Source organism: Borrelia parkeri (genome assembly GCF_023035815.1).
GTDB lineage: Bacteria > Spirochaetota > Spirochaetia > Borreliales > Borreliaceae > Borrelia > Borrelia parkeri.
This window is the reverse complement of the sequence record NZ_CP073159.1, coordinates 865,073-922,743: the sequence shown is the minus strand read 5'-3', so window position 1 is coordinate 922,743 and position 57,671 is coordinate 865,073. Positions and strand designations below refer to the sequence as shown.

The following is a 57,671-nucleotide window of genomic DNA, read 5'->3' as shown; positions in this document are numbered from 1 at the left end:
TCTTAGCTTATACAAAAGAACATCAAAATTCAAAAGGATTTATATACATTTCTGCCAGTCATAATCCTACAGGATATAATGGCATTAAAATTGGATTAAATGATGGAGGCGTGCTAAATTCAAATGAAATAAAGAAAATAATATGTCAGATCAGATCCAACATTGAAAATGAAACTTTAATAAACAATCTAATAACAAGCTTACAAAAGTTTAATACCAATGCTCTGCACTTAAAAACATATGAAGCAATTATCACCTCACAGGCTAGACATAAAACACAATCTTATAACTCATATAAGTCATTAATGCAGCAAATAATATATTCAGACACACATAATCAAAAAAATATTGACATACTAAAAAAAACTATCAAAAAAGAACCTATAGGAATCATAGGAGAGATGAATGGTAGTTCTCGCATTAACTCAATTGATAGGGAAATGATTGAATCTTTGGGAATAAAATTGGAATTTTATAACACAGAAATTGGTATCTTTAAGCATGGGATGACTCCTGAGGGGGCATCTTTAAACATGTGTAAACAAATATTAGAACAAAAATTTAAGAATGACAATTCTTTCAAGTTAGGATATGTCCCTGATTGTGATGGAGACAGAGGCAATTTGGTCGCAATTTTAAAAAAAGAACAAGCAAGTATCATTACACCACAAAAAATATTTGCACTCTCAGTACTCTCAGAGCTTAGCTACCTTTACCATACGGGAATTAAAGACAATTTAGCTGTCGTAGTTAATGATGCAACCTCACTAAACATTGAAAAAATAGCCTCGTTATTTAACAACACAAAAGTTTATAGAGTTGAGGTTGGTGAAGCTAACTTAACAGAAATGGCTGACCTTTTACGTAAAAAAGGATTAATAGTAAAAATTTTGGGAGAAGGATCAAATGGAGGAAATATTACATACCCTTCAAAAGTAAGAGACCCACTAACAACTCTCTTTAGCATCATAAAATTGCTTAAAATTAAAAATCTTTACAAAATATGGTGCTCAATATCTAAGAATTCATATAATGAACACTACACTCTTGAGGATATATTAAAGACAATCAATTTTTATAGCAATGTAGAAGTATCATCAGAAAAAGCCATGCTTAAAATAAAAGTAGAAAATCAAGAAATACTAAAAACCAACTACGAAAAATTATTAGAAAAAGAATTCAACAATAATAATACCGTATTACACAAATTACCAATACATAATTATGAAATTATAAATTATGAGGGTATCAAGCAAAACATCTCTAGAACAGGTGACTCATCAGGGGGGCTTAAAGTTTTATTTAAAAATAATAAACATGAAATAATTGCTAGTTTATGGTTCCGTGGTTCAAAAACAGAACCAATATTTAGAGTATTAAGTGAGGTCATATCTGAACATAATGATTTACTATATCCTCTCTTAGATTTTCATACAGATTTAATACACTCGGCTAACTCTTTAATCTAATTAACATATATAAATGATGACACAAAACTTAAAACAACTTGATTTATTATAGTTAATGATGTGGTACAACCTACGTACTTAGATTATTTTTTAAAATTTTCTCTACATTTTTCCTCACTCCATGCCACGTCTTTGATATCCCCATTAAATTTTTAGCATTTTTTATAACTTCTACTGCAACTTTTCTAGTTTTACTTGTACCTTCAAATATTATTTCATCAATATAACCTTTTTTAGCTTCAAAAAATTTTCTTCTCTCTCTAATTGGTATTAAAAATTGATTTAAAACCTCAAAAAGCCTCTCTTTAACTTCAACATCTCCAATTGTACCCTTCCTATACCTAGTTTTAAACTCACAAAGCTCATCAACATTACTATTAAAAAGGTCATGATAAATAAAAACAGGGTTACCATCAACTTCTCCTGGTATATCTGCTCTCACCCTTTTCGGATCTGTAAACATAGACATAACTTTCTTACGCAATGATTTTTCATCATCACTTAAAAATATCGCATTACCAAGACTTTTACTCATCTTAGCCTTGCCATAAATTCCCACAAGAGTCTGAGAATCTGTAAAGACAGCTTCAGGAATTGGAAAAAAATCTCCATAAAGATAATTAAATTTCCTAGCAAGTTCTCTTGTAAGTTCAACATGAGCCTCATTATCACGTCCAACTGGAACTAAATTAGCCTTTGTCATCAAAATATCCGCACTCATAAGAACAGGATAACCCAAAAGTCCATAAGGAACCTCAGATAGTTCAGCAGCAGCACTCATATCCTTTATACTAGGAATCCTTTGCAAACGATTAACCATCACAATCATTGACAATATTAAATTTAATTCTAAAAGCTCAGGTATAGCTGATTGCAAATAGATATTAACTTTTTCAGGATTAATCCCACAAGCCAAATAATCCAAAACCATTTCTCTAACATTAACAGATATTTCATTAATGCTTTTTAAATCTGGTTTTGTAGTAAGAGTATGCAAATCTGCTATAATAATATAAGTCTCATATTCCTCCTGATACTTTAATCTATTAACAATAGACCCGATATAATGCCCTAAATGAAGAGAACCTGTAGGTCTATCTCCTGTAAGCATAACTTTTCTATGCAAACTTAACGCTCCTTATTATTATCAACACTTAAGATCTTTGAACCACTTAAAAACACAGAAAAAGGTTTTAAACACGCTATATTATCTACTATTACTTTTATAATTACTGTAAAAGGATAGGCTATTAAAAGTCCCACAATGCCCCAAAGCCATCCCCAAAAGAAAAGAAAACAAAGCAGCAAAAAAGGAGAAAGATCAAGTCTATGTCCTTGCATCTTAGGCTCAAGAATATTCCCAATCAACATTTGAACAAATGTATTATATATAAATATATAAAAAACTAAATTTAAATTAGGATAAAACTGTACTAAAGCAGCTATCATAATAAAAAAAACTGCCAAAATTGAACCTATACTTGGAATAAAATTAAAAACAAATGTAAGCACGGCCCATACACGAGGAAAATCTTGTCCAAACAACTTTAAACCTATAAACACTAAAAACCCTGTAAGAAAACTAACAAAGAGCTTTATTCCCAGATACTTACTAATTTGACTATTTATTGTACTTAAAGCCTCAATAAATATACTCGAAACAGATTGTTTAAAAGCATTTTTAACTTTTATATCAAAAATGTGTATTTCTGATAGTAAAAAATACAACAATAAAAATAACACAACCAAACTGCTTGCAAATCCAATAATCTCATTAGATATCCGAGTTAAAAAAGGATAAATATATTTAGAAAAATCTATATTGCTAATAATAGAACTATCTAACTTATATTTTTCAAGAATATCTACCATAATAAAAATTAACTGCTTCTGATAATAAGGTAATTGATCAATTAAGACAGTAACACTATAATAAACAAAACTAAAAACCAAATAAGAAAATAAAAAAAGAACAAAAAAAATTATAAAAACTATTAAAACTCTTGGAATCTTTAGTTTTTTAAGAAAAGTATAAATGGGATATACCAAAAACCCAAGAACCACTGCAATAGCTAAAGGTTTAAATATTGTTTGTGCTATTTTTAAAATAGCAATTAACATTACAATCAAAGCTACAACATAAAACACAGACTGTAATTTAACAAACTTTAATCTATCAGTTGGTTTTAGCTCTAAAGACATCTCACTTCTCCTTCAATATATCTTAATAATTATGAAAAATACTTAAAAACAGAGTCAAGACTCACTCACGAACATTTGTCAAAATTTAAAATCAATTCATATATTTAAATGAATCTTTTCCATTATCCAATTATATAACTTAGTTCCCTTACTATAATTAGCTTCCGCTAAATCCCCTACTCTTTTCTCTTTAACCAGCCTCTTAGCATTTTCATCATTTCCATGATAAACCGTCAATGTATTTTTATAATGATTTAAACTGTTATTCAAAATTTCAAAGGCTGGAATATCATTAAAACCATCTGCAATATAAAACATATTTTCAAAAGGAATCTCTCTTCTACCTTTAGGAATCCTCTTATTAATTTTATCATAAGATCCCTTATTTAGCTCAAAAATTACCCGGGTTTTTATTGTATGATCTACAAAATAACATACGCTACTTAAAACAACATTTCCTGAAAACTTATTATCTAAATTCTGATAAAAAGGCATAAGGTATGTGTCTATAAATTCACAAGCCCAAACCTTAGTAACATATGGAGCAATACTACTGCCCAAAATCATCTGCCTAAAACCACTTGAAACAATATAAATATTTATCACAGTATCTGATTTCTTTAAACTTCGATTTATTTCATCGATTTCTTTAAACAAAGAAAGAACTCCTTCAAAAAATCTCAATTTTGAGCCCAATTCAAATAATATTTTATTATTTAAGCCTTTAAAAATACCTTCCTTGACATATGTTAAAAAATGTGACAAATATATCATTTCATTAGCAATGATATTAAAATGATTTTTGTTATAAGTAATAGATAATTTTTTAACTTCATCCCAAAATAAACTAGCATCAACATTATACTCATCAAAAAGTACCTGTTGCATATTACCATAAATTAAAGTGTCATCAAAATCAAATATCAAAGCTATAATCTTTTCTTTTTTACCCATAAACAAAAAATAAATTTAAATTAACATTAACTTGTATTACAATATATATAACTATAAATATATTGAATAAAAATGATTATGATAGATATAAATAGTATAAATCAAATAAAAGATATTTTCTCTAAAGTATTAGATGTAACTTTAATCAGCATTTTAGTTTATTATATCTATAAAAATGTCATTAATTCTTATTCTGTAAATTTACTAAAAGGAATGATCATCATTACATCTATTGGTATCGTGTCTTATTATTTCAACTTATACACAATAAATTGGCTATGTTTTATTAGTAGTTTTTTGTGATTTAATCCTCCTAAGCTCATAGAAAACAAATTTTTCTGTAGCATTTGCCAGCCAGTTCATTTATCATTTCTAAATAGATAATTTTTTGCATATCTATAATTTGGAACAATAGACAAGTCTCTCTATATTATTATTATTATTATTTATTTAGGCTTTTCTTAAAAGATCTTATCTCTTAATTGACTCTTGTTCAAGATCAGATTAAGCAATAAGATTATTATATACCTCATTAAAGCATTTATACGAACTAAAATATGAAAAATTTTTCTGCAATAAACTCAAAAAAGCTAGTAGATCTGCATAATGCCCGATCCCTTTATTTGCTAATCAGGTTATCCTTTCTTCATTTTCAAATTTCACATTAATATTTAAAATCTTTAATCTAAGGTTTTGGATTACTCAAAGCTACCTCTTAGAGTCTATCTAGTTATCATCGTGCCTCCCACACCATTTATTCCTTCAATAACTTTATTCAGTGATGTAATAATTGCCTCCCTATTTCCTTTAGACTTTACAAATCCAATACTTGCCTCTACTTTAGGCAACATAGACCCTGCTGCAAAATGTCCTTCTCCTATATATCTCTCTAAATCAACAACATTTACCTTGTCAAGTAAAATTTCATCCTTTTTGCCAAAATTTAATGCTACCTGATCAACAGCAGTAACTATCAATAACTTATCTGCTCCAATATCTTGTCCTAATCTAGATGACGCAAAGTCCTTATCAATTACTCCATTTATTCCTTTAATAATTCCTATGTTATCTCTTATAACAGGAATACCACCACCTCCACACGCAATTACTATAAATCCTTTGTTCATCAATTCACTTATCTCTTCAATTTCTATAATCTCAATTGGCTTAGGCGATGCTACCACGCGCCTATAACCTCTTCCACTATCTTCTCTTAAAATATATCCCTTACGTTCAAGCTCTTCCGCTCTTATCTTATCATAAAATGGTCCAATAGGCTTGCTAGGTTTCTTAAAACACTCATCTTCTTTATCTACCAAAACTTGCGTAAGCACTACTACTACTCCCCGTCTAATTCCTCGCTTACACATCTCATTCCGCAGTGCCTGCTCAATATAATACCCTATCATCCCTTGACTCATACCAACACACACATCAAGCGGTGCCAATGGGGTCTCTTTACACATCTCATTCTCTAGCAAAATCCTTCCTACTTGAGGGCCATTACCATGACTAATAATTACCTCATAACCATACTCTATCAAATCTACTATCTCACATACACTGCTCTCTATTTTTGCCAATTGATCACAAAATGTTCCTTCTCCACCTTCTAATGCATTCCCCCCAAGACTTATTACAATTCTTTTACTCATACATACTCCCTAATTTTTTATAAATATACATTTGCCATTATCACTAAAATACATATTACAAATTCAATCACAAATATTGGCATTACAAATTTAAACCAACTACCATAACTAATTCTTGCTATACCCAATACAGCCATTATAACTCCACTTGTTGGTGTTAATAAATTAACTAGACCTGATGCTGTTTGCATACCCAACACAACTGATGACCTTGGCATGTCTAAAAAATCAGCCAATGGAGCCATCATTGACATTGTCAAACTTGCATGTCCTGATGATGAAGGAACAATAAACCCTATACACATTTGTACAAGTTCGTTTAACACTATAAATAGACCTTTAGGTACTCCATATAAAAATTCTGATGCTGCATTTAATATAGTTCCTGTAATCATTCCCTCATCAGCTACTATCATCACTCCTCGAGCCATGCCTATAATAAGCGCTGCTGTCATCATATCTTTAGCTCCCTCTACAAAAGTTTCCCACATCTTTAATTCGCTCATTTTACATATAAACGCTGATAAAATTGCTGTACCAAGATATAACATCGTCATCTCTTGCATCCACCAACCAAGCTCCAAAATACTATATATTAAAAATACAATCATCACTCCATATAATACCAATACCATCTTTCGTCTATTTGTAAATTCAGGCATATCATTTTCCTTATCCCCCATCTTACCTTTAACAAATAGATTATAATGCCCTTCCCTTTGTTCATACACTATAGACCTCTTAGGATCATTCTTTACCCTAATCGCATATACCAACACATACACTATAGCTACAGACACAGAAACTATATACAAAATAATACGGAAATAAAAACCATCCTTTATTTCAATACCAGCTATCGCTGATGCTATACCTGTAGCAAATGGATTAATAGTAGATGCCATGGTTCCAACACCAGCTCCCAATCCAATAATTGCAACAGCTACAATATTATCATAGCCCAAGGCTATTACTAATGGAATCATAATAAGATAAAATGGAAGTGTCTCTTCATACATACCCGTTGTAGTTCCTCCTATGGAGAAAATAAACATCATAAATGGTATCAAAAGTTTATCCTTATTTCCCATTTTTTTAATTGCTGCAGCTATCCCTGCATCAACCGCACCGGTTCCTAAAATCACTCCATAAGCTCCACCAACAATCAAAACAAATACAATAACTTCAACAGCATGCTCCATTCCTTTAGCCATTGCTGTTAAAATAATAAAAATACCATCTAAAAATCCCCGAGAAGCCCTTTCTACTGTATGATAAGTTCCCGCCACAACAACTTCTTGTAAATTTCCATTAACTTCCCTCGTTTCTTTAGAAAATTCACCAGCAGGAACTATATAAGTTAATATAGTCATAAACACTATTAAAGAAAATACTATCGTAAAACTACTTGGTATTTTATTCTTCTTAACCATCTTATCTCTCCTAATAAATTTACATTTTTCTAATCTAAATTTATAACTAATTATCCCAAAGTTCCAACCATTACAGCCTTAATAGTATGCAACCTATTCTCAGCCTCATCAAACACAACAGACTGACTACTTTCAAAGACATCATGTGTAACCTCAATACCTTCAAGCCCATATTTATCAAATATTTCATTACCAAGCACCGTATTCAAATCATGAAAAGCTGGTAAACAATGCATAAATATAGCATCTTCTTTTGCCAATTTCATAAGCTTACTATTAACTTGATATGGTTTTAACAGTTTAATTCTTTCATTCCAATTAGTCTCACCCATAGACACCCAAACATCAGTATAAACAATATCTGCATCCTTCACTGATTCCTCAAGAGAACTAGAAATAGTAATATTACCGCCACTCTCAGCAGCTATCAATCTTGTCTTGCTTACCAATTCTGGATCTGGGAAAAGTTCTCTTGGCGCAAATATTCTAAAATCCATTCCCATAATAGCACACCCTTCCATTAAAGAATTAGCAACATTATTTCTACCATCGCCACAAAAGACCATCTTCAAATTTTTCAAACATCCCTTATGTTCTTCAATAGTCATAAAGTCAGCAAGTACTTGTGTTGGATGGGCAACATCTGTTAACCCATTATAAACCGGAACATTAGCATACTTAGCTAAATCCTCAACTGCTTTTTGAGAAAACCCTCTAAATTCAATAGCATCATACATTCTTCCTAATACCCTTGCGGTATCAGCTATCGACTCCTTTTTACCTATCTGACTACCGGATGGCCCCAAATAAGTAACATGGGCTCCTTGATCATAAGCAGCAACCTCAAACGCACATCTTGTTCTTGTCGAGTCCTTCTCAAAAATTATAGCTATATTTTTTCCTTTCAGTTTTTGTTCTTCAAATCTTGCATACTTAGATTTTTTCAAACTATGAGACAAATCAAGTAAATATCTCACATCTTTTTGAGTAAAATCTAAAAGCCTTAAAAAACTTCTCTTTCGTAAATCATCTCGTAAATCATACATAAATATTTCCTCCATTAAACTAAATATCTTCCCTTATTAAAGGCATAGACATACATCTAGGGCCTCCTCTTCCTCGTGAAAGCTCACTAGAAGGTATTTTATAAACTTTAATCCCAAATTCCTCAAGCAATCTATTAGTTACATGATTCCTAGAATAAACTATTACTTCTCCAGGTGCTATTGCTAAAGTGTTAGCACCATCATTCCACTGTTCCCTTGCTCCATGAATTAAATCCCCTCCAGCACACTTTATCATATTAACCTTACTTCCAAGATAGAAGCCTAAAATATCCTCCAATTTAGCCTTTTCACTTTTAACTTTAATATTGCCAGAACCCAAATCATAAGTCAAAGCATAAATGGTAAATTTCATATCATCACTAGTAAAACTTGTAAAAGTAGTATGATCTATTTGAGTAAAAACCGTATCTAGATGCATATAAGCCCTACTTTGTGGGATTTGAAAAGCTAAAATAGTACTAAAAGATGTTTTTTGTTCAAAAAGTTTACGGGCTACTTTTTCAACAGATTCAGATTCAGTTCTCTCAGAAACACCAATAGCCAAAACATCACGACTTAGAACTAACTCATCCCCACCTTCCAAGGTGGTATCTTCATCTCTAGTATACCATATAGGAACATTGTCTCTATAAATAGGATGGTATTTAAAAATATACTCTGCAAATATTGTTTCCCTACGTCTAACCCTAGTTTGCATCCTATTTATTGTTACACCATGACCAATACTCGCAAAAGGATCCCTCGTAAAGAGTATATTGGGCATAGGATCAATAATTAAAGGATATTCACTGTTTACTAAAGAGTTCAGAGAATCAGATTTATAATTTTTAAGATCATCCCTTGTAACCCCAGCTATCATTTTTGAAATCATGTCATTAACAGACATATTATAAAAATAATTTTTCAAAGCTTGGGTCTTATTCTCAGTCCTAATCCCTGCTTCAAGAATAAATTGTGATATAAATTGATCTTTGAGACTATCACACTGAGAAATAGTTTCACTAATTAAATCCTCAATATAGACAACTTCAACTCCATTATTTCTTAAAATATCCGCAAAAGCATCGTGTTCTTGCCTTGCCACTTCAAGATAAGGAATATCATCAAACAATAACCTTTGCATTATTGAAGGAGTCAGATTTTCCAATTCTTCTCCTGGTCTATGTAGCAACACTCTCTTTAAACGACCTATTTCTGAGAATACACTTATTGGTTTTAAATACTGCATAACAAAAACCTCTATTTTTTATAAAAAAGTTTAAAAATTTTAAATTTATTATACTTGGTTAATATATTAAAACTTAAACGACAAAAAATCAACATAATTAAAACTTATAAAAAACAAACAAGCTTAATACTTAACTAAATATGATAAAATATTGATATGCAACATCTTACATATATATTCAATTTAATAAGTTTCTACCTAATATGTTCGTGTTCTTTATTTAGCAAAAGTGATCAACAAAATTACGGTTTAAATACTATCCTGTTAACCCATCACTATCCACCTAATCATGCCCTCGTAACTAATATGACATATACTACATATCACATACCATCACATCTAATAGATACAATATTAGAGCATACAAGATCTCCCAATTTATTAAAAACATTAGCAATAGACTTAAAAATAAGTCCCCAAAAAATAGAAGAAATACAAAACTATCTACTGGCCTATCAAAGACACTTAAATAATTCACAAGAATGGAAAAAATTCATTGAACAAAGCAATATAAATGGATATCTAATCATTAAAGTTGATACAAGTTTTAGAAAAAAATCTGACGAAATTAAACCAAATTCACTTAATAAAAAGTTTACAGAGCTAACAGAAACACAAATGTATTTAGACAAGGAAATTTTAGCATCATTAGAACAAATATTTTACGAAAAAAATATGGGATATATACCCATTGAAAACACTAACTCTTTTTTCCCTCAAGACAGCATAACCAATTATGCTGTCAATAAAGATATAATAAACGGAATAGAATACATGTCTCCTCACATAATAGCAAATCAATTATTAAAAATTAATGATAAACAATATTTCAAGAGATTCATGCTTCATTTACAAATTGACAATAACAAAATAACAGAAATACTGCAAAAACAAACAATTGCTGATGAATACAATAACTCATACTATTCAACAAAATCACAACAAAAATTAAACTCAACAAATAATTACAACTTAATCCCTAATATCATAGATCCAGAAACAGGAATAGAAATAACACCGAAAAAACTAAGATCCATTTTGTCAAATGGAGACATACTGCTAATAAAACCAAAAATAGATTGGACTGACTTTTTCTATTTTTGGCAACACACAGGAATATTTGACGCTGATAAGTATGACAATACAAAAAAAATTGTATTTAAAGGAGAAGACAGCTTCGATATAAAATCAGTAATCACAAGCAATCAAATCAAATTTGACACAGCATCTGTTCAAGGTTCAGGCTATGAAAAACTCACAACTTATATACAATCAAGGATACTAAAAATCTTCTCACCCATAACAGATAAAAGAACTATTCAAAAAGCAATAAATTTTGCTAAAAACAGATATGTTGACAATAATTTTGGATATATGGTTCCCCTGTTGTCTTCTAATATGTGGACTGACTCAATTAATCTTGAAGAAATCCACCATAAAACTTATTGTTCATTAGTAGTTGACAGAACATACAGAATAGCTGGTCTTGATGTCTCAAGAAATTATGAAGTATCTGGTGTAGTGACTCCTGGAGAGATAAATGCAGCTGCTTACGATTTTTATATGTCATACACAATATCAGGAATATTTCCCAGTATGTTACCAAAAAGAGTTATAAAACCAACTCTTAGAGAAAAATTTATTGGGTATAATAGAGAAATAAAAGATTCAATAGAAATAAAAAGTTCAAAAGAAAAAAGGTTTGGTAGATCTTGCAATATAATTAATTCTTGGTGCTTAGGGAGTTAATTCAACATGAAAAAATACTACGCATGCATATTAAACGACAAAAATGAAAAAATGATCTTTACATCTTGGGAAGAATGCAAAAACAAAATTGTAGGACAAAAAAATAAAATAAAGAGCTTCAAAACAAAAGAAGAAGCAAAAAATTGGCTCTCAAGAGATGGAAAGAACGATATCTACCCAGCAGGAATATACTTTGACTCTGGAACTGGAAGAGGCAAAGGAGTAGAAATTAGAGTTGTTAATGAAAAAGGAGTATCCATACTAAACAAAGTAATAGATCAAAATCTAATTAATGATTATAATAATTACTACGTTAAAGATTTTGATGGAATTAGCAACAATTATGGCGAACTTTTAGGATTGTATATTGCACTCAAAATAGCATTACAAGAAGACACAAAGAACATATTTGGAGATAGTAAACTAGTAATTGATTATTGGTCTAAAGGATTTTACAATAAAAACTTAAACAAAAATACTATCAAATTAATTCAAAATGTGACCAAATTAAGACACACTTTTGAAGAAAAGGGAGGATCGGTATTATTGATATCAGGAGACAATAATATTGCGGATCTTGGCTTCCATAAAAGATAAAATAATATTTATATAAAGCAAAACACATGAGAACACAAAATATTTTTAAAATATGCATAATCATACTGATCATAATCTCATGTACTACAATAAAGTTTAAACAAGAATATAAAACAAATTTTAAGATAATAAAATCCAATGCCCAATATATTAATGTAGACAATATTGAGGCAACAGGCGAATACATATATATTGAGTTTACAAATACAAGTGACGAAATTGTAAAAATAAACTGGCAACATACAAATTTAAATTCTAAAAACATCGTTACAACAAAAAATGATACTAAACTAATAAATAACCTCAAAATTTATAAAAATAAATATAAAGAATTATTAATTGGACCAAAAACTTCTCAAACATTTAAAATTTATTTATTAGAGAAACCTGAGCAAAACACTAAGATCTCAATCAATAACTCAAAAATACAAAAACATATATTTAACGAAATTAAATATCCAGCTACTTTAAAACTGAGCATAACAAAAACTAACATTAATCCAAACCAAACCATTGATATTGTAATATCAAGAATCCCAAAAACGTAAAAAAGTTCAAAACTATAAAAAGAATTATTTTAAATAGATAATCAGCTAGTACTATTTATTTCTTAGATTTACGGTTAATTAAAAGTTCATAATTAGTACTTGAATTACTTTCCAACGATGATTTAACAGGTTCAAAGAAATTCCAAGAAATATAAATTGAAAAATTATTTCTCCAAATAGAAGAATACCTACCGCTATTATCCTTTAAAATATCTGGACTTAAACTATACTCCCCGACAAATTGCCAATCATAAAAATTAAATTTAAAGCTCGTACTAATTTTCTTGATTTTAAATAATGAATCCTTTCTATCCTGAATATTAAAGAAATTAAATGACTTAAACAGATCTGCAAACAGATTAACCGTTTCAAGCTCAACCTGTTCCATATATCCTCCAAAATATCTAAAAGTTTTAGTATTAATAGAACGAGTTGAAAAATTCAACTCAAAAAACTTAGTATACCTAAACTTAAAAGTAAACTCAGCCCAAAATTCATTATCAACAAATTTTTGCAAATTCATTTTCCATCCAACATCTGTTCCCAGTCCAATTTTAAATTTTTCATCAAAAAACTTAAAATCATATAAATCTTTTTTATACTGAAAACTTAAAGAATACGGAATAAGTTTAGTTGTAGAGCCTACCTTCGCAAAATCGCTAATCAATTTATCATACTTATACTCAAAATCATTTTTCATAGCAAATTCAAATCTAAAATCATAAGCACTAAACTTAAACGAAAGTTCAGATACCCCATTAATCAAAGGATCATAAGCAACCAGAAAGATAAGCTTTAAATAATCTAAATATCTTGGCTCTATCTTATAATACAAAGCAGGATGCATCTCTAAATTCTTATAAGGAGAAATGGGTTTTAAAGGTTTTAAATTAATAGAAGTATTTTTCAAAACAGACTTCTTCTCGTCTTCCTTAAATTTCTTATCATATTTAATTCCAATACCTACTTCTTGTAACAAATAAGGAAATTCCATCGCAAACTTAAGCTCAGAAGAAGCATATATACTTTCAAAAGTATTCTTCAGCACACCTGAAAGACTAGTAGTAAAAAATCTATAGTCATAAATCAAGCCAAAATTCAATTCTTGATGCAAAGTCTCAGAACTTTTCAAAAAAACAGAATTACTCTTGCCATCCAACATTTTAGAATCTCTATCATACTTTTTATCAAATGAATAAAGAGTAATTTTATTCTCAAACTTAATATTACTCCGAGAAAAAGCAGGATACAGCATAAAAGGCAATAAATTTAAATTAATTTTATTAATAAGTGAATGTTCGCCCTTCTTGTCTTTATCGACTAAATTATAATCTTTGTCTAAAGGATTATACTCAATAGTATTAAGATACAAAACATCTTCAAAAGTAACAATCCGATTATAAAAATCAGCATGAAATTTTAAATCTATTTTATTTTTAATCTCAAACAAATAGGTCTTCACATCATATTTAAACTCCTGGGGAGACTTAAATTTAGAATTATCAAAAAATATATTATTTTTAAAATAAGGATTCATACCCAATCTTATATAAAAAGAATCTCGCTTACTCAGATCATTAGAAACAATTGGCTTGGGAGATAAATAAAAATCTTTGGTTAAATCTTTTTTTTCCTCAAGTTTCTTGTAATTACTTTTATCTTTATCATCCTCAACATTATCTCCAATATTTTTGATCTTGGGTACCATAATTATTTCTTTACCCTTAGAATCAGAAAGAGAAGTCCAACTGTTATTATAAAGCTCTTTCTGAAAATTTAAATCGATATAAGGCAGATAAATTCTCTCCAAATAAAACCATTTTCTAGTTGGATCTTTAATGCTTTTAGGATTTTTACCAAAAATATTCTCATAATTTGCCAATTTAAAAGTAAATCCAAGATTATTTAATCTATAATCAATAAGGGTATTATTATCAAAAGTTCGATTATAAAAAGAAGATAAATTCCAATCAAATGTTCTTATCATCTTTTCTGTTTCTGATGAATCTTTTAGAGGACTTAAAACGGAAAAAAATGTTGCACTCTCTAATCTATCTTTAAAGTCAATCATCACATAAGGATCTGAATAATGCTCAAAAATCAATGAAAAAAGCGCATCACTGATTAAAAATTCAGACTTAGATTTAAGCAAATACCTAAAGGGAACCTCAAATCCAAATATGTCACCCTTATTTATATTATCAAAACTAAAAAGGGAGTAATTGATACTATTACCCTCAAAAGGGCGATAGTCACCGGAGAGATTATGCTTATATAGAGTTCTTGTCAAGCCTATGCCAAAACTACCTTCAAAAGTTTTAAAAAGATCTAAAGTATCACCTAAATTAAAATCAATACCTGAATAAAACCCCAAATTAGAATAAATATCAAAAATCAATTTAACATAGTCTTGATTAACTTTAGAGACAATATCCTCTGCAAAGAAATAAGTTAAATAACCATTTCTAATATAAGGTTTTTTATCTGAATTGTATACTGAATGAAAATCAAAATCTAAAAAAGAAACTTCATCAATATTAGCAGATTTTTTCCCCAGTAAATATACAGTATTAAAAAGAGTAAGACCTTTCCTTGAAGAATATCCTAAAGACGGATTAAAAAACAAACTATCACCTGGTTTAAAAAAGAATGGGATATAGAATATAGGTACTCTTCCTATATAAAACACAGCATTTAAAATACCAAGGTCCCCAGATGGCAAAATCCATATCTTAGAGGCTCTAATAGAATAATAAGGTTCTGGAATCTTACTAGTTGTAATAAAAGCCTCTTCTAAGATATTTGAATCATTATCCAATCTCCTTAAAACTTTTCCCCCAAATGAAACAATATGATCAATTAAATTCTTATTCATTTTCTTTTGAACAATTCCATTTTTGAGAAGAAAATTCTGAGAATCAAAATCAATAAATAATTCACCGCCATAAAAATATAACTTTTCATCAGTACTTAAATCAAATTTATATTCGACATTTCCACTAGAAAAAAGCTTCTTGGAATTTTTATTAAAAATAATTTTATCACCCTTAATATTATGCTTTTTATTCTCTTTAACGTCTTCAATAACAAGATTTACTTTCCCTTTAAATATGATAGTTTCATCCCCAGTAATCTCATAAGTAAAATTTTCAAGATTATCTGTACTCTCAATGATTATTTTATATCTGCCTACATCTTTGCTATCTTTTGAAAAAAGTTCAGGGGATATACCAAATTTTTCCAAAAGTAATGACTTTATCTTAGAAAGATCTTTTTCTTCAATACCTTCTCTTAATGCCCATTTTTTCAAATCTTCATCACTAGAAAGTTCGAGTTCTTTCAAATTAGCTTTTTGCATTAAAGTTAAATTTTTTTTATCTTTTAAACTTTTCTTATCATTAACATCTTGAGCAAATAAGATAAAACAATTAAAAATATTTACTAAAAATAATATTACAAAAGATCTTTTAAAAACATTCCCGTATAGGAACTCTTGCATTTTGCAACCTCTTCAGGAGTTCCAGATACAACAATATTTCCTCCAGATACTCCACCCTCAGGACCTAAGTCTATTATATAATCTGCCTGTTTAATCACATCTAAATTATGTTCTATAAGAACTACAGTATTTCCATTTTGAACAAGCAATTGCAATACCTCTAACAATTTTCTTATATCATCAAAATGCAAACCTGTTGTTGGTTCATCAATAATATAAAAAGTCTTTCCTGTACTCTTTTTGCCAAGCTCAAAAGCCAATTTGATCCGCTGAGCCTCTCCTCCTGAAAGGGTTGTTGATGCTTGACCTAATTTAATATATTCAAGTCCCACTTCTTTTAAAATCTCTAAATAATGATTAACCTTTGGAATATTTTCAAAAAAACTTTTAGCCTCAAGGACACTCATTTCTAAAACATCATAAATATTCTTTCCCTTATACCTAATCTCCAAAGTTTCCTCATTAAATTTTTTTCCCTTGCACAAATCACAGGGAACAAAAACATCAGGCAAAAAATGCATCTGAATATTTAGATATCCATCACCTTGACATTTTTCACAACGCCCACCCTTAACATTAAAAGAAAATCTACCAGCCTTAAAACCTCTTGCTTTAGACTCTGGAAGCTTTGCAAAAAGTTCCCTAATCTCCGTAAAAAATCCAACATAAGTTGCAGGATTTGATCTTGGTGTTTTACCTATTGGTTTTTGATTTACTTGAATAACTTTATCAATTTGCTCATACCCAATGACATCCCCAAAACCATCAAAATAACTTGTATTTGATTTTAACCTACTATCAAGAGCAGGATATAATATCTCATTAAGAAGGGTACTCTTCCCACTACCAGAAACTCCTGTTATTACAGTAAAAACTCCCAAAGGAATACGCACATTAATATTTTTTAAATTATTTTTACTAGCATTTAAGAGTACAATTTCAGCTTTTCCTACTTTACGTCTTATTTTTGGAACTTCTATTTTAAGTTGACCGCTTAAATACTTGCCAGTCACACTATGGTCATTATTTAAAATATCAGATAAAGTTCCATTAGCAACTATTTCTCCACCATAAATTCCAGCTCCAGGTCCAACATCAATAATATAATCAGCGGTACGCAAAGTCTGCTCATCATGCTCTACAACAATTACCGTATTACCAAGTTCTTTCAAATTAACAAGAGTACTTATTAATTTTTCATTATCCCTTTGATGTAATCCAATACTAGGCTCATCAAGGACATAAAGAACTCCAGCAAGAGCCGAGCCTATTTGAGTAGCAAGTCTAATTCGTTGAGCCTCACCCCCTGAAAGAGTTCCAGACATCCTATCTAAATATAAATAAGAAAGTCCAACATCAATCAAAAATTTAAGCCTACTTTTAATTTCTTTTAAAATCTCCCTAGAAATTTTAACATCAAGCTCATCAAGCTCAATCTTATCAAAAAAAGAATAAGAATCTATAACAGAAAGATTACTAAGTTCTTGAATATCTTTACCACACAACTTAACAGACAAAGCCCCAAGACTTAATCGCTTACCTTTGCAAGAATTGCAAGTTTTGCGAGACATTAAACCCTCATAAAATAATCTAGCACTCTCAGATTCAGTTGCAAGATAACGCCTCTTTAAAAGAGGAATAAGGCCCTCAAATTCCTTAGAATAATAAAAACCACCTTTTATTTCTTTACTCTTCATTTCTTTAGATTGATAGATAAAATCTATCTTTTCATTGGCGCCATACAAAATCTTTTTAAGAATATCTTCAGAAATATCTTTTATAGGAGTATCTAAACTAAAACCATAATGTTTAGAAAGTCCCTTAAAAATTGATAAAGCCCAAGACGAACTGGGTTTAAAGGTAATAAATGCATCATCATTAAAAGAAAGCTTAACATTAGGACAAATCTTCTCAAAATCAAAATCAAGTGTAATGCCAAGACCCGAACATTCACTACAAGCTCCAAATGGACTATTAAACGAAAAAAGCCTTGGTTCTATGACAGGAAGAGAAAAACCACACAGAGGACAACTATTATGTTCTGTAAAGATTTTATCTATTTTTTCTAAATCATTTTCAATTTCTACACGTAAATACCCATTAGAAATCGATAAAGCAGTCTCAATAGATTCTGAAAGTCTAATTCTTACATTACTACTCAATTTTATTCTGTCTACTATAATTTCAATATTATGTTTCTTATTTTTATCTAAGCTCAAATTAACAGCGTCTTCTATCAAATAATCTTGAGAATCTACTCTTACCCTACTAAACCCTTGATTTAATATCTTTTCAAGCTCTTTTTTATGAGCACCCTTTGCACCCATAACAACAGGCGCAAATAATATAACCTTAGACCCTTCAGCATAACTTAAAATAGTATTAATCATATTATCTAAAGATTGTTCCTCTATTAAACTTCCATCATTTGGACAATATGGCTTACCAATTTTAGCAAATAGCAATCTATAATAATCATAAATTTCAGTAATTGTACCAACAGTTGACCTTGGATTACTGCTTATTGTCCTCTGCTCAATTGAAATAGAAGGAGAGAGTCCGCCTATATACTCAACATTGGGTTTTTTCATTACTCCCAAAAACTGCCTTGCATAAGATGACACAGACTCCATATATCTTCTCTGCCCTTCTGCAAAAATTGTATCAAAAGCCAAAGATGACTTACCAGAACCACTCTTTCCAGATATCACTACCAAACTATTCCTTGGAATATCAACATTAACATTTTTTAAATTATGCTCTCTTGCACCTCTGACAGTAATTTTTTCTCTCAAGATATAAACTCCTCGCCTTCAAAATTTTCACCCCTTACTTAACAAGCTCTCTTATTTTATCTCGCAAAAAGATAGCATCCTCAAATCTTTCATCACAAACCGCCTCTTCAAGTTTAAACTTAAGTTTAATGATAATATCCTTTTTAGATAATTTGTCATCAGAAATAATTTTTCCAAGGTTATAATCAATGGTTTTATTTTTTAATTCTTTTTCTAAAATATTTTGTACTTTTTTAATAATAGTCCTTGGAACAATATTATTTTTTTTATTGTATTCAATTTGAATATTCCGTCTTCTATTAGTTTCGTCAATAGCCTCTCTCATTGCACAACTTACATGATCGTAGTACATTATAACACAACCATTTGAGTTTCTAGCAGCTCTACCAATCATTTGGATCAGAGAAGTAGTAGATCTTAAAAATCCTACTTTATCAGCATCCAGTATGATAACAAGAGAAACCTCGGGAATATCTAAACCTTCCCTTAATAAATTAATGCCCACAATAACATCAATTTCTGATTTTCTAAGAGATGTAATAATATCTACTCTCTCAATAGCATTAAACTCTGCATGCAAATATCTAGCCTTTATATCAAGACTTAATAAATAATCTGTTAAATCTTCAGCCATTTTTTTTGTCAAAGTTGTAATTAAAACTTTTTCATTTAAAGCCACCCTTTTTTGAATTTCATTATAAAGATCTTCCATCTGTCCATCTGAAACTCTAAGAATAATCTCTGGATCAATCAGACCCGTTGGACGTATTATTTGTTCAGCAATAACACTACTTTTTTCGCACTCTTCAAGTCCAGGAGTTGCTGAAACAAAAACAACCTGATTAATCAAAGATTCAAATTCATGATATTTAAGAGGTCTATTTGCAAGTGCTGATGGAAGTCTAAATCCAAAATTTACAAGATTTAATTTTCTTGAATAATCTCCATTATACATTCCTCTAAACTGAGGCAAAGTAACATGAGATTCATCAATAAATAACAAATAATCTTTGGGAAAAAAATCAAAAAGACAATAGGGTCTATCCATCTCGCTATTACTAAAGTATTTAGAATAATTTTCTATGCCCTGACAAGACCCAGTTTCTCTTAACATTTCAATATCATATTCTACTCTCTGTTTAAGTCTTTCAGCTTCAACAAGCTTACCATTTTCTTTAAAAGAATGATATTGTATTTCTAAATCAACTTGTATTTTAGGAAGAGCATCCAATATATTTTCATAAGGAATAACAAAATAAGACTTAGCAAAAAGAGTAAATTCATCAGTAGATCCCAAAATCTTTTTTGTAAGTGGACTAATCCTATTTATCCTAACAATCTCATCAAAATCTAAATAAATTTTATATGCAAAATCACCATGCTCATTACTAGGCCATACTTCAATGACATCACCTTTAATAGAAAACTTATCATGTTCAAGATTCATAAGAGTTCTTTCATACTGAAGCTTAACAAAAATATCTGCTATCTCTTTAATAGAAATCTTTTGCCCTACAAAAAAAGCATGGGCAGCATTCTTAAAAAATTCTGGAGAACCTAATGCATAAATCGAAGAAACTGTAGCAACAACAATAACATCTCGCCTCCTAGACAGAGATGTTACTGTCCTTATTCTCTTTATTTCAATATCTTCATTAATAGTGGCTTCCTTTTCTATATACAAATCTTTTGACGGAACATAAGATTCGGGCTGATAATAATCATAATAAGAAACAAAATATTCAACTGCATTATCTGGAAAAAAGTCTTTAAATTCCCTATAAAGCTGTGCGGCTAAAGTTTTATTATGACTAATTATCAGAGCAGGTCTCTCTAAATTCCTAATAATATTAGCAATTGTAAAAGTTTTACCGCTACCTGTAACACCCTTTAAAGTCTGATATTTATTATCAAGTAAAATAGATTCCTCAATTTCTCTAATTGCTTTTGATTGATCACCAGCAGGAGAATAATCAGACCTTAAACAAAATTGCATGAAGACCTCAAAGAAAAAAAATCGTAACTCAAAATATAATAACTAATTCTATACTTAATACTTTATTATTCTATAATTTAATTATAGATTCTCAAATAATAAAATAAAGGAAAATAGTATGAAAAATAATAAACTTAAAAAAAAAGTAGAAAAATACATTCAACTTGAACAAAACAAATACTTTAAAGATGAAGCAATAAAATTACTTAATGAAAATAATGAGAGAGAACTGTACAATAGATTTTATAAAGAGCTAGAATTTGGCACCGCTGGAATGAGAAGCCTCATTGGAGCTGGAACATACTATATCAACACATACAATATTACAAAAGCAAGTCAAGGAATTGCCAATTACATCCTTGAAATCACACAAAAACCTAAAGTTGTAATAAGTTATGATTCAAGACATTTCTCAAAAAATTTTGCATATGACGCTGCCGAGATTTTTGCATCAAATGGCCTTAAAGTTTATATATACAAAAATCTAAGGTCAACACCTCAGTTATCATATACAGTTAGAAAATTAGATTGTGATCTTGGAATAATGATAACAGCAAGTCATAATACAAAAGAATACAATGGATATAAAGTATATTGGAAAGGAGGTGCTCAAATAATACCTCCTCATGATACACGAATAATATCAGAAATCAAAAAAGTATCTAATGTTAAAAATACACTTACAAAAGAAGAAAGTATAAATAAGCAAGCAATAATTGAACTTAATGATGAGATTGATATAGCATACATAGAAAAAATAAATGAAGAATTTCCTGATTTCAATAAAAAAAGCAAAAATACAAATTTAAAAATAGCATATACTCCTTTGCACGGGACAGGAGGAACAATAATAAAGGAATTATTTAAAGGCAGTAAAGTAGAACTTTTAATTGAACCAAGTCAAATAATCCCTGACCCAGAATTTCCGACAGTCAATTATCCTAATCCTGAAGAACATACTACCATGTCCAAAGTAATAGAACTTGCAAAAAGAAAAAACTGTGATATTGCATTTGCAACCGACCCAGATGCTGATAGGATGGGTATAGCCTTTAATGAGGGTAAAAAATGGAAAATTTTAAATGGCAATCAAATTGCATGTATTTTAATGAATTACTTATTATCTAGAGAAAAGAATCCTAAAAATGTATTTGTGATAGCTTCTTTCACTACAACACCAATGCTAAATAAGATAGCAAAAAAATATAACTCAACATTATATAGAACATATACAGGATTTAAATGGATAGGGCACTTAATAGATGAGATAAAAACAAAAGAACCAAACAAAAATTTTATTTTTGGATGTGAAGAAAGTTATGGATACTTAATTGGAACTGGAACTAGAGATAAAGACGCATTTTCAGCCATAAAAGGATTTTGTGATTTAATGTTGACATTAAAAAAGAATCAAATAACAATAGGAAAATATCTTCAAGAAATGTACAAAGAGTTTGGATATTATAAAGACTTTATAATTAATAAAAGTTTTCAAGGAAGTAATGGAGAGTTTTTAAGAGAAGAATTAATGTCAAAATTTAGGAACGAAATTAAAAAAAATTTTGCAGGAATTAACATAATCAAAAAATTAGACTATAAAAATTTAACAGAAACCGATATGAATGGCAATGTATATAAAATAACAAAATACAAGCATACTACAAATGCAATAAAAATCTTATTAGAAAACGAAATAGAAATAACCATTAGGCCATCTGGAACAGAGTCAAAAATTAAATTTTATGTATCCATATATTCAAGATACGAACAAAAAAACAATATTTTTGATATAATAAACAGTATAAAAATGGAGATAGAAAAGTATTAATATAGCAGAGAACCTAATAAACCTAGTCGAAGTAGCCGCTAGAGAAGTTGCTAGAAAAAATAAAAATAGAGAAGTTTCAATTTGGCATTTATTAATGTCTATATTAGTTTGTCCAAAAAAATCTGAGATAAAAAAAATAGATACCAAAACTTTAAAAAATATCAAACAAGATACATTATGTGAAATAGAAAAATTAGAAAAAGTTTTAATTGGTACTAATGAAATTATAATTCCAAAGATAAACAGAGAAATTTTCATTCTTATTGAACAAACAAAAAAAGAATTTAAGTCTAAAACTTCAATAGGCATAAAAGAGATTTTTTATCAAATCTTAAAAACGAAAAAACTTCTCAAGAAATATAAACTTAATAAATTAAGCTTCAACTTTAATGAAGAAAATATGATAGCAAGTATAGACAAAATAAGGTTAATTGAAACATATAAAGAATTCGAAGATGAAATAAGACTTACAAATGACTATTTTGAAATTGATAAATACGTTAAAAACTTGACAAAACTTGCAAAAGAAAAAAAACTCAATCCTTTAATCGGTCGTGAAAAAGAAATTCAATCACTAATAAACATACTTGAGCGACGAAATAAAAATAGCACAATTTTAATAGGAGAACCTGGTGTTGGCAAAACAGCAATTGTTGAAGGCCTTGCCATCAAAATTGCAAATAAAGAAATAAAGAACAAACTACAAAACAAAGTAATACTACAAATTGACACTTCTGACTTAGTCTCAGGAACAAAATATAGAGGCGAATTCGAAGAAAGATTAAATAACATAATTAAATCAATTAAAAACAATAAAGATATAATAATATTTATCGATGAAATACACACTCTAATAGGAGCTGGAAACTCCGAAGGCTCTATTGACGCAGCAAATATTTTAAAACCCGTTTTGTCTCGCTCTGCAATACAAATCATAGGTGCAACAACTTATGATGAATATAGAAAACATATTTCTCAAGATAAAGCATTTACTAGAAGATTTCAAACAATATCGATCAAAGAACCTGATGAAAAAGAAACTCTTAATATAATTAATAACATAATAAAAAACTTTGAAGATTATCACGGTGTTACTTATGAAAAAGAAGCCATAGAAAATGTTATCAAGATATCATCACAATATCTAATTAACAAAAGATTTCCCGATAAAGCAATTGATCTAATTGATATTGCCGGGGCTCAAAAAAAGCAAAAAGAAACAAATGAAAAAATAATCAATGTAGAAGATATTAAAAGCGCAACAGATGAACTATTAAATATTAAGATAAAATCTAACATCAAAGAAGAAATTGATACGCTTAAAACAGAAGCAATACACATAAAAGAAAAAATAATTGGTCAAGAATGTGCTATAAATGAAATAATTATAGAAATGGTCAAAACAAAACTCGAAATCAATAATAATACGCAACCTTTAACATCAATATTGCTCATAGGTTCAAGCGGAAGCGGAAAGACAATGATAGCAAAAACAATATCAAGCATCATTATTGAGGATCAAAACTCAATACTAAAGCTAGACATGTCAGACTATAGAGAAGAAACTTCCATATCAAAATTAATAGGAACGAATCCAGGATATACAGGCTATGCTGACGGTGGTATTTTAACAAACAGATTAAAACATAATCCTAGAGCCTTTATTATACTTGAAAATATCGAACATGCTCATAATTCTGTGCTTACTATCATAGAACAAATACTTGAGCACGGAGAGCTAATTAGTAGTAAAGAAGACAAAATATCCTTTAAAAATACCATTATTGTTTTAAGTACATCTATTGGCACCAAAACACTACTTGGCAAGGGAAGTATTGGATTTAAGAAAACAGACAATAATATAAATATCAAAAACGAAATCAACAATGAGCTTAAAACAAGATTCAAATCATCACTACTAGACAAAATACAAAAAAAAATAATTCTTAATATCTTAAAAGAAGAAGACCTCAGCCTAATTTATAACAATTATTGCAAAGAACTCACTAAAAAATTTAGACTAAAGAATATTAAAATAGAGATTGATGACAATCTTAAAAATCATATAATCAACAAATATTATGATAAAAATTCCGGAGCAAGAAGCGTTTTAAATGCAATAAAAGAACAAATAGAAGAAAAAATTATCAATCAAATATTCAAAAATCCCAATATTAATCTAATAAAAATATATTTAGACCAAAATAATATAAAAATTAAACAAAAGGAAATCTTATGTTCAAGAAAGTAGAAAGCAAAGTAAATTTCCCTAAGATAGAAGAAAAAATATTAAAATTTTGGAATGATAATAAAATTTTTGAAAAATCAATACAACAAAGAGAAGGTTGTGAAGAATTTACATTCTATGATGGACCACCATTTGCAACAGGACTTCCACATTTTGGACACTTCGTTCCAAATACAATTAAAGATATCATTCCAAGATATAAAACAATGAAAGGCAAACAGGTTAAGAGATATTTTGGATGGGATACTCATGGTTTACCCGTAGAATATGAAGTAGAAAAATCCTTAAAAATCTCTGGAAGATACGAAATAGAAAAATATGGAATTGATAAATTTAACGAAGAATGTAGGAAGATAGTTCTTAGATATACAAAAGAATGGCAAAAAACAATTTCAAGACTAGGTAGATGGATCGACTTTGAAAACAATTACAAAACAATGGATACAACCTTCATGGAATCTGTATGGTGGGTATTCCAAACACTTTATAATAAAGGTTTAATTTATGAAAGCTATTATGTATTACCATATTCTCCAAAACTTGCAACTCCTCTCTCAAACTTCGAAGTTAATCTCGGTGAATATAAGGAAATTCATGACCCATCACTAACTATAAAATTTAAAATCAAAGATAAAAATGAATACTTACTCGCATGGACAACAACTCCTTGGACACTACCTACAAATCTTGGAATTGCTGTCGGTAAAGATATAGATTACTCTAAAATATTTGATAAGGAAAAAGATGAAATATTTATAATCGGCACAAAAAGGTTAAATCACTATTATAAAGATGAAAAAACATATACAGTAATAGAACAATTTAAAGGTGAATATATTAAAGGAATAGAATATGAACCCATATTTAACTATTTCCTAAACCAACGGGATAAAGGGGCTTTCAAGATTCATACAGCAGAATATGTCACAACTGATGATGGAACAGGAATAGTACATATCGCACCCTTTGGGGAAGAAGACTATAACATACTTAAAAATAATACAAAAACCGACATGATAACACCTATAGATGCCGAGTGCAAATTTACAAACGAAGTAAAAGATTTTGAAGGACTATTTGTTAAAGATGCAGATAATAAAATAATAGAAAAATTAAAGTCAATGAACCTTTTATTCAAACGAGAAAATTTTCTACACAGATATCCATTTTGCTACAGAACAAATTCACCTCTAATTTACAGACCCATAAGCTCATGGTTTGTAAATATTGAAGCAATAAAAGAAAAACTCATAAAATCAAATGAGCAAATAAACTGGATGCCTTCACACTTAAAAAAAGGACGATTTGGTAAATGGCTAGAAAATGCACGAGATTGGGCAATAAGTAGAAACAGATTTTGGGGAAATCCAATACCAGTTTGGATATGTTCAAAGACAGGAAATAAAATATGTATAGGATCCAAAGAAGAACTTGAACGACTTTCAGGACAAAAAGTAAATGACTTACATAAAGATAAAGTTGATCAAATTACTTGGCCCAGTGAATACGGTGGTGTATATGTTCGAACAAATGAAGTTTTAGACTGCTGGTTTGAATCTGGTTCTATGCCCTACGCAAGTAAGCATTATCCATTTAAAGATAAAGATAACTTTCATAATATTTTTCCTGCTGATTTCATTGCAGAAGGTCTAGACCAAACAAGAGGATGGTTTTATACATTAACAATCCTAGGAACTGCACTTTTTGAAAATACAGCATTTAAAAATGTAATAGTTAATGGACTAGTATTATCTAGTGATGGAAGAAAAATGTCAAAATCACTTAGAAATTACACAGATCCAATGGAAGTAATAAACACATTTGGAGCTGATGCTTTAAGGCTTTATTTAGTAATGAGTCCCGTGATAAGAGCTGATGATTTAAAGTACAGCGATGACGGAGTTAAAGATGTTTTAAAAAACATTATAATCCCTATCTGGAATGCTTACTCATTTTTCATAACTTATGCAATAATTGACAAATTTGAACCTAATAATAACATAAATCTATACAAAACTAATATCCTTGATAAATGGATAGTTAGCGAAATCGAAAGTCTAAAAAAAATATTAAACGAAGAAATAGATAAATATAATTTAACAAAATCAATAGAAGAACTTCTTGCATTTATCGACAAACTAAATAATTGGTATATCAGAAGATCAAGAAGAAGGTTTTGGAAATCCGAGAATGATAATGATAAAATCGATGCCCATGAAACGCTATATTATGTAATAAAAAACTTAATGTTAATGCTTGCTCCATTTATCCCGTTCTTAACAGAAGAAATTTATCAAAATCTAAAGACTAAAGATGAAAAAGAATCAATCCATCTAAACAAATATCCACAAGCAATTGAAAAACTTATTAACATAGATCTTGAAGAAAAAATGAACTTTATAAGAAAAGTTGTTTCAATCGCAAGAGCACTCAGAGCATCACATAATATTAAAATACGGAAACCCATAAGTACAATCTATGTTGTTACCAAGGATCAAAAAGAACAACAAATACTAAATGAGATGAAAGAAATAATACTTGAAGAAATTAATGCAAAAGAAATAAAAATCAAAAACAATGAAGAAGAACTTGTAACTTACAAAGCAAAAGCAAACTTTAGAGAACTTGGAAGTAAACTTGGCGTAAATATGAAAGCAGGATCATTAGAAATAATGAAACTAACAAACGAAGATATATTAAAGATAATAAATGGTAACAAACATATAATTAAAATCAATGAAAATACATATGATATTATGCTAAAAGATATAATTTTAGAAAGACATGAAAGAGAAAATTTAAAAATAATAAATGAAGATTCTGTCACAATTGGATTAGATGCACTAATAACAGAAGAATTATATTTAGAAGGACTCTCAAGAGAACTTATAAGAAAAGTACAAAATTTAAGAAAAGAAAATAATTTCAATGTTAGTGACAGAATAATACTATACATAGATAACAGTGATATATTGAAGAAAATAACAAATCAATTTGAAAGCTATATTAAAACGGAAACCTTAACACTCAAAATAGAAATTAATAAAGAAAAGGCATTAACAAAATTAGAACTTGACGATGAAATATTCATAAAGATAGGTATCAAAAGATGGTCAAACTAATTATTAAAATTTTCATGGCTATTCTTTTTATAGGATGTGAAACTTTAAATTACTGTCCACCTAAAAAAAACATATCTTCAATTATGTTGTTAGACCCATCATCAGACATATACGCTTACATAAATCTATCTAAAAACAGATTCATCTACAATGAACTCAAATTCAAATACAAAATCGGACTTAACACTGTTGGTAACTTATACTTAAGTTACACAAAAGATCCTGAAACTTTCTCAGCAATAATAACAGGAAATTTTCCCAAAAATATCTTTTGGGGAATACAAAATAACTCAAATTTTGAATCCTATGGAAACATATTTATAAAACCAAAATGGAAGATAAAAAATTCAAATATATATATCACTCCCACTAAAAATAAAAAAGGAATTCTAATAAATCAAAAAGAAATAACTCATAAAAATGAAAACATACTAACAACAAAATATATTGATATACTCGATCAAAATGAAATATTCTTTTGGATAAAGGATATAGCTAAACTAATGCCAAATAACATAAAGAAAACAAATCGTATTCCCTGCGACAAGGGAATATTCATTGCAAATAGTGAAAATAACCAGGATTATAATTTACAAGCTTACTTACATACTGATAATCCAGCAATACTATCTATTTTATCAAAAAAACTAATACCAATACTATTAGCAAGCACGACAAAAATCATAATCTCAAGTCCTATAAAAACTAGAATAAAAGATCAAAATACCGTAGAACTTAAATTTAATGTTAACAAGATAAGCATCAAAGAATTTATAACAAGTTTAATACTAACTAAAGACGAAGAATCCGAAGTATCTGAATCAAATAGACCATACTATTAACAAAATAAATTTAATACCGTCTTTTATATAAACTCAATTCACATAACCTACAAAAGCAACTGTCTTTCAATTACATACAATCTCATACTTATATAGGCAAAATCAGCATGTGCAAATTGTACCTTCAAACTTTATTTTAAAACCTCTTCTTATATTAAAATATTCACTTAATTTGACCTTAAATCAATACAAAATGACAAGCTTAAGATAAATTTAAATTACCAACAATCAACCTCCCATGATAAGCTTTCGCACCTAGAATAGTATCAATAGCATCAACATTATCCTTACTAACCTTACCTGCAACAACAATTTCTAATTTTTCTCCAGCCATCAATATTAAATCCTGAAGTATCATAAGTGAATCTTCCGCTTGGAAACCCCCTCCTGAAGTCAATATTCTATGAACACCAATATCTAAAAGACTAGCCACAGAAGATCTAATATCACAAGTCTCATCAACTGCTTTATGAAAAGTAACTTTTAAAGGATAAGCTAAACTTAGCAAGTTTCTAGTTCTATCTATATCAATTTCATAATTATCCTTTAAAATTCCAAAAACTACACCGTCCACTCCAAGACTCTTGCAAAGCTCAATATCTTCCTTCATAGCTTGAAATTCTAAATTAGAATACACAAAGCTCCCACATCTTGGTCTAATCATTACAACAATAGGAACGTCCAACATTTCCTTTAAAACTTTTATGGTGCCATAAGAAGGCGTAGTTCCTCCACAAGTCGTATTTTCACAAAGCTCAATTCTATCAGCACCAAGCCTAACAGCATTTAAAGCCTCTAATATATTAAAAACACATGCTTCTCTTATCATCTAAACACTTAAATTACATAACAATTTATTTTCAACAAAATAATGATATAATGCTCCAATTTTACCAGAATCATTATTAAATTTAGTTGTTTCCACTCTAACAAGTTTCTTGATATCATTATTATAAATATGAGCCAATTCTAAAGACCATAAATTTTCTAATTTATCATATATTTTACTTATTAAATCCGGTCGTGAACTTATTCCGCCTCCAACTAAGATTTTTTCAGGATTTAAAATAAAAGTTAAATTAAAAATTCCAAATGATAAAGTTTCAAAAAAATGCTCGATTTCATTCCTAGCATGTATATTGCCACTATCAGCAAGCTCAAAAACATATTCTCCAGAAACTTCTTCAAATTTCATTTCCAATCGCTCAGCAACCCTCCTCCTTAAAGCCGCAACAGAAGCCATAGATTCCCATCTACAATTAAAAGGAATATTATTTCCAAGTCCTCTGGTTATCATAAAACCAATTTCACCAGACATAAAAGAATATCCCCTCAAAAGTTTTCCATTCATAAATATTCCAGCACCAATGCCTGTTCCAAGAGTCAACGCAACAAAATCATCAGAATGAATAGCATTCCCTTTAAATTTTTCTGCTAAAGCCACACAATTAGCATCATTTTCAATCTCAACATTCACCCCTGTTAAAGCTTCAAGTCTTTCTTTTAAAGGATAATTAGTAAATCCTTTAATAGCATTCACTCTAATTACAATGCCCTTAGGATCAACAAACCCAGGCATGCAAATTGCAACACCTTGAATATTTTCTTCTCTTTTATAAGAATTAATTACATCGACTAAAATACCAACTTGCTCATCAGCAGTAGTACCTGATTTAACTTCATGTTTATCAAGGAAATTACCACCACTATCTACAAGAGAATATTTAGTAGTAGTACCTCCAACATCAATTGAAACATAACGTTCCATACAAATCTCCATATTTTAAAATATTCAGGTAATTATACAATAAAACATTAAAAACTCTCTATAGTAATCTTAGAAACTGTTGAAATTTTACTTATAACTATCTGGGTATTAATCTCTTCCTTCAAATAAGAAACATGAGATATTATACCAATTTGACGACCATCAACACGCTGCAAATCAGAAATCTTTGGAATAACCATTTTTAAAGTATCCTCATCAAGACTCCCAAATCCCTCATCAAGAAAAAATGCTTCTATTTTAAGATCACTATCTCTTATCATGTCTGAGAGAGCTAGAGAAAGCGATAAAGATACAAGAAATTTCTCACCACCAGATAAAGTTTTAACACTACGGGTCATATTTCCATCTTTTTTGCTCTTAACTAGAAAATTAAAATCTTTACTATTTGTATTAATTTCAAGCTCAAAATCAGGCAGAATAATATTTAAATACTTTTTATTTGATATACTTAAAATCTCATCAATCAAAAAACTCTGAACATAATACTTTAAACTAGGAGAAGTAGTAACAACTTTCTTTAAAATTTCTAATTTATCATTACGCTCATTTACACTACTTAATTCACTCTTAATATTTTCTAAATTAATCTCATGTGTATTAAGTTCTGCTTTAAGAATCTGCAAACTTGAAAAATTTGCCTCATACTTACTAATATCTTTAGAGAGAAACTCAATCTGAGACATAAAATTAGATTTCAACTTCATAAAATGCTCTAAACTATTCTTACTAGGTTTTAAAGAATCAAGTGAAAAAATAGGATCCTTATCACAAAAAAAACCTTTAATTGATCTTTTAAAATCAACAAAACTAGAAGTAAACTTAGCAAGTTCATCTTTAAGCTCCATTTTAAAACCTAATATGGTTTGTTTCATAATCTCAATTTGACTCTCAAGTTTAAGTTTTTCATTACTTATATTATCAAGACATAAATTCAATTTAATATGATCATTTTCTATGTCTCTTTTAGACCTTAAAAATTTTTCAAACTCTCTCTCAATTAAAGCGGGCTCACTTAGACTTATCTTTAAATTAATATTAGATAATAAAATTCTTATCTTACCTAAATTTTCTTTAATTTCTACTTCCTTTAAAGAAATTCTGGAATTTAAATCATTGAACATTAATTTTAAAGCTGCCATTTCCTTAAGTTTACCTTCAAAAATCAAAATCTTATCCTTATTAGAATAATCTATATATTTTTGAAATAAATTTTGACCAATTCTTTTTAAAATTTCTGCATTATTTTTCTTAAAATTTAAGACACAACCCTCCCATTTAATTTTACTTTCTTTATTATGCAAGATAGCAACTTTAAGAATATCTAACTCAGATTGCAAAACTTGAAGCTTTGAATTCAATTTTAAGAGCTCATTTAAACTACTGATTTTTAATTTTTCTTTTCCTTGATATACTTTATATGCATCCTCATGATGTTTAAGATCCTCTATATCTTTCTCAACAGACTGTCTATTGTTATTAAGATGTTCTAAAAAATTTCTATATAAATCAATTTTAATATTTATCTCAATAGCTTGTGATAAATCACTATCATTTGACTTTAATAACAAGTCTAATCCATTTTTATATCTCAATATTAATTCTTCATAAAACCCCTTCAATAACTTTAATGCCTCATAATAAACATATTTATCAAAATCAAATGATATTTTTTCTGAATTAATACTTTTGATTTCGACGTTTTTTCTCTTCTGTTCTACTAATAATTTTTTTCTTTGAGTTTCCAATTGCTTCTCTTTTACAAGCAATCTATCATAAGCTTCCTCATCAAAATTCATCTCACATAAAATAACATTCTCATAATATAATTCTTTTACATAATCAAAATTAAAATTATCTAAATCTAAATATTTCAATTCTTCTAAGTCCCTTTGAATACTTAAAAGCTCTAACGAAAACCGATTTTTATCATTTAATAGTTCTCTTTGCCTTTGAACAAAATTTTTTAAATCCAAAAAATCATTAGAATTATAAAACTTAAGCTTTTCATCTAATTCTGATTTAACCTTTTTCTGCAAAAAATACTCATGATTTAATTTTTTTATGAACACAACTTTAGAAGACAATTCCAATTCTAAATTATCTATCCTATGTCGAATATCTAAATAATTTTGATTGAACTTTATTAGTTTTTCACAAATAACTATCAACTTATAAACATTGTCAAGATTTTCTCTTAAAATTTCTACATTAATTAAATTCAAAGATTCATTCAATTCATTTATCTTTTTTTTATTAATGCTCAGTCTGTTTCTTTCTTCCGTATCTAAAAATACTAATCTTTCTTTCTTGAATTTTGTAAGTTCTAATTCTTTCTTTAAAAAAATTTCTATATCATCATACTTTTTTAAATTAAAAATATTGTCAATTATTGCTGTTTTATTTTTTGGATTTGAAGTTAAAAACTCCTGAAAATTACCTTGAGGCAAAATAACAGTTTGACAAAACTGTTCAAAATCTAACCTACAAAGACTCTTTATATAAGACAAAACATCATCTTTATTCTCAATCAAACTCCCATCACTAAAACAAGTAAGTACCATATTTTTTGGTGTTTCCTTTTGTCTTGTATTAAGTTCAATAAATGACTCATAAACTTTTCCAGAAACAGTGAAAGTAAGCTTAACATAAGCACTATCAAAACCTTTCGAAATTGAATCTGAAATATTTTTATCAAGTCTATACACTCGTGCATAAAGAGCAAGAGTAATACAATCCAAAATTGTACTCTTGCCAGTTCCAGTATTGCCAGAAATCAAAAAAATTCCCGACTTTTGTAAAACAGGAACATCGAAATTTATCTCATATTCACCTTTATAAGAAGCAATATTTTTAAATACTAAATTATTTATCCTCATATTCGCCTGCTCTTCCCTTAAGTAATACTTCTTCAAAAAGAGCAATAAGTTCTTCTTCCCTAAATTTATTTCCTCTCCTAAAACCATTCTTAATATCTTTTTTTAATTTTTCCTGGAAAAAATACTTCTCATCCCTACTTAATACTTCATCTCTACTAAGCAACATTCGTCCTTTTTGTAAGGAGTCTTCTTCTGAATCTATGCAATGATAATAAATATCAAATATATTGATTAAACTTGACTTTGCAAAGTCATAAATCTGTTCTTCAAATTCCGCAGCCACTTTCTCATTAAGTTCGATTTTTAAGTAACATAGATAAGAAATTTCATTCTTAATCTTATGCAAATCATTCATAATCTTATTAAAAGAGCCTTGTAAAAAGTACAATTTACCAAATACAGGAAGTAAAACCTTACTTTGTTCAACTAATTTACTTTCACTAAAAAATAAAATATTTACATATTTTTTAATATCCTCATCAAATGAATATTGAATTGGTGAACCTGAATAAACTACATTATCTTTTAACTTTTTAAAATTATGAATATGTCCAAGCGCAACATAAGAAAAATTATTACCAAAAATACTCACAGGTAAAATAGGACTATTTCCAATACTACCAACTACACTACTACTAGAAAAAAAAGAATGTGCAATCAATATTCTAGGAATATGAAGATACTGCTCATCAAGGGACCCAATAACATTTGATATTTGATCTTTATAAGCTTTTTCAAGGTTTTTAAGAAAGACATCGTTATGTAATTCTATATTTTTACAATCTTGATCCACAATAAGTCTTTCATTAATATAAGGCATGCAGATAATAATAAACTTAATATCACCACGGTCTTCTAAAAACACCACTTGACTAGAAAGTTCATTTCCAGTAACTAAAAAAAAATTAAACTTTGAGAGTATCTTTTTATTAAGATTAAAATAATCTCTTTTATCATGATTTCCAGTAATAACTACACACCATTTACAAGAAGTAAAAGATAACTCGTAAAAAAAATCATTTATTAATTTTTGTTCTTCAAGTCCAGGCCTCTTTGAATCATAAACATCACCAGCAATAAGTAAAAGATCAATTTTTTCATTTTTAATAAATTCCAATAAAAAACTTAAAAACTTCTGTTGCTCACCAATCCTAGAAAAATATCCAATTTTTTTACCAATATGCCAATCAGACGTATGTAAAACTCTATAAGTACTCATAAATACCGCACTATTTTTATTGAAAAATTACAATAATTTATACATTATGTTATATTATATATATATAAGGGTTTTATGCAACAAAGAAAATTAATAATAGTAGAATCACCAACAAAAGCAATAACGATAAAGAAATATCTTGATAACTCATTCTTAGTAGAAGCCTGCATAGGACATATAAGAGATTTGCCAAACAGTGCTAAAGAAATACCTGAAGAGTACAAAAAATTTGAATGGGCAACTCTCTCTATCGATCATCAAAATGACTTTAAACCGCTCTACATTATCCCAAACAACAAAAAAACAGTAATTGAAAAACTCAAAAACCTCATAAAAGAGAAAGATGAAATCTATCTTGCCACTGACCAAGATAGAGAAGGTGAAACAATAGCATTCCATTTAAAAGAAGTATTACAAATTAAAAATTATAAAAGAATGGTATTTCATGAAATTACAAAAAGTGCAATAATCGATTCACTAAATAATACAAGAGAAATTAATATGAATCTCGTTAATGCCGGAGAGACAAGAAGAATACTAGATAGACTGTATGGATATACTATCTCTCCTCTACTTTGGAAAAAAATTGCTTACGGACTTTCTGCCGGCAGAGTACAATCCGTTGGCCTTCAATTAATCATAGAAAAAGAAATGACAAGAATAAATTTTAAGAAAGCAAATTATTATTCCATTACACTTGAATGCAAACACAATAAAAATGATATACAGATTAAAACAATACTTGAAAAGATTAAGAACAAAAATGTAGCTGAGAGCAAAGACTTTGTAAACGACACAGGGTGTTTACACGATCCTGACAAAACAATTGTAATAGACAAAACATTAATGAATATGCTTACAAAGGAGTTAAATAACACAAAAGAGATCAAGGTGATTTCAATTGAAACAAAAGAAATAAAACAAGCTCCTCCTAAACCATTCATCACCTCTTCTCTTCAACAAGAGATAAACAGACGATTAAAAATAGGAACCAAACAAATTATGAATTACGCACAAAAACTGTATGAGCACGGCTACATAACTTATATAAGAACAGATTCTTATAACATTGCCAAGACTGCAAAAGAAAAAATAAAAACTATTATAAAACAAAAATATGGTGAAGAATATATAGAAACAAATGACAGATTATATACCAAAGCTAAAATGGCTCAAGATGCACATGAAGCTATAAGACCTTCTGAACTCTTTACTTCTCCTGAACAAATACAAATAGAAAGCGAAACTGCCAGAGAAATATATAAAATAATATGGGATAGAACTATTGAATCCGTAATGAAAGACGCAAGAAAAAAAATTATTAAAATAACATTGAAGTATGAAAATTTAACTTTTAAAACAAGTTTCACAACAATCATTTTTGATGGCTTTCTAAAAAATAGTAAAGAACCTTATGAAAACAGTATCATAGATTTTTCCCTCATAAAAGAAGGTGATAAATTTGTAATCTTAGACGTAAAACCAGAAGAGCATGAGACAAAACCTCCACTTAGATATACAGAAGCATCACTTGTACAAAAACTTGAAAAAGAAGGTATAGGACGTCCTTCAACTTATTCTACTATTATCTCAACACTCTTTGAAAGAGAATATATATTTAAACACAATAACACACTAATTCCAACAATAAAAGGAGCTGCTGTCATAAATCTCTTAAAAAAATATTTCCCTGTACTAATTGAACTAAAATTTACATCCCACATGGAAGAAAATCTAGATAAGATTGCAATAGGCACGCTAGACAAAATAAAATATCTAAATAAATTTTATCATGGAGAAGAAGGTCTTAAGAATACAATAAATAAAATAGAACCCATTATTAGCCCTGAAGAATTTAGAATAGTCTATGAATACACTAATAACGAAAAATTTAGTTATAAAGTCAATCTTGGCAAGTTTGGTCCTTATTTAATTTTTAATGGAAATAATTACGCGATTAATGTAACAACACCATTAGAAAACTTATACAAAGAAGATGAAATAAAAAAAATAATATCAGAAAAAGAAATACAACCCAATATATTAGGAATCGATCCTGAAACAGGACTTAACGTAATATATAAAAACTCAAAATATGGAGGAATTGTCCAACTTGGAGAGGATATTTATGCTCCACAAGAATTCACAAAAACAGGTAAACCAAAAAAACCTAAAATCATAAAAGCTAAAAAAATGTCAACAAAAAATATAGAAAATGAAAATATAACCCTAGAACTTGCTCTCAAATTACTATCACTTCCAAAAACAATTGGCGAATATCCAAAAACTCATGAAAAAATAATTGCTACAACAGGAGTTTTTGGAGATTATATTAAAACTGAAAACAACAGCATAATATGCCCATTAAAAAAAGACACAAAAGCATACGAAATAACACTAGAAGAATCAATTAAACTGCTAGACGCAAAACTAGAAAAAAACGGAATTATTGTAAAAATAATACCACTAGCAAAAAATAAAGTTGGAAATAAAATTTATGTTTACAAACAAAATGATAGATTTTATGCTAAAATTAAGAGAAAAAAGGTTGATTTGCCTACTGATATTGACCTTAATCAAATAGATGCAACTTATATTTTTGGACTAATATAGGATATGAATGATTTTGAGCTTCCCATTTACAAATATAAAGATGAATTAATTAAAAATCTAAAAACAAACAACGTTTTAATAATAGAGAGTCCAACAGGAAGTGGAAAAACAACACAAATACCAAGGATAATATATGAATCAGGACTAACAAAACTTGGTAAAATTGGTGTAACACAACCAAGAAGAATAGCCACAATATCAATAGCAGAATATATTGCAAAACACATTGGAGTTAAACTTGGAGAAGAGGTAGGCTATAAAATAAGATTTCAAGAAGTCACAAGCTCTAAAACAAAGATAAAATTAATGACAGATGGGGTTTTATTACAAGAACTCAAAAAAGACACCCTACTTTATGAATATGACGTAATAATAATAGATGAGGCTCATGAAAGAAGTTTAAACATAGACTTCATACTAGGACTTATTAAAGATATATTAAACAAAAGAGATGATTTTAAAGTTATCATCTCATCTGCCACAATAAATACACAAGTATTTTCAAAATACTTTAACAACGCTCCAATACTTAGCATAGAAACAATTACTTATCCTGTACAAATAATCTATAATCCACCACTACTCAATACATCAAAATCAATGATATTAAAAATAAAAGAAATAATTAGTGGTATCATCAAAGAAAAAAAAGAAGGTGATATCCTTATATTCCTATCTGGAGAGAAAGAAATAAAAGAAACGATAAAAGCAATTTATGAACTGAATTCCAAACAAGACTTAATAATATTACCTTTATATGGTCGGATGGCAAAAGAAGCACAAGAACAAATATTTATGCCTACACCAAAGAATAAAAGAAAAATCATAGTATCAACAAACATTGCAGAAACTTCAATTACAATTGAAAATATCAAGATAGTAATTGATAGCGGAAAAGTCAAAACAAATAGATTTCAGATGAAAACACACACTTACTCACTTCAAGAAGTACCAATTTCAAAATCATCTGCAACACAAAGAGCAGGAAGAGCAGGAAGACTTGCAAAGGGAACATGTTACAGATTATATAAAAGAGATGAATATCAATTAAGAGACGAATATCAAAAGGAAGAAATATACAGAACAGATCTCTCTGAAGTAATCTTAAGAATGGCGGATATTGGAATTAGAAATTTTACAAAATTTGACTTCATTTCAAAACCATCAATTAAATCCATTCAAACAGCAAGTGACATATTAAAATCCTTAGATGCAATAAATGAAAAAAATGAACTTACGGAAATTGGAAAATATATGATCATATTTCCTCTAATACCAATACATTCAAGGGCTTTAGTTGAAGCAATGATGAACTATCAACAAGCAATATACCCAACCACAATTGGACTATCATTTTTATCCACAAGTGGAATTTTCTTACTACCTCAAAACGAAGAAATAGAAGCCAGACAAGCCCATCTAAAATACAAAAATCCACTAGGTGACTTAATAGGATTTATTAACATATTTGAAGATTATAAAAAAGCCATTAATAAAGAAGCCTTTGCTAAAGAGAACTATTTAGACTTACAAGGTCTTGAAGAAATTACTAATGTACAAAGACAACTTGAAAATATTGTAAGTAGTTTCAACATACCAATAGTACACAAACATGAAATTGATCACGAAGGCTACTTAAAATCCATAATGAGAGGCATGAAAGATTATATTTGCTTTAAAACTTCAAAAAATAAATATAAAACAATAAAAGCCCAAAATATAGTGACCCATCCGGGCTCACTTATTAACACAGATTCTGTAAAATATTTCGTAGCAGGAGAAATAATAGAGACGAGTAAAAGATATGCCAGATCAATTGGGGTACTTAAAAAAGAATGGATCAATGATATTCAATTTGAAGAAAATGAACAAAAAAACACTCAACAAGAAAAGAAAAAATTAAATAACACCCACAAAAACATAGCAAAAAAAGATAAAAAACATTTATTAGAAAATGAAATAACTATTGGGGGAAAGAAATTTAATACTCACAATGAAAATAAAAATCAAGTAATAATTAGCTTAAAGGAAGTTCAAGAATTAATCTCAAAAAGATTAAAAAACTCAGAAGAGAAATCAATAAGAAATGTACTTGCAAAATTAACACATGAAAATTTAATAATATTCAAAAATAAGCAATTAATAGAAATAATGCGTATAGTAAATGGTATGGAATCAGACTGGTCGCTCATTAAAAAATATGAAAGCGCAAATATCAACATTAATGAAATTGATAAGATGCAAAATATTTTAGAATGCACTATGAATTTCATTAAACATCCCAATAAAAAATCGGTTCTTTTCCTATCACTTAGAAGTGACTACTCGGACAATTTTTGGCTCAAACCTCAAAAAAGCTTTATCGTAGCAATCGAAGAATCAATGGATAGCATAAAAACCCTGATCGACAATCAAGACAATATTAAAAAACTTGATCCTATTAAAAAAACAGTAAATAAAGTTTATAAAAAACTAAACTTCTTTTTTTAAAAATTCATAAATCACATTTAAGATTGTAAAAATAAACATTAACAAATAAAAAAATAAATAAATTAACGTTATTTAAACTAAAATCATATTTAAAGTTAATATAAATTAATATAAACTGTAACTAATAAAAAAAACATATAAATTAATGGAGGGTAAATATGAATAATTTAATGAAAAATATACAAAATCTAGGAAAAGCTGTACAAACTCCTGCAGCCGTTTTACCAATTGCTGGTCTTTTACTTGGGTTTGGATACCTCATAATAGAAACGACAGAACCTTCTAACATGCTTAGACAAATTGGCAAATTAATGGAACAATCAGGCGGTGCTATTTTTGGGAATTTACCCATACTATTTGCAATCGGAACTGGAATGGGACTATCTAAAAATAATAAAGCAGCTGCAGCACTTGGAGGGGCCGTAGGATACCTAATTCTAAATGCAGGACTATCTACATTTACAATAATGATTAATGGAAAATCAGAACCTGTTAACATGTCCGTTTTGGGGGGTATTATTACAGGTATAAGTTCAGCCATGCTTAGCGATAGAATAGTAAACTATAAAATACCACAATTTTTAGGTTTTTTTTCAGGGCAAAGACTAGTGCCAATAGCTAATGGATTATTGTCTGCAATACTTGCTATAATATTTGCTTTCCTATGGGCACCGCTACAAATAACTATTAATCAAATTGGAAACTGGATGATAGAAGCTGGTAATTTAGGAGTATTTGTATTTGGCTTCTTAAATAGACTTCTCATAATAACAGGCCTACATCAGCTTTTAAACACTTTAGTATATTTTGTATTCGGAGAATATACCACAAATGACGGCAACATAATCCAAGGAGAAATCACAAGATATTTAAATGGGGATCCAAATGCTGGCGCATTTACATCAGGGATGTATCCAGTAATGCTGTTTGGACTACCAGGTGCTGCTCTTGCAATGTACTTAACATCAAAAAAAGAAAGAAGAAAAGAAGTAGGTGGTATTTTACTCTCTGCATCACTCACCTCATTTTTAACAGGAATTACAGAACCAATAGAATACACATTCATGTTAATAGCACCTTTACTTTATCTAATACATGCGATTTTAACTGGAATATCATTAGTAATTACTAATATACTTGAAATACGCATAGCATTTTCACTCTCCGCAGGAATAATAGATTACTTCTTAATGTTTCCAAAATCAACAAATGCTTTACTAATACTACCAATAGGATTTGTAATTGGAACTGTATACTTCACCATTTTTATAACACTAATCAAAACATTTAAAATTAAAACACCTGGTCGTGAAGATAATACTAAACAGCAAACAATTTCTAATAATGATTTTAAGCTATCTCAAAACGAAAAGTTTGAGAAAATTATTCAAGCTCTTGGAGGAATCGATAATATAACAAATATTGATTCATGTTTTACACGATTAAGAGTAGATGTCAAGTCTTCCTTATTAGTAAATAAAGATTTAATGAACCAGCTTGGAGCTACTGGAACAATCATTACATTAGGAAATCAAGTGCAAGTAATATTCGGTGCACAATCCGAACAAATTTCAAATTATATAAAATCTAAAACTTAAATCATAAAGAATAAGAAGAAAGAAATAAAATTTTTTCTTCTTATTTTCACTAAAAAAGTGTATAATACCTTAAATAAAATTACATGAACCTAATACAATCTAAAATATTGCTGATCTTGTCATTAATGATTCCTTTTGTTCTAACATATGGTACAGACAAAGAAAATTTGGAAAAATTAAATAAATTATATATGTTATACGACTTAAATAACAATTTACCAAAAGAACTCGAAACAATAAATGCAATCAAGAATCTAAATTCAGAGTATTATTATCTACTTATGGCCAAATATTTACTTAAAATAAAGAAATATGAAGAAGCTAATAATTTTTTAAAAAAAATACAAGAGCCTAAAGATAAAAACATAAAAAACGAAATTTTGTTACTAAAACTTAGAATCAATGAAGAAAACATAAGCGAAGATGAAATCAATGATATCTTATATAAACATAAAGGGTTAGATATAAAAATAATTTATCAATTATATAACATTGCAAGAATAAAAAATAATAAAATTTCTTTAAAGATAAAAAATATAATCTTAAACAACTATCCTAAGAGCATTTATTCTTATAAAATAAAGAGAAATGAATAAAAAATTTTTAAGCGTAATAATATTAATTTTGACAGTAAGCGTCTTATCAGCACAAAAATCACTCAACACAGAAGACGTGGAAATGAGATATGAAATCATTAAAGGTTCTTTTAAAGAAAGTAATTACGTCATTATCAAGATTAAAAACAAAAATTTAAAGTTTATAATATCAAAGCCTATTTATGATACAAAAACTAATAATTACTACTTTAATGGTCAAACAACAAGTCAATTTTTACTTTCTAACAAGGTAGATATTGCTATTAACACTAGCCCATATGAGATTAAAGACAATATATTCTACCCTAACGGTTTATACATATATGATAAAAAAATAATCTTCAATGCAAAAAAAGATCAAGGAATAATTATAATCAACAACAATCAAATAATATTAAATCCCAAGCAAGATGAAATCAAAAATTCTGACTATGGTTTTAGCGGTTTCTTTCCTTTAATCAAAAATGGAAAATACACCAAAAATTTTAAAGAAAATAAACATCCAAGAACAATAATAGGTAGTGATAAAGGAAACAAACACCTATATCTAATAACGGTAGAAGGAAGAGGTGCTAATAATAGCAAAGGAATCTCGTTAAATGAAGCAATAGATCTATCATTAAGTTATGGTATTAACAACTCTATTAATCTAGATGGAGGTGGTTCAAGCACACTTGTAACAAAATCCAACAATTCTGCTTATAAACTTAATGCTACATCTAACCTTTTTGGACAAGAGAGAATAGTCCCTTTTCACTTAGGAATAAAACTGCCTAACTGAGAAATTTCCAACCAATATTAATTCCAAGAGTAACCTCAGTTGTGAGAGAAGAAAAATTCTTTACAGAAAGAGAAGTAGGTGAAATTGAAAGCATAAATAAAGGTCTAATATAGAGTCCTTTAACTTCAGGAACGAAAAAATCCGTAGCAAATCCCAAAGACAAAAACACCAAATTTTGTCTCTTAGCACTTAAATCAAGTGTATATTTAATCCCAAGAAGGGGGAATAATGTTCTAACATATTCCTTAAAAACAATCGGATAAATTCCATAAAGTCCAAAAGCAAAATATCTACTATGATGGCTAGATAAAAAAGCATCTTTATAAGAGATATCCAAAATAACATAATTAGCATCAAAGAACAAACTTAGATTTATTCCATTATCTACTCTACTATAATTTTTTATAGACTTACTTATATCACTTTTGCTAGTATAATTAGTAAATTGATAAGCAAAGCCCCCTCCAAAAGATAATGGATATGCGAATATTGAAGCACTTGAAGGAAAAAATAAAAATAATAAAAAAATATATTTTTTCATTGATAATCCTTACACTTTCTAAAGAAACATTATATTATTATATATAACTGTATATCAAGTAACATATATAATAAAATTATGAAAATAAAATTGCTATCTTTGATCTCTATAATGTTTTTAACATGCAGCAAAAAATTAGAAATTCCTTTAATAAATAAATTCAACTTACCCAAAAGCAGTATCTTAGGATTTTCAAGAAAAGTAGGAATCATAACAAAAAATTATGCTATTTTAAACAATGTAACTAAAACGGACAATACTAACTATAATTATCTAACAATAATTAGAAAAGACGAAATAGTAAAAATTGAAAAAATAATGCAAAATACAGAAAAACATGGAATTAAAGGCAAATGGATACTAGCAACCTACAAAGGAAAAAAAGGGTACATATTTAGTAAAGACATAAATATAATAGATAATATAATAATTATTGAATAAAATAAATTAAGTAAACTAATAATATAAAAATGTTAGCTAGCAAAAAACCAACTAACATTTTTATTACTTGTTCTTCTTTTTATGTCTATTCTTTCTTCTCTTTTTTTTTCGCTTATGAGTAGATATTTTTTGTAATTTTCTTTTTCTTCCGCAAGGCACTCCTCATATCTCCTTATTAAATAAAAATTAAATCCAAAATGTCTCTTAAATCATCATCTGGATGAAACCACAAAACATTAGGAATTTTATCAAAAAAAGTCATCTGCCTTTTTACATATAAAAATGAATTTTTAACTATTAAATTTATTATATCATTTAACATAGAATAAGGTCTACTCTTCCACAACAAAAATTCACGATACCCTATTCCTTTAAAAGCCGGTGTTGTCTCATCGTATCCTTTCTCTAATAACCTCTTAATCTCTTCAAGCAATCCACAATCAATCATATTCCTTACCCTAGATATTATTCTAGACCTCATCTCTTCCATAGGCCTTTTCAGGCCAATAGCTAAAATATCCTCAATCATCTGACCTTTTTTCAAAAATTGACTAATTGGAATACCCGTTTGATAATAAACTTCTAGCGATCTTTTAATTCTATAAATATCATTTTCACTGATCGACTCATATCTTTTAAAGTCTACTCTCTTAAGTTCCTCTAAGAGATAATCCTTCCCCTTTGTAGTAAAAAGGCTATTTACATAAAATCTTATTTCAGAAGAAACAGGCGGTGTACTGGGTAATCCATATTGTAGATGCTTAAAATAAAAAGCCGACCCACCTACAAATACAGCAAGCTTATTTTGATCCCTTAAATTATTTATTATCTTACTTGCTTCTTTATAAAAAACTCCAAGATTATATTCTTCAATCGGTTCCAAAAAATCCACTAAATGATGTTTTATATGAGACCTCAATTCAACACTAGGCTTACAAGAAGCAATATCAAACTCTTTATAAACTTGAATAGAATCGACATTAATTACTTCAGCTATACCTTTTGGAAAATTGAATAAAATATCACTTTTACCTACAGCCGTAGGACCAAAAATAAAAACTATTTTATTTTTCTTCAATTGAATACGTAAATCGACCTGTTACAATATCATTAAAAGCCTGACTCACTACTCTCTCATCAGAAATAACATGTTCTGCTAAAGAAATTTGATCAATAATCTGATCTGTACGAATTATCACTGCCATAACAAGTTCATAATAATTGCCATCAAAATCTTGTATCTCTTTTAAAGGTATTTTCATTTCTCTAAAACCTCCTTAATTTATTTACTTAATATATAAGCCTCTCTTCTCTATTTCATCCTTTATCAATTCAAAAACTTTATTTGCAGATTTATCAGTTGTATCAACTATAAAATCAGCTACATCTAAATAATTATCAATATCTATATCATATACAGATAAATATCTCTTTGAATCATTAGAATCTCTATTGAAAGTGCTCCTCAAAATATCGGAATACATACCACCTTCTCTGTTTATTATTCTCTCTGCCCGAATTTCTATCTTAGCATAAAGATATATCTTTAAATCGGCATTTTTTGCAAGCCAAATTGCAAGACGAGATGCAAGAACTGTATTATCCTCTTTTGAAAGCTCCAATAATTTACTATCAAGATATTCATCCCAATAATGATCATTTCTACCAATGATTTCTTTCTCATAAAACGTATCAAAGGACATATTCTTTTCTCTAGCAATATCATGAAAAGTATAATTAATAAGCTTCAGACCATAATGCTTTGCAAGCATTCCACTAATTGTTGTATTACCACAACCACTCTTGCTAGAAACAGCTATTCTCATTCAATATTCCTTAGATGTTCTTTTATTTTTTCTAAATTTAATTTCATGTTTAAAACTAAATTTCTAATATCAAGATCAATGGCTTTGTTGCTCATTGTTGTAATCTCTCTATGCATTTCCTGAACAATAAACTCTAAAATCTTGCCACATACTTCATTTTCAAGATTTTGATAAAAATTATCTATATGTGAATATAATCTTACTATTTCCTCATTAATATCTAATCGAATTGACATTTTAGCAGCCTCTTCTGCAATATTAATATCACTAAAATCATCCATTAACTTTAATAAATTTTCCTTAAGACTTAAGAAAAGTTTATTATTTATACTACTCTGGGATCCCTTTAACAATTCTAAATCATTCCGTATTAACATAAGAATTGAAATTATATCTTGTTTAGTATTCTCACCCTCAAAAGTTCTACTTTTATCATAATTTAATAAAGTCTCTTCCAAAACTTCCTTAAAAACATGATAAATCATTTCTTGATTAACATCACCCTCATCAACAATTAAAGCCCCTCTTAGAGATAAAAAATCACTAAGACTCAATTCATCCTTAATGTTTAAATTACTATGCAATAAGCTATCTCTAAGATGAGCAATAGCTTCAATATAATGAGGATTTAAACTAAAATTAATATTGGGAACCATTTCCTTATACCCTACATTTAAGAAAACATTTCCCCTTTTAACATAATTTGAAATTAAATTCCTTATCTCAAGCTCATAAGCATATAAAACTTCAGGTAATTTAAATTTAAATTCTAAAAATCGACCATTATAAGACTTTAAGTTAACACTAAACATATAATTTGAAACAACTTTTTCTAAGTGAAAAAATCCAGTCATACTTTTCATTCAAAATACCTTTACAAAAAATCATGTAAAATAAAATTATTACCAGCTCCCATTGTAACAAATAAATCATTTCTCTTTAACAAACCCTTTATAAAATCAACAGAATCGACTACTTCCTTAAAAAAATAAACATTCTGATTTAAATCTTTAAGAGCCAGAAACAGTTTTTCAGAAAGTTTATTAGGATCAAAATCTTCTCTAACTGAAAGATATATATTATGCAAAATCAACACATCAACATTACTTAAAACTTTAACGAACTCACTAAAAAGAACTTTTGTCCTTGTAAAGGTATGTGGCATAAAATCTAAAATAATACGCCTACCCTTATAAAAGGTCTTCAATCCCAAAAGAGTACTTTCAATTTCCTTTGGATGATGAGCATAATCGTCAAAATATATAACTTCATCTTTTTCCATGATAAATTCCATCCTTCTTTTTATGCCCATGTACTCTTGAGCCACTATCTTTATCCGATCATCAAAACTCCAAACCAATTTTTTATGTTCCTCGAAAAATAACTTTAACGCCAAAAGTGATAATGCAAAATTTAAAACATTATGCATCAAAGGAGACCTTAGTCTAATATCAACACCCCCCAAGAAATCAAACTTTAAAAACTCGTCTATCACCTCAAAACGTTCAACCTTAAAATCAGCTAAAGAATTAAATCCAACACTAAACACTTTAATATCTTTTCTTAAAATTCTATTTTTAATTTTAAGCAAATTAACTTCATCAGCATTTATTATTAAAATTCCATTTTTCTTTAAATTATTAATATACTGCAAGAAAACATTCTCAACTGCTTCATAATTTTCAAAAAAATCAACATGCTCATAATCGATATTAGTTAAAACAATCATATCCGGTGAAAAGTGTAAAAAATGATTCCTGTACTCACAGGTCTCTGCAATAAATATATTGCTTTGACCAACAAGACTAGATTCATCTCCAAAATCTTTAACACTAGCACCTAATATTACATTAGGCTGTAATCCCAGACTATTAAACAATAGACCCAAGAACGCTGCTGTAGTAGTTTTGCCATGAGAACCTGCAACTCCAATACTATAATACTTTTTAGAAAGTTTTCCAATAAACTCAGGATAAGATAGAATAGGAATGCCAAGTTCACGCGCTTCTAACAAAACAGATAAATTATCCTTATCATAAGCCGGTGAATATATTAAAACATCATATGATTTATTATGAACCTTGAGTGAAAACTCATAAATATTTTCATAGTAAGTTATATTATTACTAATTAATATATCTTCTGTATGAAATTTTAAAGGAACATCGACACCTTCTACAAAATATCCCTTAGCATTAAAAAAACAGGCAAGTGAACAAAGTCCAGAGCCCTTAATGCCTACAAAAAAAATATTACTTAAATTATCCAAGTCAACATTCATCATTCTTTTCCAAATCACCTTTTTGATCATAGAATTTATGTATAATAACATCAATACCAGATATATTAATTACCGTATATTTTAGTACGTTTTCAATAATATAATTTCTAAGCATTTCCGCATCATTAAGTAAATTATTTTCAAGTGGAACATCTAAAAAAAGCTTAAAAGAATAACTACCCTGATTTTTTTTAATCTTCAAATTATAGACAATATAATTTTCATTATATTCAGAAACACAATGTTCAATAATTTGTCTTACAGCATTTTTGGAAACAGATAAAATGCCACCCTCTTCATGAAAATGAGGCTTTACAATAGAACGAATATAGTTTCTTTTTTTTGATAAAAATCCTTTACTTTTAAAAAAAACTCGTATTGAATCTAATAATAAATTAGGCTTAATAGACGTTATCTCAAAAGCAGCTGCTGGAACTACATGTTCGCCCATTTGTCTTGAAATTCTTGCCTTTTCTATTTCCCTTTTAGTAGAAATATCTGTTATATAAATAATTTTAGAAGAACTAGGCAAGAAAAGTCTAGAAGTTATTTTATCTATCATTCGAATACTTGTTCCCAATATTAATATTTTACTGAAATTTTCTCTACGCAGAGCTTCAACAATTTCGTTTCTATGAGAATCATCTTCAAAAATAGAACGTCTTATTGCATCAAACATATTATTCTCAAACTTAGCAGAACTCCCAGCAATAATTTTCATATTTTTTATTAAAACGCCATCATCAATTATCAAAGGAATAGAATATTTATCTGCTATCAAATGGGATCTAAAACTTTTTCCAGTACCAGCAACACCCACTAAAGAATAAACCTTAATTTTTACAAATTTATGTTTAATAGCAATTGAAATGTCCTTAACTGTACCTAAGACATTTTTAAATGTGCACTTATTAAATAAATCCCTTAAAATCATATACACCAAAAATATTACTTATCTGTTTTAAAAAATCTGAACTAGGTTCAACAAAAAATTCATTTCTTAAAAATAATGACTGGTTAAATTTTATCAAAAAAGAATGTAAAAAGTAATTGGTTTTTACAAATTGAGAATCATATTTTTTATCATTAATCAAGGCATGTCTATTAAAAGCACATTGTGCTCTTATTTGATGTGTAAATCCCGTCTTAATTGACACCTCCGCAAGTGTTGAAGACTTAGACACTAAAATTGGTTTAATATCAGTTACAGCATTACATTTATCTATATCATTGATAACAAAAGTTTTTCTTGAAATCTTATCTCGATATAAAAAATTTTTATAAGTCAAAGGTTTTGTAATCACACCATCAAGTAAAGCCAAATACTTTTTAATAACAACACCACTACTAAATGCCTGACTTAAAATTCTTGCAGAATTTATATTTTTTGCAAAAATAATAAGTCCTGAAGTATTTCTATCTAATCTATGCACAGCTGAGGGTTTAAAACTAAGAGAGCAATGATTTTCATCTAAAAGATAAGCATTAATTAAAGTATCAAGTGAATATTTATCCCCATGAACCAAAGTTCCCTTCCTCTTATTAATTACAAGCAAATCCACATCCTCATATACTATTCTTTTCTTTATATCTCTTAATATAGCAGACTCATCTTTGACTGTTATCCTGTTTAAACTCAAACCCTGTAGTAAAGGTTTATACAAATAAATTTTATCATCCTTAAAAATTCTATGCGAAAAAGAAACCTTTAAATTATTTAAAAGAATATCTCCATTTCTAATATGCCTGATTATTTTAGATTTAGGGACTTTTAAAAACTTTATCAACACTGCATCAAGTCTTTTACCATCGTCATTCTTTAGAACATTAATAACACTATATTTTTCAACATTCCTAATATTTAAAGACAACATAAAACTAAATTTTACTACATTTTTGACAAACAAAATTAACTATCAAAAATGAACATACAGAGATAAAAAACGAAGGAACAATAGGATGAAAATAATAACTACCTACTTCACCATAAAAAATTATGATCAAATAACTCAAAAGTCCCAAAACCTGAGAAATAAAAGCCGATATTTTACTTACAAAATTAAAATAAAGTCCAAAAACAATAATAGAAAAGAATGAAACTTCCAAAGCTCCAATTGCGAAAATATTTAAAAAAAGCAAAAAGTCAGGTGGTTTTAAAGATAAAAAAACTATTATTAACATAAAACAAACATTAGAAATAATAATAATTTTATTAATTCCAATTTTAGCACTAATATTTTTACTTAATGACAATATTGACTTTACCCAAATAGAAGACAGCAAAAGAAGACCTGAATCTATTGTAGACATTATTGCTGATAAGAGTCCTACAAAAAATAATATAAATATTTTAGGATTTAAAACCTTTAATGCTACATTTAAGATAACTTTATCATTGAGTTCAAATTCAGGAAAAATAATAAGAGAAAAAAAACCTATTAAATGCATAATAACAACTAAAAATCCTATTACAAAAGTAACAATAGGAAGAGAAAACCTAATAGCTTTCACATCTTTAAATGCTATAAAATTATTAACAAATTGTGGTAGTCCCAATACCCCAATTCCTATTAGTATCCAAAAAGAAATTATATATTCAATTTTCAAATCCAAATTTGATGGTAAAAATAGATTATCTTTAAGATTCAAACGAGCCATCTTAAAAAGATTACTAATTCCACCTCCCAAATCAACTAACCTTGAAAATAATAGTACAGACGCTATGATCATCAAAATACCTTGTATTAAATCCATATATGCTATCATCTTAAACCCTCCCAAGCAAACATATAAAAAAACAAATAGAGAGAAAAAAATAAGAGCATCAGTATAATTAATTTGAAAAAAAACCTCTAAAAGTTTAGCACCTCCCATAAGCTGAGCTGAGATTAAAAACAAAGAGAAAAAAATTATTATCAAACTACTAACAAAAACTAAAGATCGACTAAGATATCTATATCCAATATAATCAACAATATTTATTGCATTAACTTTTTTAGCTTCCAAATTCAATTTCTCACCAATAATGACAAATGAAATTAAACTTGTAGGAATTTGAATAACTGCTAAAAATATAAAAGACAATCCATACCTATAAACAGCTGAAGGCCCTGAAATAAAACTACTAGCACTAACATAGGTAGAAGCAACAACTAATGACATTATAAAAAAATTTAGACCCTTATTTGCAAGAAAATAATTATGTAAAAATGACGCTCCTCCCCTTTTTTTTCCAGAAAAGATGCCAAAAGCACAATAGGAAATCAAAAAGATAAAAAATAAAAAAAACGCTTTAGTCATTCTTAAAAAAAATCACAAAAAAACACACTAATAACAAACTGAAAATAGGAAACAAGATACATGATAGAAAAAACCAAAGAGGAATATTAAATACATAAATAGGAAAGTAAGATAAATAAGCTGATAAAAGCCACCAAATAAACAGAAATAAATATATAATACTTGCAAAAAATACTTTATTTATCAATTAAAAATCCTTCTGAAAATATTAAATATAATTATATTATAATGTATAAAATAAACATGAAAAACATGAAGAAACATAAAAATATATTAATCGGGGTATGCGGGGGAATCGCAGCCTATAAGTCAACCTATATTATCTCAAGTCTAGTAAAGATGGGATATAATATCAAAGTTATAATGACAAAAAACGCGACTAAATTTATTACTCCCTTAACACTAGAGACGGTCTCTAAAAACAGAGTGGTTCAAAACCTGTGGAATACAAGCCACGAAGAAGTAGAACATATAAATTTGGCAAGATGGGCAAATTTAATATTAATTATTCCAGCAACATACAACATCATTTCTAAAATTGCATCAGGAATTGCTGATGATATTTTAACTACAGTCATATCTGCAAGTACTGTTCCAACTTATTTTGCAATAGCAATGAACAACATAATGTATCAAAACCCCATTCTAGAAGAAAACATTAAAAAACTAAAAAAATATAATTATAAATTTATTGAACCTGATGAAGGATTCCTGGCATGTTCTTTAAATGCTATTGGACGACTTAAAAATGAAAATGATATTTTAAAAATAATATTAAACGCATTAGATCCAAAATTACCATTAAAAAACAAAAAAATACTAATAACCGCATCTAGAACTGAAGAAGAATTAGATCCAATTCGTTACTTCTCAAACAAATCAACAGGACAAATGGGCTTCAGTTTAGGCATTGAGGCACGAAATCTTGGAGCACATGTAACAATAATTACAGGTCCCAGCAATGAAAACACACCTTTTGGAATAAACGTTATTAGAATAAAAACAGCATCAGAAATGTACAAAGAAGCAATAAACATATACCAAGAATTCGACGTTATAATTGGCGCTGCTGCTGTTGCAGACTTTAGACCTGATAAAATTTATAAGACTAAAATCAAAAAAGATACTATTGAAGACCTTCATATTAAATTCATAAAAAATCCGGACATAATAAAACATATAGGTAAAAACAAAACTAAAAACCAAATTGTTATTGGATTTTGTGCTCAAAAAGATGAAATCTTAATAGAAAAAGCCAAAGAAAAACTAAAAACAAAAAATTTAGACTATATTATTGCAAACGACTTAAAATATTTTGGATCAAGCCTAAACAAAACTTATATAATAGACAAAAATAGTGTTAAAGAACTTCCTGAAATATCAAAAAAAGAAACAGCTACAGAAATTTTAAAAATTTTATATCAATAATTCGTTAAAAGTTTCCTTAAATACTCTGACCGAGTTGTCCTCTTGATCTCTTTAAGCTTTCCTGAGAGTAATGCGGATTTATTATAAACAGCGCCCTTAATTGCAAGATTCATTAAATCAATATTTTTACTCTCAATGATCTTAGAATAAAAATTATCAAAATTACCCTTTCTAACTGCAAGACACATAGCAATACTTGTAAGCAATTTTGAAGGTTTATTAATATTTTCCTTTTCTAAAAGATTTAAAGCTATTAAACGTGCAGAATTTACATCTTTATCTAAAAGATAACTAAACATAGTAAGTTTAAAGTTATTCTCAAAACTAAAATCAAGCATTATATTTTGTATCTCTTCATAACCAGACCCCATATCTACTAAAGCTTTACCTGATGCTTCTCTGACTTTTAAAGAAGGATCGTTTTTAATCTTATAAATTAATACCTCTTTTGAAGCAATATCGCCATGACTCTTAATAGCCTCAACGGCACTAATCCTAATGTTAGCATCAGCATCTCTTAAAAAATCATGTAAAATCTCTTTTGATTTCAAAGACACATCCCTTGAGAGTGCCTCCACAATGGCAATTTTAATATTATAATTGTTATTATTATTTTGAAGATACAAATTGGCACTCTCTGTTATTTTCTCAGGCAAAAGATATGATAAAGCCTTAATAGCTGAGGCCTTAATTGCTGGATTTTCATAACTATCAACAGAAATTTCATAAAATCTATCTGCATAATCAACAGCATCAGATTTTCCAAGAGCAATGAGTATTGCCGATTTAACTCCATCATTACTAGAATATTTATCATAAACATTCATCATATCTTTTGAGTATTCAGGAGAAGAAAGCTCACCAAGATAATAAGCAGCAGTAGCCACAATATTCCCTTCCTTATTCTCAAGGATATCAATAAGAGTTTTTTTTAAAGAATCTTTACTGCCAAATTCTTTAAGATACAAAATTGCCAAATTGATCAAATTGTTAGGATATCTATTACTCTCATAATTATCAAGAATATAATTAGCAGTATCAACACTGCCTGCATATTTAAGTGATAAAAACAAATCAAGAATTGCTAATTTAAGATCAATATTAAAAGTTTTCTGCAATCTCTTCTCAAGCAAAACATTATATTCACCATCACCTGATTTTTTAAGACTATTAATAATTTCAATAACTTGGGTATCAAGTCCATAAGAAATAGCATCATTTACCCGCTTCACATCTAAGTTAACATTTTCAAGAACAGGATTTTGAGTATCATCTCTCTTTAAATCATTTTCTGTAATATCCTTACCGATCTTATGCTCCTGAGACACTAAAGGTTTAATTGACAATATTGTCCCTTTAATAGCAAAAATATCAAGTACAATACAAAAGAAAAAAACAAGCTCTAAATACCTCATAAAATCTCCCTACTAATAAACTTAAAAATCTTATTAACACCAAGCAAATAATAACACAGTACCAAAATAACAATACTAATTACGCCTGCAACACTTAATAAGTAAAAATTACTGAAACTAAATCCTACATCCCATTTAAAATTCTTAAAAAGAGTATAAAATAAATATAAGGGAATAAGGGAAATAAATGCCTTAATAAGAGCTACTAAAGATCTAACAAATTCAAGCTTCATCCCCCCTTTAAGTCCAATGAAATAAAAAATAACTACACATAAAGCAAAAGAAATTGATTGTGCAATAGGCAAGATATCTACCACTTTATAAAATTTAATACCAAAAATTGAGATTGTAATATCAATAGCAGCAAAAAGAAGATTAAAGTAAAGCGGAATTTTTGAGTTACGTATCGAAAAATAATATTTCTGAAACAATCCAAAAATTGAAGAAAATGGTAATCCAATTAAAAAATATTGTAATACATTAACGGTTCTTTGAGTATCATATACGGAAAATTTACCTCCTGTAAGCAATAAATTTAGAATAGGACCAGCCCAAATATACATTAAAAATGACATTGGAATCAAAATAAAAATCAAAATATCAATTCCATGATTCAAAATCAAATTTAATCCTTTATTATTGCCTAAAGAAGCATATTCTGCCATCTTAGGAAAAATAACTGTAGAAATCGAGACATAAAAAATTCCAACAGGAAGCTGATAATAAACAATTGCATTACTTAAAACAGAAACACTTCCAATATCCAGGATTGATGCCAAAGCAAATGAAATCTGCTGAGTAGCAATTGCCACTAAAGCTGATATAATCATATGCGCCCATCTTTTTAAAAATCTTAAAAATGAAGAATCATTAAAGTTAAACATTGGTCTATATGTAAGACCAATATAAATACAATTTATCATCTGAACTAAAAATTGCAAAATCCCACCAACAATTACTCCAATAACAGCACTATATATTCCATATTGCTCATAAAATAAATATATGCTTAATATAATGCTAAAAGAAAGCATAACGGGAGAAAAAGATGGAATAAAAAAAAACTTATAAGAATTTAAAACCGATGAAAATATCGATGATAAGCTTATAAGTAACACATAAAGTATTAAGTAGTTAAATATATAACTAGCCAATTCCAAATGACTACCTCTATAAGAAGATACAAAATACATAATTTGTCGAGAAAAAAAAATCATAACACAAATAATAAGACTAATACTTATAATATTAAAAGTGATAACTCGTCTGAAAAAATCAATAGCATGCTTACTAGATTTTTTCCTCTCATGAGTGAATTCCGGCATAAAAGCTGAAGTCATTGCACCTTCTGAAATAATCTTCCTTAAATTATTCGGAATATTAAAAACATAATTAAAAATATCTGACTCAAGACTTGCCCCAAAATAGTAAGAAAATACCTTAATTTTAATAAAACCCATTATACGTGAAAAAAAAATCGAAACCATAACAATAATTGTTGAAAGAATATCTTTATTCATTAAAATTACCTTCATCATATTTGCTCAAATAAAGCTTTCTAAATTTTGTAAAATCACCATTCATAATTGCATTTCGAGCCTTTTTAATCAGTCTAAACATATAATGGATGTTATGCTCACTGGCCAACATCACTCCAAAAGTTTCTTCTGATTTGATTAAATGTCTTAAATACCCTCTTGAATACCTTGTACATAACGTGCAAGAACAATCTCGCTCAACAGGACAAGTATCAAAATTAAACTCAGCCCTCTTAATACGCAATATTCCATTATCAGTTAAAAGTGAACCATGCCTAGCAATTCTTGTAGGATTAACACAATCAAAAATATCAATACCATAATATATTGCATCCAATATATAGTGAGGAGTACCAATGCCCATTACATACTTTGGCTTAACCTTAGGTATTAATGAAGAATTATACTCAAGAATTTCTAAGTATTTATCTCGTGGTTCTCCGACAGAAATTCCACCAATTGCGATACCAGGACTATCTAATTCTAAAATCGCCTCGGTACTTCTTTTTCTCAAATCTTTAAAAAAATTACCCTGAGTTATTAAAAATAAAAGACCATCATACCCTTCTTTTCTATTCTCATAAGCACGCAATGTACGACGAGCCCAAGAGGTTGTAATATTTGTATACAAACTCGCCTCACTGTAATCAATCCCATAAGAACTACAAATATCAAGCGCCATAATAATATCACTCTCAAAAATTTCTTGCATCTTAAAAACACTCTCAGGTGTAAAATAGTGCCTAGAACCATCAATATGCGATTTAAAATCTACTCCCTCAGTCTCAATCTTTCTAAAATTAGCTAAAGAAAATACTTGAAATCCTCCAGAATCTGTCAAAAAATTTTTATTCCAGGCTGTAAAATTATGTAAACTTCCATATTTTTTTATCACATCAATGCCAGGTCTTAAATAAAGATGATAAGTATTTGCAAGCATGAGATTACATCCCAATTTTTCAAGCACATCATGATTTAAAGCTTTCATTGCACCCAAAGTACCAACTGGCATGAAACACGGAGTTTCAACCTTCCCATGAGGAAGTTCAAGCACACCAAGTCTTGCATTAGAATTCTTGTCATTTTTAATAATACTAAACATAAAACTTAAAAAAACCTACTACTTACACACAAGATTATAAATGATAAAATTAATAATAATAAACAAAATAGTGGGTAACGAACTTGCAACTGCTATAGGCAAATATCCAAGATCTGCTAAAAAGCTAAAAACCATAATTGACATAACATACACAACTGCAAATGCAATACTATTTAACAAACTCCATATAAAAATATTTTTTTTCAAAGCAAGACTTACAAAACTCACAGTAAAACTAAGAAGTATTAATCTAAATGAAAAAAATATTCTGCTTAACAAATCAAATAAAGCTTCAGAATAATCTAATTTTTCTCTCCTAAGAGCCATCACCCAGCTGATAAGCTTTGAAAAATTCAACGTTTTTGATGAAAGCATAACTATTTTAATATATTCAGGCTCTAAATTAATAATCCCCCTACCATCAAGAACTTCATGAAATTTTTCTATCACATCCCGTTCGACCTTAGAAAATTCTCTAACACCATAAAGCCTCCACCTGGAATCAATCCACTCAGCCTTACTTATATCATACCTTTTTTTAAAATTATCATTTTGATCTTTTAAAATAATCATCAAGTTAGCAATAGTATCATTCTCGATATCAT

At 28.5% G+C, this 57,671-nt stretch carries 43 protein-coding genes and 1 pseudogene (2 of these 44 running past the window's edge); 16 read left to right on the top strand and 28 right to left on the bottom strand.

The genetic code is table 11. From position 1 onward, the window contains the following. On the top strand, window positions 1-1,469 hold the 3' portion of the coding sequence (locus tag bpSLO_RS04345) for a phosphoglucomutase (RefSeq protein WP_246989809.1). It extends 325 nt beyond the left edge of the window; only the last 1,469 of its 1,794 coding nucleotides appear in the window; its start codon lies off the left edge, out of view; the stop codon is at window positions 1,467-1,469. A 70-nt stretch (window positions 1,470-1,539) separates the two neighbouring features. Here the strand turns inward: bpSLO_RS04345 and trpS are convergent, their stop codons facing one another. From trpS to bpSLO_RS04330, 3 genes are all read right to left on the bottom strand, one after another. Next, window positions 1,540-2,595, bottom strand: a complete 1,056-nt coding sequence (trpS, locus tag bpSLO_RS04340) for a tryptophan--tRNA ligase (RefSeq protein ID WP_025407545.1) — start codon at window positions 2,593-2,595, stop codon at window positions 1,540-1,542. 2 nt (window positions 2,596-2,597) lie between these two features. Continuing rightward, the gene (locus bpSLO_RS04335; RefSeq protein WP_025407544.1) at window positions 2,598-3,671 is read right to left on the bottom strand and encodes an AI-2E family transporter; all 1,074 of its coding nucleotides are present in this window, start codon (window positions 3,669-3,671) and stop codon (window positions 2,598-2,600) included. 96 nt (window positions 3,672-3,767) lie between these two features. Then, window positions 3,768-4,625: an HAD family hydrolase gene (locus bpSLO_RS04330; RefSeq protein ID WP_025407543.1), complete on the bottom strand. Its 858-nt coding sequence runs from the start codon at window positions 4,623-4,625 to the stop codon at window positions 3,768-3,770. Window positions 4,626-4,703: 78 nt separating this feature from the next. Here bpSLO_RS04330 and bpSLO_RS04325 point away from each other — a divergent pair. Beyond that, window positions 4,704-4,904: pseudogene (locus bpSLO_RS04325) on the top strand (diadenylate cyclase CdaA); the annotation flags it as partial. 443 nt (window positions 4,905-5,347) lie between these two features. Here the strand turns inward: bpSLO_RS04325 and arcC are convergent. The 4 genes from arcC to arcA are packed head-to-tail and all read right to left on the bottom strand — an operon-like array spanning window position 5,348 to window position 10,008. After that, window positions 5,348-6,280: a carbamate kinase gene (arcC, locus tag bpSLO_RS04320; protein ID WP_025375822.1), complete on the bottom strand. Its 933-nt coding sequence runs from the start codon at window positions 6,278-6,280 to the stop codon at window positions 5,348-5,350. Between the two features lie 17 nt (window positions 6,281-6,297). Further along, entirely contained in the window at window positions 6,298-7,713 is a 1,416-nt protein-coding gene (locus bpSLO_RS04315; RefSeq protein ID WP_025375821.1) for a YfcC family protein, read from the bottom strand. Window positions 7,714-7,763: 50 nt separating this feature from the next. Next, a complete protein-coding gene (gene argF, locus bpSLO_RS04310) occupies window positions 7,764-8,759 on the bottom strand; it encodes an ornithine carbamoyltransferase (RefSeq protein WP_025407260.1) in 996 nt (331 codons plus the stop codon). A gap of 19 nt (window positions 8,760-8,778) precedes the next feature. Next, window positions 8,779-10,008, bottom strand: coding sequence for an arginine deiminase (gene arcA / locus bpSLO_RS04305; RefSeq protein ID WP_025407261.1), 1,230 nt, complete (start codon window positions 10,006-10,008; stop codon window positions 8,779-8,781). A 156-nt stretch (window positions 10,009-10,164) separates the two neighbouring features. Between arcA and bpSLO_RS04300 the strand changes: the two genes are divergently transcribed. The 3 genes from bpSLO_RS04300 to bpSLO_RS04290 are packed head-to-tail and all read left to right on the top strand — an operon-like array spanning window position 10,165 to window position 12,902. Further along, window positions 10,165-11,757 carry a hypothetical protein gene (locus bpSLO_RS04300; protein WP_025375818.1) on the top strand — a complete coding sequence of 531 codons (1,593 nt, stop codon included), beginning with the start codon at window positions 10,165-10,167 and terminating at the stop codon, window positions 11,755-11,757. Window positions 11,758-11,763: 6 nt separating this feature from the next. Continuing rightward, a complete protein-coding gene (locus tag bpSLO_RS04295) occupies window positions 11,764-12,354 on the top strand; it encodes a ribonuclease H family protein (RefSeq protein ID WP_025375817.1) in 591 nt (196 codons plus the stop codon). A gap of 26 nt (window positions 12,355-12,380) precedes the next feature. Continuing rightward, window positions 12,381-12,902 carry a hypothetical protein gene (locus bpSLO_RS04290; RefSeq protein ID WP_038447810.1) on the top strand — a complete coding sequence of 174 codons (522 nt, stop codon included), beginning with the start codon at window positions 12,381-12,383 and terminating at the stop codon, window positions 12,900-12,902. Between the two features lie 55 nt (window positions 12,903-12,957). On the opposite strand, the gene bpSLO_RS04285 is transcribed toward bpSLO_RS04290, so the two are convergent. The 3 genes from bpSLO_RS04285 to uvrB are packed head-to-tail and all read right to left on the bottom strand — an operon-like array spanning window position 12,958 to window position 21,192. Then, a complete protein-coding gene (locus bpSLO_RS04285; RefSeq protein WP_038447813.1) occupies window positions 12,958-16,401 on the bottom strand; it encodes an LPS-assembly protein LptD in 3,444 nt (1,147 codons plus the stop codon). Then, on the bottom strand, window positions 16,356-19,196 hold the full coding sequence (gene uvrA / locus bpSLO_RS04280) for an excinuclease ABC subunit UvrA (protein WP_025407263.1): 2,841 nt from the start codon (window positions 19,194-19,196) through the stop codon (window positions 16,356-16,358). The genes bpSLO_RS04285 and uvrA overlap by 46 nt, the downstream gene beginning before the upstream one ends. A gap of 34 nt (window positions 19,197-19,230) precedes the next feature. Further along, the gene (gene uvrB, locus bpSLO_RS04275; RefSeq protein ID WP_246989807.1) at window positions 19,231-21,192 is read right to left on the bottom strand and encodes an excinuclease ABC subunit UvrB; all 1,962 of its coding nucleotides are present in this window, start codon (window positions 21,190-21,192) and stop codon (window positions 19,231-19,233) included. A 118-nt stretch (window positions 21,193-21,310) separates the two neighbouring features. Here uvrB and bpSLO_RS04270 point away from each other — a divergent pair, with 118 nt between their 5' ends. The 4 genes from bpSLO_RS04270 to bpSLO_RS04255 all read left to right on the top strand — a co-directional run bounded on the left by bpSLO_RS04270 (window position 21,311) and on the right by bpSLO_RS04255 (window position 29,232). After that, the gene (locus bpSLO_RS04270) at window positions 21,311-23,020 is read left to right on the top strand and encodes a phospho-sugar mutase (RefSeq protein WP_025407264.1); all 1,710 of its coding nucleotides are present in this window, start codon (window positions 21,311-21,313) and stop codon (window positions 23,018-23,020) included. Between the two features lie 94 nt (window positions 23,021-23,114). Then, window positions 23,115-25,271, top strand: coding sequence for an AAA family ATPase (locus tag bpSLO_RS04265; protein WP_025407265.1), 2,157 nt, complete (start codon window positions 23,115-23,117; stop codon window positions 25,269-25,271). Continuing rightward, entirely contained in the window at window positions 25,256-28,390 is a 3,135-nt protein-coding gene (ileS, locus tag bpSLO_RS04260) for an isoleucine--tRNA ligase (RefSeq protein ID WP_025407266.1), read from the top strand. Before bpSLO_RS04265 ends, ileS begins: the two co-directional genes overlap by 16 nt. Continuing rightward, window positions 28,378-29,232, top strand: a complete 855-nt coding sequence (locus bpSLO_RS04255) for a hypothetical protein (protein ID WP_025375811.1) — start codon at window positions 28,378-28,380, stop codon at window positions 29,230-29,232. The genes ileS and bpSLO_RS04255 overlap by 13 nt, the downstream gene beginning before the upstream one ends. 202 nt (window positions 29,233-29,434) lie before the next feature. Here the strand turns inward: bpSLO_RS04255 and bpSLO_RS04250 are convergent, their stop codons facing one another. From bpSLO_RS04250 to sbcD, 4 genes are read right to left on the bottom strand one after another with little or no spacing between them, the layout of a single operon-like run. Continuing rightward, on the bottom strand, window positions 29,435-30,061 hold the full coding sequence (locus bpSLO_RS04250; RefSeq protein WP_025375810.1) for a copper homeostasis protein CutC: 627 nt from the start codon (window positions 30,059-30,061) through the stop codon (window positions 29,435-29,437). Further along, window positions 30,062-31,000, bottom strand: coding sequence for an ROK family protein (locus bpSLO_RS04245; RefSeq protein WP_025407267.1), 939 nt, complete (start codon window positions 30,998-31,000; stop codon window positions 30,062-30,064). Window positions 31,001-31,047: 47 nt separating this feature from the next. After that, a complete protein-coding gene (locus bpSLO_RS04240; RefSeq protein WP_025407268.1) occupies window positions 31,048-33,897 on the bottom strand; it encodes an AAA family ATPase in 2,850 nt (949 codons plus the stop codon). Next, the gene (sbcD, locus tag bpSLO_RS04235) at window positions 33,884-35,116 is read right to left on the bottom strand and encodes an exonuclease subunit SbcD (RefSeq protein ID WP_025407269.1); all 1,233 of its coding nucleotides are present in this window, start codon (window positions 35,114-35,116) and stop codon (window positions 33,884-33,886) included. Before sbcD ends, bpSLO_RS04240 begins: the two co-directional genes overlap by 14 nt. 75 nt (window positions 35,117-35,191) lie before the next feature. Here sbcD and topA point away from each other — a divergent pair, with 75 nt between their 5' ends. The 5 genes from topA to bpSLO_RS04210 all read left to right on the top strand — a co-directional run bounded on the left by topA (window position 35,192) and on the right by bpSLO_RS04210 (window position 43,194). Continuing rightward, window positions 35,192-37,729 carry a type I DNA topoisomerase gene (gene topA / locus bpSLO_RS04230; protein WP_025407270.1) on the top strand — a complete coding sequence of 846 codons (2,538 nt, stop codon included), beginning with the start codon at window positions 35,192-35,194 and terminating at the stop codon, window positions 37,727-37,729. Window positions 37,730-37,732: 3 nt separating this feature from the next. Further along, window positions 37,733-40,219 (top strand): ATP-dependent RNA helicase, encoded by a 2,487-nt coding sequence (locus bpSLO_RS04225; protein ID WP_025407271.1) that lies wholly within the window; start codon window positions 37,733-37,735, stop codon window positions 40,217-40,219. Window positions 40,220-40,377: 158 nt separating this feature from the next. Continuing rightward, the gene (locus bpSLO_RS04220) at window positions 40,378-41,817 is read left to right on the top strand and encodes a PTS transporter subunit EIIC (RefSeq protein ID WP_025375804.1); all 1,440 of its coding nucleotides are present in this window, start codon (window positions 40,378-40,380) and stop codon (window positions 41,815-41,817) included. 83 nt (window positions 41,818-41,900) lie between these two features. Beyond that, complete coding sequence (locus bpSLO_RS04215; protein WP_025407272.1) at window positions 41,901-42,413, top strand: hypothetical protein; 513 nt, start codon at window positions 41,901-41,903, stop codon at window positions 42,411-42,413. A 133-nt stretch (window positions 42,414-42,546) separates the two neighbouring features. Further along, entirely contained in the window at window positions 42,547-43,194 is a 648-nt protein-coding gene (locus bpSLO_RS04210; protein ID WP_422109638.1) for a phosphodiester glycosidase family protein, read from the top strand. Here bpSLO_RS04210 and bpSLO_RS04205 read toward each other — a convergent pair. Beyond that, entirely contained in the window at window positions 43,187-43,735 is a 549-nt protein-coding gene (locus bpSLO_RS04205; RefSeq protein ID WP_025407273.1) for a TDE1717 family outer membrane beta-barrel protein, read from the bottom strand. The genes bpSLO_RS04210 and bpSLO_RS04205 overlap by 8 nt on opposite strands. Before the next feature lie 78 nt (window positions 43,736-43,813). Between bpSLO_RS04205 and bpSLO_RS04200 the strand changes: the two genes are divergently transcribed. Beyond that, a complete protein-coding gene (locus bpSLO_RS04200) occupies window positions 43,814-44,176 on the top strand; it encodes a hypothetical protein (protein ID WP_025375800.1) in 363 nt (120 codons plus the stop codon). A gap of 175 nt (window positions 44,177-44,351) precedes the next feature. On the opposite strand, the gene miaA is transcribed toward bpSLO_RS04200, so the two are convergent. From miaA to bpSLO_RS04155, 9 genes are read right to left on the bottom strand one after another with little or no spacing between them, the layout of a single operon-like run. Beyond that, a complete protein-coding gene (gene miaA, locus bpSLO_RS04195; protein ID WP_025407274.1) occupies window positions 44,352-45,254 on the bottom strand; it encodes a tRNA (adenosine(37)-N6)-dimethylallyltransferase MiaA in 903 nt (300 codons plus the stop codon). After that, the gene (locus bpSLO_RS04190; RefSeq protein ID WP_025375798.1) at window positions 45,241-45,438 is read right to left on the bottom strand and encodes a DNA-directed RNA polymerase subunit omega; all 198 of its coding nucleotides are present in this window, start codon (window positions 45,436-45,438) and stop codon (window positions 45,241-45,243) included. Before bpSLO_RS04190 ends, miaA begins: the two co-directional genes overlap by 14 nt. Window positions 45,439-45,462: 24 nt before the next feature. Further along, window positions 45,463-46,002 (bottom strand): (d)CMP kinase, encoded by a 540-nt coding sequence (gene cmk / locus bpSLO_RS04185; RefSeq protein ID WP_025375797.1) that lies wholly within the window; start codon window positions 46,000-46,002, stop codon window positions 45,463-45,465. Further along, complete coding sequence (locus tag bpSLO_RS04180) at window positions 45,999-46,865, bottom strand: YicC/YloC family endoribonuclease (RefSeq protein ID WP_025407275.1); 867 nt, start codon at window positions 46,863-46,865, stop codon at window positions 45,999-46,001. Before bpSLO_RS04180 ends, cmk begins: the two co-directional genes overlap by 4 nt. 11 nt (window positions 46,866-46,876) lie before the next feature. Beyond that, window positions 46,877-48,283 (bottom strand): UDP-N-acetylmuramate--L-alanine ligase, encoded by a 1,407-nt coding sequence (murC, locus tag bpSLO_RS04175; RefSeq protein ID WP_025407276.1) that lies wholly within the window; start codon window positions 48,281-48,283, stop codon window positions 46,877-46,879. Beyond that, on the bottom strand, window positions 48,273-49,217 hold the full coding sequence (locus tag bpSLO_RS04170) for a hypothetical protein (RefSeq protein ID WP_038447820.1): 945 nt from the start codon (window positions 49,215-49,217) through the stop codon (window positions 48,273-48,275). The genes murC and bpSLO_RS04170 overlap by 11 nt, the downstream gene beginning before the upstream one ends. Next, window positions 49,195-50,157, bottom strand: a complete 963-nt coding sequence (locus tag bpSLO_RS04165; protein WP_025407278.1) for an RluA family pseudouridine synthase — start codon at window positions 50,155-50,157, stop codon at window positions 49,195-49,197. The genes bpSLO_RS04170 and bpSLO_RS04165 overlap by 23 nt, the downstream gene beginning before the upstream one ends. 4 nt (window positions 50,158-50,161) lie before the next feature. Continuing rightward, entirely contained in the window at window positions 50,162-51,583 is a 1,422-nt protein-coding gene (panF, locus tag bpSLO_RS04160; RefSeq protein WP_025407279.1) for a sodium/pantothenate symporter, read from the bottom strand. Beyond that, on the bottom strand, window positions 51,576-51,770 hold the full coding sequence (locus tag bpSLO_RS04155; RefSeq protein WP_081719348.1) for a DUF997 family protein: 195 nt from the start codon (window positions 51,768-51,770) through the stop codon (window positions 51,576-51,578). The genes panF and bpSLO_RS04155 overlap by 8 nt, the downstream gene beginning before the upstream one ends. A gap of 65 nt (window positions 51,771-51,835) precedes the next feature. Here bpSLO_RS04155 and coaBC point away from each other — a divergent pair, with 65 nt between their 5' ends. Continuing rightward, window positions 51,836-53,011 carry a bifunctional phosphopantothenoylcysteine decarboxylase/phosphopantothenate--cysteine ligase CoaBC gene (gene coaBC / locus bpSLO_RS04150; RefSeq protein WP_025407280.1) on the top strand — a complete coding sequence of 392 codons (1,176 nt, stop codon included), beginning with the start codon at window positions 51,836-51,838 and terminating at the stop codon, window positions 53,009-53,011. Here the strand turns inward: coaBC and bpSLO_RS04145 are convergent. The 4 genes in view from bpSLO_RS04145 to bpSLO_RS04130 are tightly spaced (at most 18 nt apart) and all read right to left on the bottom strand, a layout consistent with a single transcriptional unit that may run on beyond the window. Beyond that, the gene (locus tag bpSLO_RS04145) at window positions 53,005-54,426 is read right to left on the bottom strand and encodes a HEAT repeat domain-containing protein (protein ID WP_025407281.1); all 1,422 of its coding nucleotides are present in this window, start codon (window positions 54,424-54,426) and stop codon (window positions 53,005-53,007) included. The two genes, coaBC and bpSLO_RS04145, sit on opposite strands and share 7 nt — an antisense overlap. Then, on the bottom strand, window positions 54,423-55,946 hold the full coding sequence (murJ, locus tag bpSLO_RS04140; protein ID WP_025375789.1) for a murein biosynthesis integral membrane protein MurJ: 1,524 nt from the start codon (window positions 55,944-55,946) through the stop codon (window positions 54,423-54,425). The genes bpSLO_RS04145 and murJ overlap by 4 nt, the downstream gene beginning before the upstream one ends. Further along, window positions 55,939-57,066: a tRNA guanosine(34) transglycosylase Tgt gene (gene tgt, locus bpSLO_RS04135; RefSeq protein WP_025407282.1), complete on the bottom strand. Its 1,128-nt coding sequence runs from the start codon at window positions 57,064-57,066 to the stop codon at window positions 55,939-55,941. Before tgt ends, murJ begins: the two co-directional genes overlap by 8 nt. Window positions 57,067-57,084: 18 nt before the next feature. After that, window positions 57,085-57,671: the 3' portion of an LptF/LptG family permease gene (locus tag bpSLO_RS04130; RefSeq protein ID WP_025375787.1), read on the bottom strand. Its footprint extends 481 nt past the window's final position; 587 of the gene's 1,068 nt are visible here — the last part of the coding sequence; the start codon falls outside the window, past its right edge; it ends in the stop codon at window positions 57,085-57,087.

Excerpts from the sequence above, each read along its gene's own strand:
- sbcD (WP_025407269.1), bottom strand. The coding sequence starts at position 35,116 with ATGAGTACTTATAGAGTTTTACATACGTCTGATTGGCATATTGGTAAA.
- bpSLO_RS04190 (WP_025375798.1), bottom strand. The coding sequence starts at position 45,438 with ATGAAAATACCTTTAAAAGAGATACAAGATTTTGATGGCAATTATTAT.
- tgt (WP_025407282.1), bottom strand. The coding sequence starts at position 57,066 with ATGTTTAGTATTATTAAAAATGACAAGAATTCTAATGCAAGACTTGGT.
- bpSLO_RS04245 (WP_025407267.1), bottom strand. The coding sequence starts at position 31,000 with ATGGAACGTTATGTTTCAATTGATGTTGGAGGTACTACTACTAAATAT.
- bpSLO_RS04290 (WP_038447810.1), top strand. The coding sequence starts at position 12,381 with ATGAGAACACAAAATATTTTTAAAATATGCATAATCATACTGATCATA.
- topA (WP_025407270.1), top strand. The coding sequence starts at position 35,192 with ATGCAACAAAGAAAATTAATAATAGTAGAATCACCAACAAAAGCAATA.
- bpSLO_RS04225 (WP_025407271.1), top strand. The coding sequence starts at position 37,733 with ATGAATGATTTTGAGCTTCCCATTTACAAATATAAAGATGAATTAATT.
- bpSLO_RS04300 (WP_025375818.1), top strand. The coding sequence starts at position 10,165 with ATGCAACATCTTACATATATATTCAATTTAATAAGTTTCTACCTAATA.
- bpSLO_RS04265 (WP_025407265.1), top strand. The coding sequence starts at position 23,115 with ATGTCTATATTAGTTTGTCCAAAAAAATCTGAGATAAAAAAAATAGAT.
- bpSLO_RS04170 (WP_038447820.1), bottom strand. The coding sequence starts at position 49,217 with ATGATTTTAAGGGATTTATTTAATAAGTGCACATTTAAAAATGTCTTA.
- uvrB (WP_246989807.1), bottom strand. The coding sequence starts at position 21,192 with ATGCAATTTTGTTTAAGGTCTGATTATTCTCCTGCTGGTGATCAATCA.
- ileS (WP_025407266.1), top strand. The coding sequence starts at position 25,256 with ATGTTCAAGAAAGTAGAAAGCAAAGTAAATTTCCCTAAGATAGAAGAA.
- coaBC (WP_025407280.1), top strand. The coding sequence starts at position 51,836 with ATGAAGAAACATAAAAATATATTAATCGGGGTATGCGGGGGAATCGCA.
- bpSLO_RS04335 (WP_025407544.1), bottom strand. The coding sequence starts at position 3,671 with ATGTCTTTAGAGCTAAAACCAACTGATAGATTAAAGTTTGTTAAATTA.
- bpSLO_RS04240 (WP_025407268.1), bottom strand. The coding sequence starts at position 33,897 with ATGAGGATAAATAATTTAGTATTTAAAAATATTGCTTCTTATAAAGGT.
- bpSLO_RS04285 (WP_038447813.1), bottom strand. The coding sequence starts at position 16,401 with ATGCAAGAGTTCCTATACGGGAATGTTTTTAAAAGATCTTTTGTAATA.
- bpSLO_RS04270 (WP_025407264.1), top strand. The coding sequence starts at position 21,311 with ATGAAAAATAATAAACTTAAAAAAAAAGTAGAAAAATACATTCAACTT.
- murJ (WP_025375789.1), bottom strand. The coding sequence starts at position 55,946 with ATGAATAAAGATATTCTTTCAACAATTATTGTTATGGTTTCGATTTTT.
- murC (WP_025407276.1), bottom strand. The coding sequence starts at position 48,283 with ATGAATGTTGACTTGGATAATTTAAGTAATATTTTTTTTGTAGGCATT.
- bpSLO_RS04200 (WP_025375800.1), top strand. The coding sequence starts at position 43,814 with ATGAAAATAAAATTGCTATCTTTGATCTCTATAATGTTTTTAACATGC.
- bpSLO_RS04250 (WP_025375810.1), bottom strand. The coding sequence starts at position 30,061 with ATGATAAGAGAAGCATGTGTTTTTAATATATTAGAGGCTTTAAATGCT.
- bpSLO_RS04220 (WP_025375804.1), top strand. The coding sequence starts at position 40,378 with ATGAATAATTTAATGAAAAATATACAAAATCTAGGAAAAGCTGTACAA.
- bpSLO_RS04215 (WP_025407272.1), top strand. The coding sequence starts at position 41,901 with ATGAACCTAATACAATCTAAAATATTGCTGATCTTGTCATTAATGATT.
- bpSLO_RS04295 (WP_025375817.1), top strand. The coding sequence starts at position 11,764 with ATGAAAAAATACTACGCATGCATATTAAACGACAAAAATGAAAAAATG.
- bpSLO_RS04205 (WP_025407273.1), bottom strand. The coding sequence starts at position 43,735 with ATGAAAAAATATATTTTTTTATTATTTTTATTTTTTCCTTCAAGTGCT.
- bpSLO_RS04255 (WP_025375811.1), top strand. The coding sequence starts at position 28,378 with ATGGTCAAACTAATTATTAAAATTTTCATGGCTATTCTTTTTATAGGA.
- bpSLO_RS04330 (WP_025407543.1), bottom strand. The coding sequence starts at position 4,625 with ATGGGTAAAAAAGAAAAGATTATAGCTTTGATATTTGATTTTGATGAC.
- argF (WP_025407260.1), bottom strand. The coding sequence starts at position 8,759 with ATGTATGATTTACGAGATGATTTACGAAAGAGAAGTTTTTTAAGGCTT.
- bpSLO_RS04180 (WP_025407275.1), bottom strand. The coding sequence starts at position 46,865 with ATGAAAAGTATGACTGGATTTTTTCACTTAGAAAAAGTTGTTTCAAAT.
- arcA (WP_025407261.1), bottom strand. The coding sequence starts at position 10,008 with ATGCAGTATTTAAAACCAATAAGTGTATTCTCAGAAATAGGTCGTTTA.
- panF (WP_025407279.1), bottom strand. The coding sequence starts at position 51,583 with ATGACTAAAGCGTTTTTTTTATTTTTTATCTTTTTGATTTCCTATTGT.
- bpSLO_RS04165 (WP_025407278.1), bottom strand. The coding sequence starts at position 50,157 with ATGTTGTCTTTAAATATTAGGAATGTTGAAAAATATAGTGTTATTAAT.
- bpSLO_RS04145 (WP_025407281.1), bottom strand. The coding sequence starts at position 54,426 with ATGAGGTATTTAGAGCTTGTTTTTTTCTTTTGTATTGTACTTGATATT.
- arcC (WP_025375822.1), bottom strand. The coding sequence starts at position 6,280 with ATGAGTAAAAGAATTGTAATAAGTCTTGGGGGGAATGCATTAGAAGGT.
- cmk (WP_025375797.1), bottom strand. The coding sequence starts at position 46,002 with ATGAGAATAGCTGTTTCTAGCAAGAGTGGTTGTGGTAATACAACAATT.
- bpSLO_RS04315 (WP_025375821.1), bottom strand. The coding sequence starts at position 7,713 with ATGGTTAAGAAGAATAAAATACCAAGTAGTTTTACGATAGTATTTTCT.